This is a genomic window from Photobacterium phosphoreum, from assembly GCF_002954725.1.
GTDB lineage: Bacteria > Pseudomonadota > Gammaproteobacteria > Enterobacterales > Vibrionaceae > Photobacterium > Photobacterium phosphoreum.
On sequence record NZ_MSCQ01000004.1, the window covers coordinates 1 to 57,671 of the forward strand.

Below are 57,671 nucleotides of genomic sequence, written 5' to 3' on the forward strand. Positions count from 1 at the left end.
CGTTGACTCAACACTTCGTGTTGGTCGGGATGCGTATGATACGCAAGTTCAACTTAAAGTCAAGAAGAAATTTTATTTTTCTAAAACATCTTGTTGACTTCCTTTTCGCCGTAATAGCAAAAGAAAAACACTTCTTAAAAACAATCACCTTGATATTCATCAAATTACAAGTTAACTATAAGATTGAAGCTAAATATCAAAAGTTTGAACTTGATCGGCTGTTTAACCGTATTCCCTTTCGATGGAGCCGCATTATAGAGACTTTGATCACTCTGACAAGCCTTTTTGAAAAAAAAGAATGTAATTGATGATTATTTCATCTAATGTGAACAATGTGACTGTAATAAGCACATGCGAGCGAATTTAAGCTCAATTATTATTAATTACAGGTCATTAAAATTGGCATCATTGTAAGCTTGATGTTAAAACACCCATTAATGCATTCTTCTCTTTCCCTTTTGAGATGTACTTTAAATATGAAATCAAATAATCAAACCACAATAACCGTGATTGCTATCGCTATCATTGGCGCCTTAATCTTTAGTATGTTCAGCAGTACTCCACCAGCCATTAGCTTTGCGCTAGGTGCAATGCTAACAGGACTGGCGTTACACTTTATGCAAGAAAGTAAACATACCATCCTCGATGAAATAGATCCTTCTCAGAGTAGTAAAACCCTTTATGTTGGCAACCTTCCTTATCGTGCAAATGAAAGTGACGTAAAAAACCTTTTTGCTGAGCACGGTGATGTTTTTGCCGTCCGCTTAATGAAAGATAAACGCACAGGTAAACGTAGAGGCTTTGGCTTTGTTGTAATGAATAGCCAAGATGCCGAACATGCAATTGATCAGCTCAACAATCAAGAATATGGTCAGCGTACACTAAAGGTACGAGAAGCCAATGAGCCTAAAAATGCGGATAGTTTAGATCTTGAATAATATCTAATTGCATTTCATTTAAGCTTTTATTCAGCGCCGCGGCATCTGATGTTGCGGCGCTGCTATATGTAACGTTCTTTATAGACGGTGTTATCGCAGCCACATCCGTTGATAACGCTAATAGTAATGCTACCCGCTTAGCGATAGCTTTACCTGAATCTATAATATTTACCTGATGTTTTAGCGCCAATAGGATTTCTTGTTTTATTAGCGGAAAATGAGTACAGCCTAAAACAATACTATCTACGCTACCTTGCCATGGTGCTAGGATCTCTGCTAATTCATCGATATCTACCGACTTAGCGCGTAGCTTCTGCTCTGCCATTTCAACCAATCGAGTCGAACCTATCATTTTAACTTCACAACCATTAGCAAACTGCTGTACTAATTGATGTGTATAAGCACGATTAACCGTTGCTGGTGTTGCCAGTAAACCAATCGATTTTGTTTGGCTGATCAATGCGGCAGGTTTTATGGCTGGAACAACCCCAACTACGGGTATTGTTAGCTGCTGACGTAACGAAGGTAAAACGATAGTACTGGCGGTATTACATGCTATAACAACTAAATCGGCCTGATATTGATTGGCTAATAATGTCACAATATGATTGGTGCGCTTGATTAATGTCACATCGTCTAATTCACCGTAGGGAAAAGCTGCATTATCGAAAGCATAGATATACTGTACTTGAGGTAGTAGAGTATGGATCTCTTGATAAACAGATAAACCGCCCACCCCTGAATCAAAAATGACAACTTTTTTCACTACCACTTACCTTATTACGACATCAAACCATCATGATACTGCGATATCAGCATCTGGAAAAGACTCGGTCTCAACGAGTGTATAGCGCTGATAACAAAATCGGGTATTGGTTTCGCGCTCTAGCCAAGCTAAGTTTAAAGGTTGTTGGTAAAAAGGGGCGTCGACAACCAATGAATGATACTCACCATTCTCACCACACGGATCGATTGTGATGGGGAATTCACTTAATAACTGATGATCAAGCCAACGCCCACAAAACTTAATATCTAATTGGGTACTATCGACTGTGACTAATTTTGTTTGAATGCCACACTCAATAATTTCATTAGCTAACTGAAGGCTTGATTGCCCTAATAAGGGAAAAACACACTCCCAACCTGCTGGTTCAATGTATTGACGCCGATAATCTGCAATACCATTACAAAACAAATCTCCGAACGCGATACCATCAAATTGTAATCCGCAATTTTTCAAACCATCAACAATCGTCTGTTGATAGATATCATGGGCAGGAAATACTTCAGGTAATGCAATCAGCACTAACGGTAAACCAATTAACTGCGCTTGTTTTTTAACAACTGCGATAGGTGTTGCTTGAAAAGGGACATCGTTATCAACATGGGTTGTATAAAGCCCAACAACCTCATAATTAGAATCATTCATTAACCGCCATAACGTTAAGGCTGAATCTTTACCTGATGACCAACTAATAATCACTTTCTGTTTCATATTTATCACCATCAAAAAAGCCGCACAATGGCGGCCTTGAACTATAAAAAATCACACATTAGAACTGATAATTAATGCTGGTGTAGTAAGTTCGACCCGGCATAGCATAGCCGCCAGCTGTTTCGTAATCTTCATTTAGAAGGTTCGCTACTCGTCCTTTCAAAGCGAGCTTAGGTTGCAACCAGTATGTTAGTGCTATATCCCATGTATCATAGGCTGGTAGTTCAACCCCAAAATCAGGACGCTTACCGTGATACTGGTATGTCACAGCAGTATCAAGATCACCATAACTCGCCGTACCTACCCATTTAAATGAAAATTTCTCACGACGGATAAGTTGCTGACCTTTACTATCTCGAGGATCTTTAAAATCAAAATTCAACTGATGAGTAATAATACCCGTATCAAAGCCTGCTTCGACTTCAATACCCTTGATTTTACTCTCACCCTTTACAGTTTCATAAGAGGGCATACCACCAGTATAATCAATTAAATCATTAATACGCATTTGATACGCAGTTACAGCTAAACTACCAATGTCGTAGTCAGCATGTAAGGAAATATCGATATTTTTTGAGGTTTCAGGATTTAAATTAGAGTTACCCGTCGACCAAGCACTTTTAACATAAAGTTGGTAAAGATTAGGGGCTTTAAATGCGGTGCCGTACGAACCACGAAGTTGAATATTGTCAGTTAAATACCAACCACCAGCAATATTGTAGGTTGAATGGGTACCATATTGCTGATTATCATCCAGACGAACACTGGTTTCGATACTTACAGGCGAGTAATCCCATAAGCCAATCGCATAATAACCGGTATTATCACGCTCTTTATTACCCGCAAAACCAGTTAAATCATTCCATTGCTCTTGACGCCAATCAATACCACCACTCACAGATAGTGTTGATAATAGTTGATATTGGTTATGCCATTGAACATTACGCTGGTGATATTGATCCTGACGATTGATAATATTAGTTTTATCAACATAATCAAGGTTATCTTGCTTTTGGTAATCAAAAATCAGTGATGACTTATAGCTATTCTGTGCATATTTTAAACCTGCGGAGTAATCATTAAATTCCGTTTCAGCTCTTACATACTCATGAACAGGTACAGCAGGATCTAATGGAACGTTATTTACTTCATCCCAAGAATCATAATATGAACCATCATATTGGTAATGATTTTTATACCAACGGGTTGCGACATAACCTGAAATCTCATCAGTAAATTGATGATGTAGTGCTAACGATGCATTACGGCTATCAAAACCATGTTTATCACCGTCATTCAATCCTGGCTGAGGATGAACATTATAGCCTTTATCATTTTCATAACCGGCTGCTAGTTGTAATACACTCTTATCACCGATCTTATAAGCGCCCGCGACACTCGCTTCCTGATAGTTATGACTGCCAATACCTAAATCTAATTTAGTTTTTGATGGCGTATCTGTACCAGTGAGGGTGATGATATTTATCACACCACCAATCGCTTCTGAGCCATAAATTGCAGCTCGAGCACCACGAGTAAATTCAATACGCTGAACTTGTGTTAATGGAATTTGATTAAAATCAACATTACCCGCCACAGAGCGAGCCATACGAATACCATCAACCAAAACCAAAACTTGATCGGAGTTTGCACCGCGAACAAAAATACTCGAACTTTGTCCACGACCACCATTTTGAGTGATCTGCACCCCAGGTAGTAAGCTCAGCACTTCAGTTAACGTTTTCGCTTGTACTTTATCGATATCTTGACGAGTTACGACATTAAAAGGTGCTAGCACAGATGTAATTGGCTGCTCAAAACGGTTAGCCGTTACTACCATCACATCATCAGATGTGGTGTCTGCTGCAAATGAAGCAAAAGAAGGGAGACACAACGACGCTACTGTCGCTGCTAAAAGGGATTTTTTCATTACAATTTCCTAAGTCGCGTTTATATCAAAGCAATATTGCTTCTCTGCTGGTTGGTATTCGGACTTAAGAGCATGACCATATGGTCGCCTAGGCAACAACTTCCCATTGCCACTATACTAAATCATGCATTGATTATTTGTAGGGAGCATCAACAGTGTTTGGATAACATCCATGTGCGTTCGTTCTCTATTACCGCTGCGCGTCAGTTACGGACTCTCACCGTATTCCCGAGCCATCCAAGGCTTAACCAGCACTGCGAGAATGCTAGTGTTGTATTGCTTTACTGTCTAGTTTTGTTTGGCATTAGTTATAAAATTTTGGATACACAAATATTTTAATTTGGAACAACACTGGACATCAGTGTGCAATACAATAAAATCTGCGGTCTTATTTTGAGCAGTCGAGGCACACACTATGACATCCACCGTCCTTAATACCGCTGACTACCAGCCCCAGTTGGATGAAAAAGCAGCGCGTATTCAAGATCTACTTAGCGATTTTGAAACGCCTGAATTGGAGGTGTTTGCCTCTCCTGCAGAGCATTACCGTATGCGTGCAGAATTCCGTGTTTGGCACGAAGGCGAAGAGCTGTATTACATCATGTTCAATCAACACACCCGTGAGAAATACCGTGTTGATCAATTTCCAGCAGCAAGCCGTTTAATTAACGATGTAATGCCGATGCTACTGGAAGCTATTAAGCCGATAAAAGCACTGCGTCATAAACTATTCCAAGTGGATTTTTTATCGACCCTAAGTGGTGAAATTCTGGTTTCTATGCTTTATCACCGTCAATTAGATGATGAATGGACAGAAGCTGCCAAAAAACTAAAACAACGTTTAAATGACGAAGGGTTTAAGTTAAATTTGATTGGTCGTGCACGTAAGATGAAAATCGTCTTGGATCAAGATTACGTCATTGAACAATTAAAAGTTCATGATAAAGCAATAACTTACAAACAAGTTGAAAATAGCTTCACCCAGCCGAATGGTGAAGTTGCACAGAAGATGTTGGAATGGGCGGTTGATTGTACTCAAGATAGCGCTGGTGATTTACTTGAACTGTATTGTGGTAATGGTAATTTCTCATTAGCACTTGCACCGAACTTTGAGCGAGTACTGGCAACAGAACTGGCGAAACCATCTGTTGATTCAGCACAATACAACATTGCGGTGAATAACATTGAAAACGTGCAAATTATTCGCATGTCTGCAGAAGATTTTACTGATGCAATGGCTGGTAAACGTGAATTCCGCCGTCTAAAAGATCAAAATGTTGATTTGCAAAGTTATAACTGTAATACCATTTTTGTCGATCCACCCCGTTCAGGTATGGATGATGGCACCTGCCGCATGGTACAAGGCTACGATAACATCATGTACATCTCATGTAACCCTGAGACATTACGCGATAACTTAGCGATTCTAACTGAAACTCACCATATCACTCGGTTTGCGCTATTTGACCAATTCCCTTACACCCACCACATGGAAGCGGGTGTATTACTCGAACGTAAATAACCGTTAACGCAGATAATTTGAATATAAAAAAGGCGCTATCAGCGCCTTTTTCTATTCCGATTCATAGTAAATATCATTTACTATGCTGCTTTTTGCTCTTTCTTATCCATGATACCCATTTTGTATGACACCCAAAATAGCAATGCCAGTGTAATCATCAATGGAATGAAATTTGAGCCCATATCAGGGTATTCAGCACGCAGAAAAGCTGCATAACCAAATACACCCACAAAGAAACATGCACTCGCAATAGCAGGAACACCTTCAGCCATTGGTTTACGCATATATTCTTGATATAAACCGTACAATGCCATGGCAAATGCCAAGACAGGGAAAATAGAGAACGCTACATAGCTTGAGAACAATACTGCCAGAGTGCCGTAACCACAAATCCCAGTTATTATAGATAATACTAGTGTTTTACGCTCTGCTTTAAGTTGTTGCTTTTCCATATACTTCACCAAAATCAAAATAAGATTATAGTTTCTGCCTGAGCTCTCGACGCTCACGCTCTTTACGGTACCAATAAGCACCTTTTGCAATCATTCTAAGTTGCATAATTAGCCTTTCGGCATGCTCAGCACGAGCATGACAATCTAGATCAAGCGCTTCAGCACCTGAACTAAAGACTAATGTCACTGACGCTTCAGCTTGCGTATAAGCCTCTTCATGGGTTACCCCAGTTTTAGCTTCAAGATACTCAGCTAATTCAGCCCCGAAATGTTGTATTTCCCGTACAACCGCAGCACGGAAAGCTGTTGATATACCAGAACGCTCACGAAGCAGTAAGCGGAATACGTTAGGACTACTTTCGATAAATTCCATAAAAGTCTCTACTGAGGTACGGATCACGCTGCCTTCAGTAGCGATACGTTGTCGTGCTTGACGCATTAATTGACGAAGAATTAACCCTCCCTCATCAACCATGGTTAACCCTAACTCATCCATGTCTTTAAAATGACGATAAAAGGATGTTGGGGCAATACCGGCTTCACGCGCAACTTCACGTAGACTTAAATTAGAAAAACTTCGCTCGGCACTTAATTGGCTAAAAGCGGCATCAATTAATGAACGCCGAGTTTTTTCTTTTTGCTGAGCCCTAATCCCCATGAATTATCTGCTTCTCTGTGATTTTATTACAATGGTACTCTGTTTACACAGTAACATCCGCGTCATTGCAGCGACGCTATACTCTCACATAGTAAAGGTAGAGCGCGACTGACGCAAAGCCAGATTAATATCATTTTGCATTTTACATCACAAAATGTGGCGTCTGTTTAATAACCTATCGGGATCTATAACGTTTGATTAATAATAAAAACTTCGTGATCAAGTTCGAGGTCTGATTATGTAACCGTTCATCCTTACCCACCAAACCGTTACCATAATGATAATTCACATTAGAGCAACATGATCAAGGAATGAGGCTATGTCTAATAACCAACCCACCCACAAAAATCATTTTGATGTCATTATTATTGGTAGCGGCCCAGGTGGTGAAGGAGCTGCAATGGGACTGACCAAAGCTGGATTTAAGGTCGCGATTATTGAGCGTGAAAATAGCGTTGGTGGTGGCTGTACCCATTGGGGCACGATCCCCTCTAAATCATTACGCCATGCTGTGAGCCGAATTATCGAATTCAATCAAAACCCACTCTATTGCAATGACACTTCAACTTTACACCGTACCTTTAGTCAGATCCTCCACCATGCAGCAGAAGTGGTTAGTAAACAAACTCGTATGCGCCAAGGGTTTTATGATCGTAATCACTGTCAAATTATTCATGGTGAAGCCAAGTTTGTTGATCACCATACCGTTAGTGTTACCAGCAATGATGGCAGTATTGACCATTTCCGCGCCGAGCGTTTTATCATTGCCACAGGTTCACGCCCATACCAACCAGCAGAAGTTGATTTTAATCATTGCCGTGTTTATGACAGTGATTCAATTTTACAATTAGCCCATGATCCTCGTCATATTCTAATTTATGGTGCTGGTGTGATTGGCTGTGAATATGCCTCTATTTTTAGAGGGCTTGGGGTCAAGGTTGATTTGATTAATACTCGCCAGCGGTTATTAGAATTTCTTGATAATGAAATGTCAGACTCACTGTCCTACCACCTCAGTAATACCGGCACCATGATCCGCAATGATGAAGTATTTGAAACCATTGAAGGCACTGATGACGGCGTTATTCTGCACTTAAAATCCGGCAAGAAAATGCGCGCTGATTGTTTGCTGTATGCCAATGGCCGTACCGGTAATACCGAAAAATTGGGATTAGAGCATGTCGGATTAGATGCCGACTCACGAGGACAATTGAGAGTTAATAATAATTATCAAACGACGGTTGAACATATCTATGCGGTTGGGGATGTTATTGGCTACCCTAGTCTTGCGAGTGCTGCTTATGATCAAGGTCGCTTTGTCGCGCAAGCGATCAGTACAGGTAAAGCCCAAGGGCAATTAATCGCCAATATTCCAACCGGCATTTATACCCTGCCAGAAATCAGTTCAGTTGGTCAAACCGAGCAACAATTAACCGCGGCAAAAATTCCTTATGAAGTGGGTCGATCGCAATTTAAACATCTCGCTAGAGCCCAAATTGCAGGTACAGAAGTCGGCAGTCTAAAAATATTATTTCATCGTGAAACTAAAGCCATTTTAGGTATTCACTGCTTTGGTGAACGTGCCGCGGAAATTATTCATATCGGCCAAGCCATTATGGAACAAAAAGGTGAAGGTAATACGATTGAGTATTTTGCTAACACTACCTTTAATTACCCAACGATGGCGGAAGCATTTCGAGTCGCAGCGCTAAACGGCCTTAATCGCTTATTCTAGCCACAAAACATATTCTGGAATCAAAAAACGGAGCCGCTATGGCTCCGTTAGTGGATATCTGACTTATCAATAAATAATCTACTCGGCGGTCATTAAGCGATCGTCAGCGGTTAAAATTGATGCCCACGGTAATTGCTCGTCACCTAACACAATAAAGTTGGGGTTTTCTAATGTCTGGCGCAAGTTATAAGACAACGGCGTAATATGGGTATTGAAAATTCGCCCCCCCGCCTCTTCAACAATACATTGGGTCGCTGCGGTATCCCACTCACCGGTTGGCCCTAAACGTAAATAACAATCAGCGCCACCTTCTGCGACTAAACATGCTTTAAGAGAAGCCGAGCCCAGTTCAATTAAGTCATATTGATACTGACTATCAAATCGCGCCTTAGTAGTATCAATATTCTGACGACGACTAATCGCAATCGTTAAAGCACGTAGGGGTGAATGGTGTTTATTGGTCGAGATCACACACGTTTCACCATCGGCGGTGATTTTATGTGCCCCTTGACCTTGAGCCGCATAATACGTCACACCTGAAACCGGTGCATACACCACTCCCATGACCGGCTTATTATTATCAATCAAAGCAATCATAGTGGCAAAGTCACCACTGCCTGCAATAAATTCTTGAGTACCATCAAGGGGATCAATTAGCCAATAACGAGGCCACTGACTACGCTCCGTAAGCGAAATATTAGCATCTTCTTCAGACAAGACAGGAATATCAGGGGTTAACAATGCTAACCGCTCAATCACTAACTGATTAGCCGCTAAGTCAGCACTGGTGACTGGAGTATTGTCTGATTTAATATGTTGTTCAAATTGCCCTTGTTGATAAATATCTAATATCAACCGACCTGACGCTTGAGCAATATCGATAACATCAAGAATAAGATGGTTAAGTGTCATTGGCTATTCCTCACGGGCTAAATACTTCAAGGCTAAAAATAGCGCACTGATACTGCGCGCTTCAGCAAAATCAAGATGGTTCAATAGTTCTTCTGCTTGCGCTAACGGCCACCGTACGATCTCTAATGGTTCAGGCTCATCACCTTCTAAACGCTCAGGGTATAAGTCTTGACCGATAAACAATGTCATTCGGCTCGAAAAATATGAGGGTGCCAAAATAACTTCTTTTAATGGCTGTAATCGCTGCGCACCAAAACCAATCTCTTCTTTCAATTCACGGTTTGCCGCTTCAAGTGCCGTTTCACCCGCATCAATTAAACCTTTAGGAAAACCTAACTCATAACGCTCGGTGCCTGCAGAATACTCACGAATCAATAATAAATCGCCATTAGCCGTAATGGGAACAATTAATACTGCGTGACGACCACTTGGCTGCATACGCTCATAAGTGCGTTCGACACCATTAGAAAAACGTAATTCCAATGATTCAATTTTAAAAAGTTGTGATTGCGCTACAACTTCGGCAGCTAAGATTTGGGGTTTATCTTTGCTTATCGCCATGATTAGGTCCTGTTTAATGAAATGCGTTATCAGAATAAAAAAAGCTTACGCTAATTAAAAGCGAATAATCATCAGAAATAAAGCGGCAGTCGAAATCGACTGCCGGTTATTAATGATTTTGTGATTAAAGTATTAACTAACGCTACAATCGACCCGAATAATCAAGCTTATATTGGCCTTTGGTATTAGGATCACCTAACCATTTTAATTGTTTCGCTAGCCCATCTGGGAAATCAGCCCCCGGCTTAAACCATCCATTCAATGTATATTGCTGGTTAGTCGCCAAATTTGCTTGCCAATCACTACTTACATTTGCTGATGCTTGATTGATTTTAGCGATAACAGCGCCATTAGCGCAATTTAAGTCAGCAAAAACTGGCCCTGGTTTAATGGTACCCATTGGCGTTTCAGCTGCCCCTTGTACCCATGCTAAAGTCGCATCAAGGGTTTTACAATACGGTGCAGCATAGTGATAATTTCTGACGGTTAATTCTAGATTACCTTTCACCGTTATCGGTACTGGCAATTGAGCCTGCGATACCGCTTGATAGGCAGGCATCGATAACAATAGCTTTTCAGCAAACGGACCACTACTGCTATAACCAACTAAGCCTTGTCCTTGCAATTGCCATTCACTGCCTTTGCCAAAGCGAACATCAAAGGCTAACTCACCATGTAATAAACGCCCTAAACGCATATCCCATTGTAAGCGGCCAAAAGGTTGATTCTGCCAGCGCACATTGGCAGCACCTCCTTGCCACGGGGTTCCCGTGATCCCCTCTAAGGCTAACCCCTTTATTTTAGGTGCATGCTGCCACAACCAACTTGCTGGTATATGAACGACTAAACTTGCAATAAATACCGCACCAAAACTGGCACCAACGGCTAACTTAAATTTCACGGTTATCCTCGTCCTAACTGCAAACGGTTAACTTCCACCATGCCGTTTTTATCGGTTTTTGAGAGATCTATAAACTGGGTATTAATGCCGTAGCTCTGCTGTAAATACACTAACCAATTGACTAAGGTATCAAACGGTAATGGTTGTACCCACACTTGCAGGGCATCATTACGTGGCTGCATACGGATCAAGTCAATTTTAAATCGAGTCGTAGTTTCATTAATGACTTGGTTTAACCCTTCATTACTGACATTTACCGTTCCGCCAGCACGTTTAAGTACCGAAATTTGATTGGCTTTATGTTCAACCCACGTCAATAATTGCCGTTGTTGATTGATCTTATTTTGAGCCTCAGCAGCACGTTGGTTCAACGGTTGCCATACTCCCCAATAAAGAATCGCAATCACTAGCGCACTACCCGCCCCGAGAAGTAAATGTTGCTCTCTCTGACTGAGGGCTTTCCACCATGCCTTAATCTCTGCCATTAAGCTTTTCTCCTCAGTACGACGGCACCACTGACTAAATCATCTTGTTTGGTTAACTGACCTTGTTCTACCACGAACTGAGTACTCAACGCACTGCGTAATTGTTCAAAATCTTGAAATCCAGCCGCCGTTGCTTGCAAGCGCAATTCACCACGCGTTTGATCATATTTAAGGTTAACAATCTTAATCGTTGGCACTTTTGTTAATGCCGGCTTTAATTCACTGAGCCACATTAGCATGCCATTTTGTTCACCGTTCCCGCCTAAGCTTTTCAACGCTGCGTTCATTTGATTTTTCAAATAACTCTGCGAAGGAATACGTTTAAACTGTGGCAGAACTTGATGAAAAATACGTTCACTTTCAACTCGATAAGCATTAGCTTGTTGCTCTAAACGCTGCGTAGTTAGTACTTGCTCACCGACAAGAGCAACCAATACCACGGCAGCAGCAATCGCAACTTTACGCCATGGTTGTAAATGCTTGCGCCAAGCGGCTTGAGGCTTATAAGGCCCCGATAACAAGGTTGCGTTAGACGCTGCCGCCCCTATCGCTAACAATTGCATCACCAGTTCAGGCGTTTGCGGCTGCCAGTGCCCAGGAGTATTCACCGGAGCAGGCGTATAGTGATGAATCGTCACTTGTGCCAAACTTTCCGTTGCCGCAACAATTAACTCGACATCTTCAGCAACACGTTCACCGTCAACCTCTAGCGCGGCATCCTCGTTATCGTCGTCAGTGTTGTCTACTGGCGTTTCAATAACAATTGGCGCTTTTTGGGCGGTAACCCACGCACCTAACCAACTTGTATCAGCACAAACACCCATCACTTCTGATTGACGAATTAACCACTGTCCATCAATTTCAGCGGCACTGTAACCATCACTAAATAAGGGCAGGCATAGACAATCTGGAATCAGCTTTTTAAGCTCAATACCACATTCTGCAAATGCCGCTAACCACATTGCTATTTTGTGGTGCTCAATAATCGCAACCGTTGCAATGTCATTATCACGTTTAAGCAATTGCACATGCAGGCTATCAACATCTTGAGCTAGCTCTTCTTCAAGTAGATACGGTAATACCGCCGCTAACTGACGGCTACTGCCAACAGGAATCGTTACTTGCGTTAATAACATCTCACTGGTTGGCACTAAACCATAAACAGGGCGCGCTACGGCATATTCTGTTAATTCATTTAACTGCTTTATATCCGCCAGTTGACCAGATGCAATAACTTCATTTTGCAGTGGCGACCAGACCAACCATTGCAGCGGCGTCTCCGGCCGGCTACTTAGCCTTATCGTCAGAAATTCGCTCACGGATTCCTCCATATTGGCGACGAACTACCGTCACCTTGTTCTTATCATCACGGTTAAATAATGCCACGGTTCGCACGCGGGCACTGTCTACTTTTATTTCAGCATCTAACGAAAAATAGTGGCTGGTAACGGTTAAATATTTCTCCACCCCCGAGGCGGCTTTATCATCACCTGAAGCAGGGCTTTCTGATGGTGGTAATGGAACAAGCTTCATAAAATCAGCAACGCTGTCCCATACCGTATGATTTTTATCACGTTCACGAATGATTTTTTGCGCGTCATCTAATGACAGCGATGGCGCAAATAATGCCGATAACAACACCGCATCCTTCTCGGTAATAGTGTTGACATTAAGTAGCATATCATCGGTCGGCAAAGCACAAATCAACCCTTTAACCTGCTGGTATATTTTAGCTGAGACCCCATTAATGGCACGAAACTCACTGCCGTCAGCCAACCAATCATTGGCGGTGACATACGGTGGTTGAAAACTTTCATAGCTACTGTCTTCAGCACCATACGCCGATTGAACAGTAGTGTTATCATCCACAAACTCCCAACTTGAATCGGCGATCACTTCCGCTTCATAGTCATCAACGCCAGATTCAGTAAGAATATTCTGCAAATAAGTCACTAAAAAAGGCTTCTGGCTATTGTCGGTTTTCGCTTTGATATTTTTAAAAGCATTAAGATTAAAACAGGTTTGTTTATCGGTTAAATTACCACTAATTACCGCGCCATTATCTAATGGGTAACTTTGCTCACCCACCGCCCAAGGCTGAGTTAAATTAACGGTTTTACTGTCTTTAAGACTTTGCTTCAATGCTTGAGCGGCTAATGCTTCCACGCCAAGGCTGTACCAATAACTTTGTTGATGCTCAACTTGATTTTTGACGCGGTGAAAATTGAGTTGTAACCGTTCTGTCATTTGTACGGCTAATAAACTCATTAAAGCCACTAACAGTAATACGACGATTAACGCCACTCCACGTTGCTTAATCATTCCTCTGACTCCTGATCATTGGCTGTCAGCGCAGAGGCAGGTAATAAATAAATCCGCTCAATCTCACCTAATTTTTTCAAGGTCATAATAACTTTGATTCCCGCAGGCAAGCTATTGGTTTTATCCCATTTATTATGCCACTGCTTATCATAATAAAATTCAAATTTTAAATCGCTAACCCCCGTTAGCAGCACTCGAACTAACGGCTTGGCGCCAACCACGGTGTCAGGATAGCGAAACCAGACTCGCTCTAAGTTATCATCAATAATACGGTAACCCACACGGGTGATATCACCACGAGGAAACATCGCTTGCGGGTTTTGCCATCCACCACGAACGAAGATGATCCCTTCACTGCTGGAATCCAATAAATACTCACTCGCCTGCAATATTTTATCGGTTGGCTTTTCAGCATTCACTCTAAATTTACGCGCCACAATCTGCCGAAAATCATTATCCATCATGATCATGGTGCGTTGAATCGCTTGTAAACGTTGATTATGATCTTTGGATTGCGCATCACTACGCATGACGTTACTCAGCACCTGATTGGCCGATAAACTCAACATCGCAAATACCGCAATCGCCACCAGTACTTCTAATAAGGTAAAACCTTGCTGACGACGATGATTAATTGCTGACATAAGTCTTTACCGTAATAACTGAATGTTTACGTTGTGGATCAGTCGCGACTGACACTTCAATTTGACGCAAGAGTTGTTGTTGGGTTTTGCTACTAGTGACCGTCCAATACCATTCTTGGTCAGCTAAGGTCGATTTTCCGCGCTTAACTGAACTTGGATAGTCGCCACTTAAATGCAGTTGCGCTAATTCATTATCAGCCACCATTGATGCCAATGTTTTTTGCTCTAAGTAACCTAAGTTATTCAGGTTTTGGCTAACGGCTCGCATAACACTTAATGCGGCAACCGCAAAAATAGCTAAAGCAACTAGGACCTCGAGTAATGTAAATCCTTGCGAGCGCTTCATTGTGACTGCTCCTGCGCTGATAAGGCTTGCTCGGAGAGTTGTTGTTCTAAGGTTTGCCCAGGGGCTAATAACACTAAATTACCTACTTCATCAGCGACGACTTGCCAAAATTGATGTTGGTTATCAACTTCAAAATTGACCGTAAACGGGGTGTAATCACCGCTCGCCATCACCACAATTTGCGGCGGTAGTTGTTCCTTTTCCTGATCAGACTTTTTAAATATGTCGTCATTTTTAAACAGTGAATCAGATTTAAAAAGTCGGTCCTTATCTTTCCATGCACCACCCAGTTCCACCGTGGCCGTAATACCCGCCTCAAGTTTTACATTGGTAAAAAACTTAACACCTTCTAGCGGTTGCCAACCATCTTGAGTAAGCATTAAAAAAGAGTAGTGATGAGGCTCGATACGAATACCGTAATCGACCCCATTTAACATTGCATCTTCACCCAAGAGTTGGGCTAAATGATGAAAACGTACGGCCTGTTCTTTAACCTCATCGTGTTTATTATTCGGCAACGTCGATACCACAGCAACAGCACTGGTTGCCAGTAATACTAACACCAACATAATTTCAATTAGGGTAAAACCTGCATTACGCTTCATCATCATTCTTAGCTTTATTTGTTGTAGTTCAACATATTCCAGTTGCCGATATCGGTATTAATACCATCACCGCCTTCTTGACCATCAGCACCAAGGCTGAAGATATCAACCGCACCGTGTTCACCCGGTGACACGTATTGATACTCATAACCCCATGGGTCTTTTGGTAAACGCTTAATGTAGCCACCGTCACGATAATTACGCGGTTCCGGTGACGAAGAAGGTTTGGTTACCAATGCCTCTAACCCTTGGTCAGTGGTTGGGAACACACTATTATCAAGTTTGTACATTTCCAATGATTGCTCAAGCGAACTAATATCGGTTACCGCTTTTTGTTGGTCAGCTTTTTCTTTGTTCCCTAATAGGTTTGGCACCACTAAACTTGCCAACACCCCAAGAATTACAATAACGACCATTACTTCTAACAGCGTAAAGCCACGTTGCTTTTGTTGCATTTTTCACCCTCCAAAAGAAAATCTACATCCCGACCATATTGTTTAATTCAATAATCGGCATTAAGGTTGCGATCACGATAAACATCACCACTCCCGCCATTGCTACAATCAATAACGGTTCAAACACCCCTAACGCCATATTGACTAAAGACTCAAAATCACGATCTTGGTTATCCGCTGCACGCGTGAGCATTTGCTCAAGCTCACCACTGCGCTCACCACTGGCAATCATATGTAACATCATCGGTGGAAATAGCGCGGTTTTTTCCAAAGAGATACGTAAACTTGCGCCCTCACGCACTCTATCTGCCGCTTCTAAAATCTTCTTATTAACGTAGGTATTGGTCATTACGTCAGACGCAACTTTCATACCGTCCAATAAAGGGATCGCACTTGAGGTACAAATCGATAATGTTCGTGCAAAACGGGAGGTATTTAATCCTCGCGCTACCTTGCCAATCACTGGCACCCGTAAAATAGTCCGATCCCATTTCATTCGAAACGCCGGCTTTTTAAGGGCTGTTTTGATTAAGGCGATTAAGGCCACAATCACAATCACCACCAGCAATCCCCAATGTTGCACAAAATTACTGGCAGCCAATAACACTTCTGTAATTGCTGGCAGCCCTTGATTCATTTGCACAAACTGATCAACAATTTTCGGTACCACGGTCGCTAACAAGAACGCCACTACCGATACTGCCACCAACGTCAGCATTAACGGATAAATCATCGCCTGTTGGAGCTTACTGCGCATTTGTTGACGGTTTTCACTGTAATCAGCTAAACGATTTAAAATGGTATCTAAATGACCCGATTTCTCACCCGCCGCCACCATCGCGCGAAATAACTGATCAAACACATGCGGATATTCCGCCATACTGTCAGCCAAGGTATAGCCTTCAACCACCCGTGATCGCACTGCAAGTAAAATATTTTTCAAGCGTGGTTTTTCATTTTGCTCGGCCACCGCTTTTATACACTCTTCCAGTGGCATTGAAGCTTGCACTAAAGTCGCTAACTGGCGCGTGATCAGCGCTAATTCATTGGTGCTGATCCCACGTCGAAAGGTTAACTTACTCGGCGCAGCGGCGGTTTTTTTACCTTGACCTGAGGTTTGGTTAACCTCAATCGGCACCAGCCCTTTTTCGCGCAACTGCTGCCTAACTTGGCGTGAAGTATCACCTTCTAAGACACCCTTTTTCTGGCGTCCTTTGGCATCTAATGCTTTATATTCAAATGCGGCCATTAGCTCTCCTTGGTCACACGCATCACTTCTTCAAGTGTGGTGATCCCTTGGCTTACTTTTGCTAAACCATCATCACGAATACTTGGCGTTGATTGACGGACATACTTTTCAATCGCTTGCTCACCCGCTTCAGCGTGAATCAACTCTTGAACATACTCGTCAACCTGCAACAATTCATGAATACCCGTACGCCCGCGATACCCTTTAAAATTACACTTGTCACACCCGCAAGGACGATACAACGTCAGGCTATCGGTAGCCGTTAACATAAACAGTTTTTTCTGTTCAGTATCTGCCTCATAAGGTTGGCGACACTCAACACATAAGGTACGTACTAAACGTTGGGCTAATACACCCAATAATGATGATGACACCAAGAACGGTTCTATCCCCATATCACGCAAACGGGTGATCGCACCAACAGCGGTATTGGTGTGCAAGGTTGATAGCACCATGTGGCCCGTTAGTGATGCCTGGACTGCAATCGCCGCGGTTTCTAAGTCACGGATCTCACCAATCATCACCACATCAGGATCTTGACGCAAAATGGCCCGTAAACCACGCGCAAAGGTCATATCAACCTTACTATTAACTTGGGTTTGACCAATACCGTCGATATCAAATTCAATCGGATCTTCAACCGTTAGAATATTGCGTTCAGCACTGTTCAGCTCTTGTAAACCAGCATACAACGTCGTTGATTTACCTGAACCCGTAGGGCCCGTCACCAGAATAATCCCATGGGGACGATCAATGATCTTGCGGAAGAACTGATGGTTAGCCGCAGTCATACCTAAACTATGTAAATCAAGACGAGTGGCGTTTTTATCCAACAAACGCAACACAACTCGCTCACCATGGGACGATGGCATAGTAGATACCCGCACATCCACTGCACGTCCGCCAATCCGTAATGAGATACGCCCATCTTGTGGAATACGTTTTTCAGCAATATCCAATTTCGCCATGACTTTAATACGCGACACTAACAACGGTGCTAACTTACGACTTGGCTGTAAGACTTCTCGCAACATGCCATCAACCCGAAAACGAATCGACAGCACTTTTTCAAAGGTTTCGATATGAATATCAGACGCACCTTCTTTGATCGCTTCAGCAAGCATGGCATTGATCAATTTGATGATCGGCGCATCATCTTCTGATTCCAGTAAATCTTCCGTTTCTGGAAGATCTTCTGCTAACGAGAAAAAGTCATCACTGTCTGAACCTAAATCTTCCATTAACTGACGGGCTTCAGAAGAGTCACGCTGATAAGCATCAGTCAACTTTTGTTCAAACTCCGATTCTGATAGTACAACCGGATAAAAACCTTCACCGACCACCCGTCGCACTTCTGCTAGTACGATTGCTGATAATTGACCACAATAATACAGCTGCCATCCTTGTTGATTGGCTTCAATCACAACATGATGGCGCTTGGCAAAAGAAAACGGCAGTCGAAATAGCACTGCTGTTTCTAATGCCAGAGACTCATCTGCCATTAGTGTTTCTCCAACTGCGATACAAACGCACGCACTTCTGCTGGTAGCGCCATATCATCACCATATTTTGGAATCACTGGCATTTCAGCATCCATTAAACGCATGCCTTTATCGGCTTGGTATAATTGCTGCGCGCGAATATAGTTATATTTACGCTGCGTCATACCATCGGCACTCATGCCATCACGTAAAATAGTCGGACGAATGAAAATCATCAGGTTGGTTTTTTCAGTCTGGTTATTGGTCGAACGGAATAACGCGCCCAATACTGGAATATCACCTAAAATTGGCACTTTTTGCTCAGACTCAAGTGTCTTCTCTTGCATCAAGCCACCAAGGGCGATCATATTGCCGTCTTTCACCAATACCGATGTTGATAACTCTCGTTTATCAAACCGAATATCAACCGCACCATTAGCATCGGCAACTTGCGATACCACTTGCTCGATCTTCATCTGTACCGAGTCACCTTCGTTGATTTGCGGGGTGACTTTAAGCTGAATACCGACATCTTTACGTTCAACGGTAGTAAATGGATTATCGTTATTTGAACCGGTTTGTGAGCCAGTAGTTACCGGTACTTCTTGACCCACCGAAAGATTCGCTTCTTGGTTATCAAGCACAGTAATGTTCGGGGTTGATAGCACGTTAACATTACGGTTCGATTGCACTGCGGTAACAAGTGCTGTCCAGTCACCTAATGCAATCGCTGCCGCTGCACCTTTAACGCCACCTAGGAAGGCAGCCATTGGTGCTAAGTCGCCACTTTCAGTAGTTACGATAGGAGGTAACTGCTCACCTGTATTTGGATCAGTTCGATTTTGCGTCGTGACTTTATCTTTGCCTTGCTCTTGCGCTGACAATAAACCACCAATCGGCGCACCACTGTTACCAAACTGAATCACACCGCCATCTTGTGAGCCCCACTGAACCCCTAAGTTAACGCCATCACCTTCTTGAACTTCAACAATCATCGCTTCAATATGCACTTGAGCACGACGAATATCGAGTTGAGAAATAATCGACTCTAACCGTTTCATTACATCGGCAGGGGCTGAGATAATTAATGAGTTAGTCGGCGCATGGGCAGAGATCATAACATCGTCTTTACTTGCGCTTTGACCTTGACCTGCATTGCCTTTGGTCGATGCTTGAACATTTTCAGATACCCCTTTCAGGACATCAACTAAATCTTCAGCTTTAGCGTATTTAAGATAGAACACGCGACTATTACCACTGACTGCCATCTCTTTATCTAAACGATGGATCAGTTTCTTTAAGCGCTCACGCACTTTCGGATCGCCAGAAATCAACACCGAATTAGTGCGCTCATCTGCAACCGCTTTAGGGATTAAAAAGCTTGGGGTCGATTTGGCTTCTGCACTGCTATTGAGCGAGTCAATAATGCGCACCATTTCTGATGCCGAGGCGTTATTGAGCGACACTACGGTCACATCTTTGTTACCCGCACGATCCACTCGCTCAATAATTTCAGCTAAGCGGTTCACCACCGCAGCACGACCAGTGATCATGATGATATTAGCCGGATCGTAATGGACTACGTTACCTGCACCTGCATTATCATTTAGCTGGCGTAATAGCGGTGATAATTCACGTACTGAAACATTCTTAACCGCAATAACACGGGTAACAACAGCATCACCGGGAATATTCTTATCATTGGCACCAACCACCGGAATAGCAGCCGTTTTGGCGTCTTTATCACGAATCACTTTCATGACGCCATCTTCCATGGTGACAACCGCGTAACCATAGACATCAAGCACATTAAGGAAGAAACGGTAATACTGTTCTTCGTTCAATAAATCATAACTGCGCACATTCACTTGCCCACGCACTGCGGGATCAATAATAATAGTTTTATGTAAAGTACGGCCGACAATATTGATGAACTCTTGAATGTCTGTGCCTTTAAAATTAGCACTTAATTCATCTGCCATTGCTTGACTACAAAACAAGCCGCTCGCTAACAATAGGGCACTTTTACCCATCCATTTTTTCACAAAAAAACTCCTGCTTTATCGCATATTCATTTCAAGCTCAGCACTAAAGTGTTATTGCAGCTCAATGTGGATATCATGTAACTGACCGTCACGCTCAACCGTCAGTGTAAAATCAGTGGCTGAAGACAACTCACCCCAAAGTTTGGCCATAATTGCAGGATCGGTAAGGCTATTACCATTTATACTCACTGCAAGATCATTGGCTTTAAGACCCACCTGATCAAATAAAAGTCTATTTTTACCTGGATTGACACGATAGCCTTCAATTTGGCCATCTTTTTTTACCTGAGATAAGCGGATGTAACTAAATAAGGTTTGTGGCTCAGATAAAATTTCTTGTTTGATTTTGGCTAACTCAGCAGCATTATTACTTTGAGTACCTTGCTGTTGAGATGCTACAGCCGTCGCTGATGGTTTAGTGAATTTTAAGCCTTCAAGCATTAACGTTTCATCACGACCATTATTACGAATAATAACCCGATCGTTATACACCGCGATTAACGTGGCGCGAGTATTATCAATCACTTCATTAATGCCATAGGTATTTTGTTTACCGTTATTGGTTACCACGGCTAAAGCTCTTGATGGCGTAGAACTGGCCACCACACCCACTAACGTTAATCGTAATTGAGTTTGTGGTGCATCCTGTTTAACTGGTTTTGTGGTTACTGGAGTGGCATTGGCTTGATAACGGCCAAACAGATTCAAGCTTAATAATTCATTCACAGGTAATTGTTGTTGAGAAGTATTAACACTTACCGTCAATGGCTGCCATCGAGCAACGGCAGGTGATGGTTCAACAAGCGACCACACTAAGCGTCCGGCAATCCAAGCGAATACCACCACTAAAAGACAAGTTAAAAGACGCGTAACTGATTGTAATGATAACGGGCGTTTGATTGCAGCTACAGCAAACCACTTTGAAACAGACATAGCAAAATCCATTGTTAAAATACCAACTATCATTAAACAAATAAGTACAGTGCAATCGCACCTCAAAAATTGAACTGACTATGATCGCCTGTTCATCACCGAAATACTATTTAATAATCCCGACAAAACACCATAGTATCTAAGAATTTCATGATTTTTTGTAATAAATTCTTACTCAATGATTGAAATCCTCGGCTAATATCACCATTTATAATAAATAGTCATATTACTGCTGCTATCAGCAGGATGTGATAATTTATCGTTTCAGCAAATAAAGGCACCGTGATGGGTCAAAACACCTCTGATATTAAACAGGTTCGTCTTGATAAATGGTTATGGGCTGCCCGCTTTTACAAAACACGCTCAATTGCTCGCACCATGATTGACGGCGGTAAAGTGCACTATAATGGCCACCGTTCAAAGCCAAGCAAAATTATTGAGCTTGGGGCAACGGTAAAATTACGTCAGGGTAACGATGAGAAAATCATTACCATTGAACAAATCTCTGACTGTCGCCGCGGCGCACCAGAAGCACAACTGCTCTACCAAGAAACAGTTCAAAGTATTGCAACCCGTGAACAAACCGCAAAAATGCGCAAGCTCAATGCTTATGATAATCCAAGCCCCGAAAAACGGCCGGATAAGAAGCAACGACGTGATATTATGCGGTTCAAAAATATTAACGCATCTGAATAAATAACTCAGTGCCAACCTCTTTAAATTAGAATGTCGAGGGTAAGTGCTTTATCGCAACGGTTTAACCCGCTTTGGTTGCGGCGTTGACTATAAAGTAATTACTGAACGTTTTAGCCTTAATTAGGTTGGCTCTATAGCTGGAGAATACATACTCATGACAAACGATAGTTTAAACCGCTACCTTTTCGACGGCGCAGCAGTTCGCGGTGAATTGGTACAATTAGGCCAAACTTACCAACAAATTATTGCGGATAAAAACTACCCAGCACCAGTAGCAACATTACTGGGTGAATTATTGGTAGCGACCAGCTTATTAACAGCAACCTTAAAATTTGAAGGCTCTATTACCGTTCAAGTTCAAGGTGATGGCCCCGTAAGCCTAGCGGTAATTAATGGCGATCATAATCAACAGCTACGTGGCGTAGCGCGTTGGGACGGTGAGGTTAAAGCGGGCACCATTCATGACTTAATGGGCAAAGGTCACATGGTGATCACCATTACGCCAATCAAAGGTGAACGTTACCAAGGTGTCGTCGGTTTAGATGGCGATACGCTGGCTGAATGCTTAGAAAGTTATTTTAAAAATTCAGAGCAACTAAAAACTCGTATCTGGCTCCGTACAGGTGAAATTGAAGGCCAAGTCAAAGCTGCCGGTATGCTATTACAAATCATGCCAGATGGTACAGGTAGCGAAGGCGACTTTGAACACCTAGCAGCATTAACTGAAACAGTGAAAGATGAAGAGCTATTTACGCTTGAAGCACAAGATGTGCTGTATCGTCTTTACCACCAAGAACAAGTACAGCTGTTTGAACCACAGGCAGTCAGTTTTGAATGTGGCTGCTCGCGCGATCGTAGCTCTGCTGCAATCATGAGTGTTCAACCACAAGAAATTGATAAAATCATTGCTGAAGAAGGCAAAGTGTCACTGCATTGTGATTACTGCGGTACCAGCTATGACTTTGACAGTATTGATGTAGCCGCACTGCGTGACAATAGCGCTAACACTACAGATAGCGATCAAATTCACTAATTCGCGTGGTTTCACACCATCATCGTTAAGGCCGGCTTATTACGCCGGCTTTTTTTTGTTTTTTTTCGGCCGTCATAGCCACACCGTATATCAATTTATATTACAACCTTATTTGTGCTTTTTTTGCAATCATTGAGCACAAATATTGACCACTATCACAACAAATAAATTTTAACATTTCTGCAAAACAAAACACCTCGCAGTTTCGATAATTTTACCTAAAATTAACACTCTGATGGTCGATTTTTTGATGACCGTCCCTGATTTAGCAACTTAGGGTTGTTAGCATGATTGACAGTTAAACAACATCTTACCCTAGGAGCACCAATGATCACTTCTTGTGTCGATAATAAGGTTGCAAACAACATGGATTTATCCCAATACGGTATTACCAATGTTACAGATGTTATTCGTAACCCGTCCTACGAGGTTCTTTTCAATGAAGAAACCAAACCTGGACTAGAAGGCTATGAGCGCGGAGTTGTTACTGAGTTAGGTGCCGTATCTGTGGATACAGGTATTTTTACTGGTCGTTCACCACAAGATAAATTTATTGTGCGTGATAACACCACGAAAGATACTCTATGGTGGTCAGATCAAGGTAAAAATGACAATAAAGCGTTAACGCAAACAGCATGGTTAGATCTTAAAGAATTAGTCACTAATCAACTTTCTAATAAACGTCTTTTTGTCGTTGATGGTTACTGTGGTACTAACCCAGAAACTCGCCTTCGCATTCGCGTCATTACTGAAGTAGCATGGCAAGCACACTTTGTAAAAAACATGTTTATTCGCCCAACAGAGGCTGAGCTTGACAACTTCGAACCTGATTTTGTAATCATGAATGGTTCTAAGTGCACCAACCCTAAGTGGCAAGAGCACGGCATGAATTCTGAAAACTTTACGGTTTTCAACCTCAGTGAAAAGATGCAACTGATTGGTGGTACATGGTACGGCGGTGAAATGAAGAAAGGTATGTTCGCGATGATGAACTACTTTTTACCCCTACAAGGCATTGCATCAATGCACTGTTCTGCCAACATGAACAACGAAGGTGAGGTTGCAGTATTCTTTGGCCTTTCTGGCACCGGTAAAACAACCTTATCAACCGATCCTAAACGCGCGCTAATCGGTGATGATGAGCACGGTTGGGATGACAACGGTGTGTTTAACTTTGAAGGTGGCTGCTACGCAAAAACCATCAACCTATCAAAAGAAGCAGAACCTGATATCTACAATGCGATTCGTCGCGATGCACTACTAGAGAACGTTACTGTCCGTAATGATGGTTCAATTAATTTTGATGATAATTCAAAAACTGAAAACACCCGTGTTTCTTACCCTATTTATCATATTGAAAACATTGTTAAGCCTGTATCAAAAGGCGGTCATGCTAATAAAGTGATCTTCTTATCTGCTGATGCATTCGGAGTATTACCTCCAGTTTCTAAACTAACGCCTGAGCAAACTAAATACCATTTCCTATCTGGCTTTACCGCTAAATTAGCCGGTACTGAGCGCGGAATTACTGAACCAACACCAACCTTCTCAGCCTGTTTTGGTAATGCCTTCTTAACATTACACCCAACTCAGTATGCTGAAGTATTAGTTAAACGTATGGAAGATGCAGGGGCTGAAGCTTACCTTGTAAATACTGGCTGGAATGGCACTGGTAAGCGTATTTCAATTCAAGATACGCGCGCAATTATTGATGCGATCCTTGATGGTTCAATTGATAAAGCAAATACCAAGCAAATCCCGATCTTTAATCTAACGATTCCAACATCATTACCTGGCGTTGATCCAACGATTCTTGACCCACGTGATACTTACACTGATCCACTCCAGTGGCAAAGCAAAGCTGAAGATTTAGCTGATCGCTTTATTACCAATTTTGATAAGTACACTGATACTCAAGAAGGCCAGCAGTTAGTCGCAGCAGGTCCACAACTCGGTTAATCTCACTCCTCATTGGGTTACCCGTTAACAGCCTCTTTTATTAGAGGCTGTTTTTTATCCCCTCTAATCTCCCCCCTCAAAGCCCTTGCTAAAAAATGGTTTTTCCACCACTCTCAACATGCCATTACAGTGATATGACACATCAGATTACGAGGAAATTTTATGCGGCTGCTTAGCAAATTAATGCTTATTTTTGTGTTAATTATCGTGGTGACTTTAACCACTATCATCGGGATATTACACACGCGTTATAATCAGCCACTGGTTAATTTGATCCTTGCTCAAGTCTCGCCTTACCAAGTGTCGGCCAAAAAAATTGATTACGATATTCGTACTCCCTACCAACTACGATTTGAACATGTTGAAATCACTGACAATCAACAAGTACTCATTCATGCTGATAGCATTCAATTATGGCTATCCAAACACAGTATAACGGGTGATAAATTAGTGTTTGATGGCGTGCAAATTAATAATATCACCTCAGCCAATATGCCGTTATTAACCACATTACCGCCATTCACTATCAAACGATTAGTACTTAATAACACCAATCTAAACACGCCAACATTTGCGATTAAGCATGGTTTAATTCAAATGGATAATTGGCAAACACCTACCGCTAACACTCCGTGGTGGCAGAGTTTTAATGGCAGCTTAAAAATGAGTGCCACTAATATAAGATGGCATCAAGTAGCGTTACAGCAGGTACTGATCAATGCCAATAAACATGACCAACAATGGCAATTTAAAGGCATCTCAGGGCTGTGGCAACAAGCAAAAATCACTGCCCAAGCACAGTTCAATAATGCCAATCACAGTTTAACTATCGACCAACTCACCGTTAATCAATTTCGATTACAAGACCAACAATTACTCAATGATTGGCAACAACAATTCACATCGCAGACAATGCCCTTTAAAGCCATCACATTAAAACGCTTAGATGTGGTTAATAGCAGCATTGAATTACCGCAATGGGGAGCGGATGATATTAATTTATCGTTAGACAATTGGCAGTGGCCACAAAACTACTGGCAGCAACAAAATAGTCGTTTGTCGTTCAGTGCTAGTCATGCGCAATGGCAGCAACTTAACTTTGAACAACCTTTAGCTGAATTACAATTTATGCCCCAACAAATCATCAGCCATGGTATATCAGCACAAATACTGAATGGGTTTGTGCGTGTTGATGGCTGGATAGATCCCCAACAATTATTTATCAGCGACTTAAAAGCCAGCGGTATTAAATGGTTTATAGATAAAGATTGGCCACAAACGTGGCAACAATGGCAGCAAAAATACACTGATATTATCGTCAAAAAACTCAATATTAATAATAGTCAGATCACTTCATCAGCATCGACAATGCCGTTTCAACTCGCAGGGATTGATATCAATGCCAAAAATGCAGTGCTCAAACAAAATAATCAGTGGGGATTATGGCAAGGAAATATTGACGCTGACTTAGGTTTTGGCAGTATCAATCAAGTGGTTATCAACCAAGCCATTGCCACCATGCACAGTAACGCCGGTCAATGGCAGTTAGATAAATTAGTGTTGCCGTTTAATCATGGTATGTTAAAAGCACGCGCTAGGATCTCACTTGATGATCCACAGCGTCCATGGCAATTAACCCTCATAGGCGATACCGTACCTGCCCAAACCCTATCGCAATGGCTATCATTACCGCTACCACTGACAGGGGTTATTGATACTCAAATAAAACTTCATGGTCAGGCGGGTACTCAGGCTGATTTTAAGACGCACTTAAATGGCACTGCTCACGTCGATTTTCGCCAGTTAGCATTAACGAACATGACCCCGCAACAATTATTCACCCACTGGCAACAACCGCATTTTGCAGCGATTAACCCACCAGCCAAGACAGCAGCATCATCGTTACCACTAACGGCCACACCACTGACACTAACGGCACAAGATGGCACCATCCAATTACCACCGACAACAATCACCGCGAATAATTTTGCGATAAAGTTTAATAGCCACTGGAGCTTAGCCAATTCTGAACAGCAACAATTCCAACTTGAATTAACTACCGGCTGCCAACAACTGATCCGTTCATGGGATCACGGTGTTTCAACCGCTACCGTTGATTCATCATGTACGGGTAGCACTAAATATGTTCCTGTAAACGTTGAGGATACCGCTTTACCACATTGAACATTCACATCTACTGTTACCCGTCCTTTACGCCCTTGAGTAATACGATCAAAATCACCGTGTAAATGTTCAAGGGTGGTGACGGCAATTGGACGTTCAGTAACCGGGGCAGAATAACGAATGTGGCTATCAACCAAAATAATATTACCTTGCAAGCCACGCTCTTTAAGTAGTAACCAAATAAAGCCCCATCCGGCTAGGGTTGCCATGGTAAAAATACTACCAGCAAACATAAATTCATTCGGATTAAGGTTGGCATTAAACAGTGCGCTGACTTCAAACCGATAGCCGGTATATTGATTGATCTTAATGCCCATTTTATCACTAATGGGTATTTGGCTTTGCCACAATGCTTGTAACTCCTGACACCATTGTGGCTGACGAGCAACATCCGTTAATGGCGGTAACAACTTAACCATCTGTTGGTGCCGCATTGGACCATGCGCATCACTCAATTCACCACGGCTCTCAAAGCCATTTTTAATATAAAATGGAATCGCTGCTTCGCGGGCATTACACACTAAGCGCTTAGCGCCATCATAACGCGCCAATGATTCCAGAGCCATTAACACCATTCCGCCTAACCCTTGATGGCGCACCGCCGCATCAACTGCCATATAACGCACTTGACCCTCATTATCCGGCGTAACATACACACGTCCAATGGCGACCACGTTATCATGACTATCAACTAACATGCGGTGAGCACTGACATCATCATAAGCATCACGCTCAGAGCCCAACGGCATTTGCCACGGCTGACGCAGCATTTGCCAACGAAAATGATAATACCGGGCAAGCTGTGATTCTGTTTGCGGAGTGACTAATCGAAACATCCATTTCCTCTCTTCTTAATCATCGACAGCGATTATGCGTTTAAATACAAATAGAACCGCTAGACCTGTAACCAAAATGTCACTGGGCCATCATTAACCAATGCGACTTTCATATCTGCACCAAAAATACCGGTTTCGGTTGCGATCGGTTGTGCCTTACATTGTTCGACAAAATATTGGTACAAGCGTTCCGCTTCTACAGGTGCGGCACCGGCTGAAAATCCTGGGCGCATGCCTTTTTTAGTATCGGCAGCCAACGTAAACTGTGACACCACTAACACGCTACCATTCGCTTGCTGAACATTAAGGTTCATTTTATCGTCAGCATCACTGAAGATTCGATAACCCAGCACTTTATCACGTAACTTTTGCGCTTTGGCTTCATCATCGCCTTTTTCAACCCCTAATAGCACTAATAAGCCATTACCAATAGCGCCTGTTATTTCCCCTTCGACGGTAACACTGGCTTCACTCACTCGTTGAATTAGCGCAATCATTATTGTTCCTTATTATTGGTTGAATCATGGTCACTGTTTGTCACCATTGTCATTATTTGTGATCGAGATGGGCTAACATCCCAAAAACCACGTTCACCTAAACTGGCCGTGATCTCAGCCCCAAGCAATACAATACACCAACATAAATACACCCACACAAACAAAATAGGGATCACCGACAATGCGCCATAAATCATTTGGTAAGAATGAAAATGCGCTAAATAAATCACAAAGCCTTTTTTACTTAATTCAAATAAAATACTGCTACACAATGCGCCTATCAGTGCATGTTTGAACTGTACTTTACAATTAGGCACTAACGCATAAAGCAATAAAAATGCCAAGCCCGACATCATTGACGGCAACCATTGCAATGACTGCTGTACCACCCCATGCAATGTACGATGATCGAGTAATGCCAATGAGCCTAAGTATGAACTTAGCGCAAGACTAGAACCCAATAGAATAGGACCTAAAGTGAGAATCATCCAATACACCGCCAATGAGATTATCCAACGACGTTTTTTCTTTACTCGCCAAATATAATTGAGGGATTTATCAATTGAAGATATAAGCATCATTGCGACGACAAATAATGCTCCAATGCCAACCACTGTCATTTTGCCCGCATTAACAACAAACTCATTTAAATAAGTGGTTACCACCGCACCAGCTGCTGGCACAAAATTAGTAATCACAAACTGTTGTACCTGAGTACCTGCGCCCGCAAAAGCAGGAATCGCTGACAAAGCCGACACCACTACGGTTAACAACGGCACTAATGACAATAAAGTCACATAAGCCATTGATCCTGCAGTGACAGTTAAACGGTCATGGTTCACACGCTGGATTAAATAACCAAAATATTCCATTATTCGCGGCAGCCGTTGCCACAGCACAAGTTTCACAGGTTGTTTTTTGTCAGCCATAATAGAATGTTGTACCTATACGTTATGGAAAACAGCCATGCGAACATTACATGCTGTACTCGCCTTTTATTCATCAAGATCGTTACCTTAGCACGCCATGGTAATGTCATTAGTTGTTATTTTTCATGTCTCACCAAGGAGAAAAAATGCCTTATTTTATTGCGATATTTTTAAGTGTCAGCCTACTGTCTGGCTGTCAAAGTGCCTATTACTCAGCGATGGAAAAAGTCGGCGTTTATAAACGCGATATCATGGTTGATCGGGTTGAAGATGCTAACCAAGCCCAGCAAAACGCCCAAAAACAATTTACCAGCGCCCTTGAAGGTCTAAAAGCACTGAATCAATTTGATGGCGGAGAGCTTGAATCAGCTTATCAAGATATTGATAGCCAATATCAACGTAGTGAAGCGGCAGTTAATAACGTTAATGATCGCATTGTAGCAATTGAAGATGTGGCCAATGCGATGTTTGATGAGTGGCAACAGGAACTGTCATTGTATAAAAGCGCGACCCTCAAACGCGATAGTCAACGTAAATTACAAACCACAAAAGCCTCTTACAATAAAATGTTAACCGCCATGAAACGCGCTGAGAAGAAGATGGAGCCTGTTTTAGACACTTTACGTGATAACACCCTTTATTTGAAACATAACCTCAATGCAGCAGCTATCGGCTCACTCCAAGGGCAATTTAATTCACTACAAACTGAGATTTCTCACGCTATTCGAGATATGAACAGCGCCATTGCTGAATCAAATCGCTTTATTGGCCATTTGAAAAAGTAATCAGCACTATTGCTATAATGTAGCCATAAAAAAGAGCTAACAAGGTTAGCTCTTTTTTTGGTCTCGAAAATGTAGTCTCAAGAAGGTTCTCATACCCCAGATACAACAATCCCCCGCTTGTTACCAAGCGAGGGATTGTATTAGTAAGCTTCAGCTAGGGGTAATTACTTACCGCCACGACCTGCACGCTTACGATCGTTTTCAGTAAGAAGTTTCTTACGGATACGAATGCTTTCTGGTGTTACTTCTACTAGCTCGTCATCATCGATGAATTCTAGTGCTTGCTCAAGTGTGTACTTGATAGCAGGAGAAAGCGTTTGTGCTTCATCTGTACCAGATGCACGAACGTTTGTTAGCTGCTTACCACGTAGACAGTTGATAGTTAGATCGTTTGCACGGTTATGAATACCGATGATCTGACCTTCATATACTTCGTCACCGTGCTCAGCAAATAGACGACCACGCTCTTGTAGGTTGAATAGCGAGTAAGTTACCGCTTTACCAGTACCGTTAGAGATCAATACGCCGTTAGCACGTTGACCGATAGTACCGCCCTTGTGAGGACCGTAGTGATCAAACGTATGGTAGATAAGACCAGAACCAGAAGTCATTGTTAGGAATTCTGTTTGGAAACCGATAAGACCACGAGAAGGCATCATGAAGTCCATACGAACACGGCCTTTACCATCTGGTGCCATATCTTTTAGCTCACCCTTACGGATACCGATTTTCTCCATTACACTACCTTGATGCTCTTCAACCACATCGATAGTTACAATTTCAAACGGTTCCATTAGCTTACCATCTTCTTCTTTGATGATAACTTCTGGGCGAGATACTGCTAGCTCGTAACCTTCACGACGCATGTTTTCAATCAGGATAGATAGGTGAAGTTCACCACGGCCTGAAACACGGAAACGGTCTGGACTTTCAGTTTCTTCAACGCGCAACGCTACGTTGTGTACTAATTCTTTTTGTAGACGCTCAAGGATGTTACGTGAAGTAACATACTTACCTTCTTTACCAGCAAACGGAGAAGTGTTTACTTGGAAAGTCATGGTTACAGTTGGTTCATCAACAGAAAGTGGTGTTAGCGCTTCAACAGTGTTTACGTCACAAATAGTGTCAGAAATCTTAAGCTCGCCAAGACCTGTGATTGCAACGATGTCACCCGCTTTCGCTTCAGTAACTTCGTGACGCTCAAGACCTAGGTAACCTAGAACTGTACCTACTTTACCATTACGCTTAGTACCGTCAGCACCAACAATAGTAACTTGTTGGTTAGGAGTAACAGTACCGCGAGTGATACGAGCAACACCGATAACACCAACGTAAGAGCTGTAATCTAACTGAGAGATTTGCATCTGTAGTGGGCCATCAACGTCAACAAATGGTGCAGCAACGTTATCAACAACAGCTTGGAACAATGGTTCCATGTTCTCGCCAACTTCGCCTTCTGTCATTGTTGCCCAACCGTTTAGCGCTGATGCGTAAACAGTTGTGAAATCTAGTTGCTCGTCAGTTGCGCCTAGGTTGTCGAATAGGTCAAAAATTTGATCCATTACCCACTCAGGACGTGCACCTGGACGGTCAATTTTGTTGATTACAACGATTGGCTTAAGACCGTATGCGAACGCTTTTTGCGTTACGAAACGTGTTTGAGGCATTGGGCCATCAACCGCGTCAACGATCAGTAATACAGAGTCAACCATAGACATGATACGCTCAACTTCACCACCGAAGTCTGCGTGTCCTGGGGTGTCTACGATATTGATGCGGTAGTCATTCCAATTAATTGCTGTGTTCTTAGCAAGAATGGTAATGCCACGCTCTTTTTCGATATCGTTAGAATCCATAACACGTTCTTCGGCTTCGCCGCGACCCTCTAACGTGCCAGATTGCTGTAGAAGTTTATCAACCAGGGTAGTTTTACCGTGGTCAACGTGAGCAATAATTGCGATATTTCTTAAGTTATCGATCGATTGATTAGACATTAGTTTCAGATTCACTCAGAACATGCAGCGTCTTAATAGAGGCTACTTGATTAAAAAAACGGCTCATAATTTAACAGATTTTACGCCAAAACCCACGGAATATGTGATTTATATCACCAGCTTTTTTACCAACAGGCTCTAGAGCCGCATTTTTACTCACTTTTTTGGCTGTTTTTATTTTTTTAACCTCTCTATTCGTACGATAAATAACACCTAAACCAACCAAAACCGTGACCAATATCACTTTTTGATCACAACTCTGAGACGATCAATTAGCAATAAAAATACCTAATTGTCACCTAGTGGATTGACAATATTTGCCCTCATCACCATAGTAGTGTGACTATTAAATGGATGAATGTATTGAGAGATGTCGTCTTACTTTCAACATCAATCATGACCGCACCAATTTGGTGCAAAGCATCACCAAAATAGTGCAAAAAAGGATAGGAAAAAGTTCCAAAAATACTGCAATCGCGCATGTTTGGGGGCTTTTAAAAGTTGGCATGGTATTCGCATTAATACTTTTAGATTCGCTCATCATGATATGAGCAAAAAGTTTGCGGCCATCGCCCTAAATAACACCGGAGGTTACTCAAGATGTCAGTTGAAAACGTACTAGCACTGATCCAGGAAAATGAAGTTAAGTTTATTGACCTACGTTTTACCGATACCAAAGGTAAAGAACAGCACATCACTATCCCTTCTCATCAAATCGATGCAGATTTCTTTGAAGAAGGTAAAATGTTTGATGGCTCTTCCGTTGCAGGCTGGAAAGGCATTAATGAATCAGACATGGTAATGATGCCTGATGCAGCAAGTGCGGTACTTGACCCATTCACTGAAGATGCAACTCTAAACATTCGTTGTGATATTCTTGAGCCAGCAACAATGCAAGGCTACGATCGCGACCCTCGCTCAATCGCTAAACGCGCAGAAGAATTCATGCGTGCAGCCGGTTTTGCTGACAATGTATTAGTTGGCCCTGAGCCAGAGTTCTTCTTATTTGATGACGTTAGATTCAATACTGATATGTCAGGTTCATTCTTTAAGATTGACGACATTGAAGCAGCATGGAATAGCGGCACTAAAATCGAAGGTGGTAACAAAGGTCACCGTCCAGGCGTTAAAGGCGGTTATTTCCCAGTAGCACCTGTTGATTCATCACAAGATATTCGTTCTGCAATGTGTTTAATCATGGAAGAGATGGGGCTAGTTGTTGAAGCTCACCACCATGAAGTCGCAACGGCAGGCCAAAACGAAATCGCAACCCGTTTCAATACCCTAACCAATAAAGCTGATGAAATTCAGATTTATAAATATGTGGTTCATAACGTTGCTCACGCATTTGGTAAAACTGCGACCTTTATGCCAAAACCACTAGTGGGTGATAACGGCTCAGGTATGCACGTTCACATGTCACTAGCAAAAGATGGTGTAAACCTATTTGCGGGTGATAAGTACGGCGGTCTTTCAGAGATGGCACTGTTCTACATTGGCGGTATTATCAAGCACGCACGTGCAATCAACGCCTTTGCTAACCCAGCAACGAACTCATACAAGCGTCTAGTCCCTGGCTACGAAGCACCAGTTATGCTGGCTTACTCTGCCCGTAACCGTTCTGCATCAATCCGTATTCCAGTCGTTCCAAGTCCAAAAGCACGTCGTATCGAAGTACGCTTTGGTGATCCAGCAGCGAACCCATACCTAGCTTTTGCAGCAATGCTAATGGCAGGCCTTGACGGTATCGCTAACAAGATCCACCCAGGCGAAGCGATGGATAAAGACTTGTACGACTTACCAGCGGAAGAAGCTGCAGAGATTCCAAAAGTAGCCGAGTCACTACAAGGTGCACTACAAGCGCTTGACGAAGATCGTGAATTCCTAACCTCTGGCGGTGTGTTCTCAGACGACTTTATTGATTCTTACATCACGCTAAAATCGCAAGATGTAGAAAAAATCAATATGGCTGTACACCCATTAGAGTTTGAACTTTACTACTCAGTTTAAGTAATGGCTTAACCACTTAACAACTAAGATTTAGGCCTGCTTCACATGCAGGCCTTTTTGATCTTGCTACCACAACAAAAGCAGTAACAATAAAGGACTTATTGACCATGAAGGTCTTAGCGGAGAGTTAACGGATGAAACTCATTGGTCTAGCATCAATATTGTTATTGGTAGTCACAACTAGCACCGCAGTAGCAACAACTACGATCTATTCTTGGACAGATGACAATGGCGTAGTCCATTTTAGTGATAGTCCAGAAGTACCCCAGGCCATCACCGTTGAACTTTCAACAACAGAAGTACAATCACCCAAGTCATCAACCCTCGTCGAAATCATCCAAGCAAATAATGTTGACAACCTTACCATTGACATAGAGCCGCAACTGCCGACAGCCAGTATCAGTTTATTAGCACCATTGCACCAGCAAACCATTCGTAGCAACGAGGGTGATATAAAGATTCGCGCGGTGAGCAACCGCAAACTGGATAAAAACGTCCAAGCCCAATTAGTTCTTGATGGTCAAGTTAACGGCACTTCTCAAACGCGTTTAGAGTGGCAACTGACCAATATTGATCGCGGTACTCATCAAATTCAAATCCAATTACTTAACAATGGCAAGATCCTTGCTACATCTGAAAGCATTACGGTTTATTTACATCGCGTCTCACAGGTTCGTCCTAAAAACAGTCCAATTCAACCCCGTTAACGCCTATTTACAATAAACCCTGCTTGTTCGCTGTTAAACCGAGTACACTCAATGCACCAACTTGGTGCGTCAACTAACGGCGACGACTGGCCGCATGCACCAATCGTCTTTGAGCTAGCTATCAATAAGGATGATCATTGTGAATACCAGCTTTACGCCCATAATTCTTGATAATTTAGTCACTGCCATTGTATTACTCGATGAAGCGTTGGAGATCCGCTACGTAAATCCTGCTGCCGAACAGTTATTATCCTCCAGTAAACGACGTCTACTCGGCACCCAATTACCACAGTTGCTCCAACATAGCTCACTCGATCTTAATCATGTCAAAGCAACCCTCCACAGTGGTCAAGGTTTAGCAGATAGCGATGTCACCTTTGTGATTGATGGCCAACGCCATTTACTTGGCGTCAATGCCAGCCCAATTTCATGGCAAAAAAAACTGTTGATCTTATTAGAATTAAAACCGATTGATCAACAACGCCGTATTAGCCAAGAACTTAACCAACATGCACAACAACAAGCGGCCAAAGAATTAGTCCGTGGTTTAGCCCATGAAATAAAAAATCCACTCGGTGGTTTACGTGGTGCCGCACAATTACTAGAGAAAGCCCTCCCTGATAGTCGCTACCACGAATACACCCAAATGATCATTGAACAAGCAGATCGACTGCGTAATTTAGTTGATCGGTTATTAGGACCACAACGTCCAGGGATCCGTAAAACCGATAATATTCATTTAGTGTTAGAAAAAGTGCGCCAGTTAGTCAACATTGACACTGACAGCAGCATTACCATTGAACGCGATTACGATCCAAGTTTGCCCGACATCAATATGGATGCAGAACAACTTGAACAAGCATTATTGAATATTGTCAGTAACGCCGCATTGGCACTGAAAAGCCAAGGCGGCGGCACCATAAAATTAAAAACCCGTACCGCCCATCAAAGCTTAATTCAAGGCGTCCGTCATCGTGTGACAGCGACCATCGAAATCATTGATGATGGCCCAGGCATTCCAGCAGACATTCAAGACACCCTGTTTTACCCAATGGTCACTGGTCGAGAAGGGGGGACAGGGTTAGGGCTGTCAATTGCACGAAATTTAATAGATCAACACCAAGGTAAAATTGAGGTATTCAGCTGGCCTGGACACACTAATTTCACTATTCATTTACCGATTAAGTCATAACACTGAACGCCATAGGAGCTTACTATGAGTAAAGGATTAATCTGGGTTGTTGATGATGACAGCTCTATTCGCTGGGTATTGGAACGCACGTTAACCAATGCAGGAATGAAATGCGAAACCTTTGCTGACGCCGATAGCGTGTTAGCAGCCTTAGAGCGCAATGTGCCCGATGTGTTAGTGTCTGACATAAAAATGCCGGGCACCGACGGGTTTACGCTACTCAAAGCGCTCCAGCAGGATTACGCCACTTTACCCGTTATCATTATGACCGCTCACTCCGATCTCGATGCCGCGGTCAATGCTTATCAACGTGGGGCATTTGAATACCTTCCCAAGCCGTTTGATATTGATGAAGCGGTCACCTTAGTTGAACGCGCCCTTAGCCATAGCCAAGAACAAAAGCGCCAGCAACAGCCCATCGTTGAAACAAAGCATGCACCTGAAATTATTGGTGAAGCACCCGCAATGCAAGAAGTTTTCCGTGCTATTGGCCGCCTATCGCGTTCGTCAATTTCAGTGTTAATCAATGGTGAATCAGGTACAGGTAAAGAATTAGTCGCCCATGCATTGCATCGCCATAGCCCTCGTAGCAGTAATGCATTTATTGCACTCAATATGGCCGCCATTCCTAAGGATTTAATCGAATCAGAATTATTCGGCCATGAGAAAGGCGCTTTTACTGGCGCCAATAGCGTTCGCCAAGGTCGATTTGAGCAAGCCAATGGCGGCACCTTATTTCTCGATGAAATTGGTGATATGCCATTAGACATTCAAACTCGATTATTGCGCGTATTAGCCGAAGGGCAATTTTATCGTGTCGGGGGACATGCGCCAGTTAATGTCGATGTTCGAATTATAGCCGCCACGCACCAACACCTTGAACGTCTAGTGGCGGCAGGGGATTTTCGTGAAGACTTATTCCATCGCCTCAATGTTATTCGAGTACACCTACCATCACTCAAAGATCGCCGCCAAGATATTCCCCAGCTCGCACACCACTTTTTACAGCGCGCCGCTGATGAATTGAGCGTAGAAGTGAAATCATTACATCCACACACCGCAGAGAAACTAACTCAATTACCGTGGCCCGGTAATGTGCGTCAATTAGAAAACATCTGTCGCTGGTTAACGGTAATGGCAAGCGGTAATGAAATATTACCCGCCGATTTACCCCCAGAAATCACAGATACGCCCACAGTAACCCACACCACCTCTGAGCCTCAACATTGGCATCAAGGGTTACAACAATGGGCACAGCAAGCTTTGCAGCAAGGTGAGACTGAATTATTAGCTGAAGCGTTACCACAGTTTGAAAAAATCTTACTTGAAACCGCCTTGCTACATACTCATGGTCATAAACAAGAAGCAGCAAAATTACTCGGCTGGGGGCGTAACACCCTCACCCGTAAACTTAAAGAATTGCACATTCATGATTGAGACTAAGATTAGGTAGTATCATGACCACAACTTGCACCAACGCACATTTATTTGCAACAGTGATGAATGTCATTTGGTGATTGCGTATACTCAATTTATATTTATCTTCGGGAAGTATAATAATCATGATAAACAAAGATCTTCCACTAACGGATATTCACCGCCACCTTGACGGTAATATTCGTCCTCAAACGATCTTAGAATTGGGTCAGCAATTTAATATCGCTTTACCCGCAACAGAAATCGAAGCATTACGCCCACACGTACAAATTGTTGAAGCAGAGCCAAGCCTCATCGCTTTCCTGAGTAAATTAGATTGGGGTGTGGCTGTATTAGGTGATTTAGACGCTTGTCGTCGCGTTGCTTATGAAAACGTTGAAGATGCCCTTAATGCGCAAATTGATTACGCTGAACTGCGCTTTTCACCGTATTACATGGCGATGAAGCACAATTTACCCATAGCAGGTGTTGTCGCAGCAGTTGCTGATGGTGTGGCTGCTGGTTGTCGTGATTTTGGTATTAAAGCTAACCTGATTGGAATTATGAGCCGTACGTTTGGCACCCAAGCTTGTCAGCAAGAATTAGATGCCCTCCTGAGCCATAAAGACCAATTGGTCGCCATTGACCTTGCCGGTGATGAACTTGGTCAACCTGGCTCCCAGTTTATCTCGCACTTTAAACAAGTACGTGATGCTGGATTACAAATCACTGTACACGCAGGTGAAGCAGCAGGCCCTGAGAGCATGTGGCAAGCCATTAACGAGCTTGGCGCAGTCCGTATTGGTCACGGTGTCAAAGCGGTAAACGATCCTAAACTTATGGATTACTTAGCTAAGCACCGTATTGGTATTGAATCTTGCATTACATCAAACATTCAAACCAGCACCGTTGCTAACATTGCCCAACATCCTGTTAAAGCTTTCCTTGAGCACGGTATTTTAGCCTGTTTAAATACTGATGATCCAGCAGTTGAAGGCATTGAACTACCTTACGAATATGAAGTTGCCGCACCGAAAGCCGGTTTAAGTGTTGCTCAAATTCGCCAAGCACAAATCAACGGGCTTGAGCTAGCGTTCTTATCTGCCGCAGAAAAGCAGGCGCTACGTGATATTGCGAGCAAGCGTAGCTAATCACAATAAGTGCTAGCACCACCGCAATAACAGCTAATGAAATACATAATAAAACGCCTCGGTTTCACGTGAAACCGAGGCGTTTTTTATAACGGTATTTTTATAATAATGTTTTTATAATCATATTACAGAGAATCAATAACGGCAGATCACCTGCAGATTAGATAACCCGCGAGAACTGCTGCTGACGAGCGCGATCACGTAGATACTTATCAAAACACATACAAATATTACGAATCAATAATCGCCCTTTCAGTTCAACATGAATCGTATTTTGATCCACAGTCACCAATTCGTCATTGATAAAGGTCTTTAGTAACTGTAGGTCTTCGCTAAAGTAACTATCAAAATCAATACTAAACTCAGCTTCAATCGCACGTTTATCTAATTGGAAATTACAAATTAGCGCCTTGATCACTTCACGGCGCAATAAATCATCAGCGTCTAAGGTGACCCCTTTCCACAATGCCGTTTGTTGCTCAGCCATTTGACCATAATACAACTTCAATTCTTTTTGGTTTTGCGCATAGCAATCACCAATCATTGAAATCGCTGATACACCCATCCCTAATAAGTCACACTCACCTTGGGTGGTGTAACCTTGGAAATTACGGTGCAAAATCCCATCACGTTGTGCTACCGCTAATTCATCATCAGGTAACGCAAAGTGATCCATACCAATAAACTGATACCCTGCCCCCGTTAGCGTCGCTATCGTATCTTGCAATATAGCTAACTTTTCGGTCGCTGACGGTAATTGGTCTTCATGAATTTTACGTTGAGCGGCAAACAAGGTTGGCATGTGAGCATAGTTAAATACTGACAGTCTGCCCGGCTTCATGGTCAACACTTGTTGCAGTGTTTCAGCAAACAGTGCTTTGGTTTGTAATGGCAACCCGTAAATTAAATCAAGGTTGGTTGAACGGAAGCCTAACTCACGGGCGCGGTTAACCATCGCAAAAATGAAATCTTCATCTTGCTCACGGTTAACTAATTTTTGTACATCTTTATTAAAATCTTGTACCCCGATGCTCAAACGGTTAAAGCCTTCACTGCGAAGGTGATCAAGGATACTCAATTCAATTTCACGCGGGTCAACTTCAATACTGATTTCAGCATCGTCATCAAAATTAAACGCACTCCGTAACGCAGTCATTAAACGACTAATTTGCGCCGCCGTTAAGAATGTTGGTGTACCACCGCCCCAATGCAATTGACTGACTTGACGATCACCAAGCAAGGTCGCGCGTTGCTTAATCTCTTGCTCAAGTACCTCTAAATATTGATCGGCTTTGTGCTGATGACGGGTAATGATTTTATTACAGCCACAGTAATAACAAAGCTTATGGCAAAATGGGATATGAATATAAAGCGATAACTTACGATCGGGGTATTGCTGACATGCCATCTCAAATTCAGCAGAAGTAAATGCTTGATTAAACTCTAGTGCGGTCGGGTAAGAAGTATAACGCGGGCCTGAATAATTATATTTTTCAATCAGGGCCTGATCCCAAATAATCTGCTCATTTGACATGACATTGTTCCAATTTGGTGAAGATAGAATAAATAGAGTGTGTCACCATTTTACTCAAAGTAAAACCTATCCCTGTTGTTCAATTTACACTCTGTACAAAAACAAACACCGCCAATAAATGGCGGTGCTAATAATAACGATGGTAGGTTAAACCTTAGTTGACAGGATAGCATCCAATTCAAGTTTAATATCAGCCTGTAGACGAGACTCCGCTTTCATACGTTCAAGATCAAATCGCATTCGGCTTTGTTTTTCTATTTGCTGGCGAGCATCACCACGAGGCATATCTTTAACGACTTGATACAAGTCAGTTAATGCCGGATACGTTGCTGCAAAATCAACTTGTTTATCTGCTTGCAACACTTCCATTAATTTATATAACCGAATCGCGGCCTCAGAGATATCACATTGATCTTGCTTACATGCCATTGCGATAATAAAGACGCTTTCTAATATATTGTCATTTCTAGCTTTAATTGCTTCAACCTGTTGCTCTGCAGCACGGGCTAAAAACAACTTATGCCGTTGTTGCTGCTGATAAAGCTTAGCTAATAACAATCCAGCGTATAATGCTAATCCAGCCACTACCACGCTACCAATAACAAATAGAAGTGTTATTCCCTGCAACGGTTACTCCTTATCGAAATTATCAAAATCCATGTTTTCAAATTGCGCTAATAAATCATCATCTGAACGAGGCTTTGACTTAGCTTTAGCGCTTTCTTTAACGGGCGCTGATGTTTCTTCAACATCATCTAATAAACCAAGTTGCTTCATTAAGCGTTCAATGCGATCTAACTTCAGGTCAACTTGCTTTTGCAAGCCAGCACCTAGTTTTTCACCAGCATCAATACGATCTAATAACACCATCAATTGTGCATCATTTTCAAGCATCGCAAGTTCTTGCTCTGCAGACAAACGACGCTGTTGCTTGTTTTGTGGCTTTTTAGGTTCCACGATTAGTGGTACTAATTTCTTACTACCTAAACGTGGATCTTTTTTCTGACCGCCATTGCGTTGCTTGTTTTCTTCAACAGCAGAATGACGACTACCTGATTTTAAGCCTTTACGTTTCTTCGCTTTTTGGCGTTCACGAGTCTCAACATCAACTTTAGTATTTGTTTTTTCGCGGTATACAGCAGGACCTTCTGATCCTACAGCACGAGCTCTTTTCTTACGGGTCATTACTGGGGTTTCCTCAGCAAAATCACATCATTTCCAACAAACTCAACTTCAAGGCCATCGCGTTGTGCTAGAAAGCAAAACGTATCATGGCAAAAAAAGCTGACATGGGTTGGGTCGTTCTTATAGTACCAATGCCCAAAGGCATCAGTGTCGGTTACCAGTTTAGTCATGATCCCAAGCCAACCGCCGGGTTTGACTAAACGTAGCAACAGCCCCCATTCCTTCGCAGGCTGATAAAAATGCTCGATTGCTTCTGTGCAAGTAACAAAATCATACTGCCCTTCTAATACTGCGGATTGTGCCGCAAAATAAGGGTCGTAGATTGTCATAGTATACCCCATTTCTGCCAACATCACTGACAAGGTCGGCCCCGGACCACTACCAAAATCTAACCCGCATAACGGCGGAGATGGCAGCCGTGTCACGAGTGGGGTTGCTAATCGTCCTAAAAATTGTCGATAGCCATCATCATCAGGATTATTCCGATGTTGATCATAAACAGATTTTTCTTGAGACGACGATAAATGAGTTGTCGGATCAGCATAAATTAATGCACAGTGTAAACAGCGAAAATAACCTCGATTAATGTCAGCCACCAACCACATGTTATCTTTACTACCACAAAGTGGACATCTATCCATTGTCTTCTCCACAACGACTGAATGTTTACGAACAGCAGCAGCGGTGTAAAATCGAGCGGGCTATTCTATACCCAATTAAGGTTAAGATGTAGTTCTGCTGACAAATTGTTCAATTTATTCGACTATATCATCGTATCAGTAAGCATAATATCACTGCCAAATCATAACAATAACTACTGCTAAGGTCGAAATTTAAACGAAAAAAAAGCGATAGGTCTGCACCTATCGCTATATGGGGTAAGCTATGAGCTTATAATTCTGTCCAGTCTTTCCATAACCAGCAAGCAACGTCCCGGTTTAACAAACATCCTTTTTTATGGTTGCTATCCTTGCCTATTATTGTTCGTCACTGTCCGAGTGAATTTTCGCATTCCTTTTACTCATCCATGGTTTGGCAACTTATCCTAAGTTGGCGATCCTTATCGCAATGTTACACTCCAATAACTTTACCACCATCCTTATGTAATACATCATCCTGACGTATCTGAGCTATATCACTATAGCTACTCTCTTTCCTGAGTGTCGACCCTGACAATCCTTACGCTTCCTGCGTCTACCCTAGTCTCCTGACCAGACGTCCTGTGCATCCTTTTGGCTTCACTGCCTAAGCTATCCTAGCGCTTCTTATCCTGTGTCACACTCCATGTCGACAAGGTATAATTTACCTGAAGCCATTATTAAAACAATGTACCAAGATCACACATTTGAAAATCAAATATCGGCTAATAAACAAGTGCATGTTCTATAAAACAAAAAAATAATCGGCTACAAATAAAATCATCAATACAACGCCAATCAATGGTCAATCTCTTACAACATCACGGGCAAATTCCCCGTTACTAAACGCTTTTAAAATAGTAATGCTTAGCAACTCACGTAATTATGCTAATGATCTCGCGGTTAATGTAAACCAGCGACATAGGCAGAAAGCGCATTAATTTCATCATCATTGAGTTTTTCAGCCACCGATCGCATCATCGCATTAAGGTCATTATTACGAGTACCCGCACGAAAATGTTGGAGCTGTAATTGGGTATATTGTGCATTCTGCCCTGAAATTTTAGGAAAACCGGATAGGCTGGTGCCATTACCACGCGGTCCATGACAACTGATACATGCTGCAATGTCCCGTTCTGGATCGCCAAAACGGTATAATGGCTCAGCAATCGCAATCGCAGCTTCAGGGGTGGTATTAGGTGAAATAGGCAGCGAAGAAAAATAAGCACCAAGATCGGCCATATCAGTGGCTGATAATGCACTGGCCATGCCAGCCATAATGGCATTGCTTCGGCCTTGAGCTCCGTCACTGGTCAATGCAAGCTTATAATCGGCAAGTTGTTTCGTTAGATAATCAGCATGTTGACCCGCCAATTTAGGGTACTGTGCCATAATTGCATTACCATCATTACCGTGGCATGCGACACACGTAGTGGCCTTTAATTTACCGGCATCGATATCACCTTGTGCCCAAGCCGAATAACTCGTAACAAGAGTGAATATTAAGACTAATTTTTTCATGACATTCCATTTATAATTATAGAGCTTCCGTACTACAAGTAATGCTCAGTGACATGGTATACAATACGACCATAAACCAAACACGGTTTAATATATCTTAGACAATTTCACAAAAAAGCGCTCATTTTACGATGTGAGGGCTTGACGGAGTTAACAGTGAATCAACCTCTCAACTATAGAAATACCAGTTTTATTACAAGTGCACCGGATATTCGTCACTTGCCACAAGATATCGGCGTTGAGATCGCATTTGCTGGTCGCTCCAATGCCGGTAAATCAAGCGCACTAAATCGCCTTACTGATCAAAAAGGTTTAGCTCGTACGTCTAAAACCCCTGGCCGTACCCAATTAATCAACATGTTTGAAGTGATTAACGGTTGTAACTTAATTGACTTACCTGGCTATGGTTTTGCTCAAGTACCGCTGGAGCTCAAACTAAAATGGCAAAAAGCATTAGGTGAATACCTACAACGCCGTGAATGTTTGCAAGGTTTAGTAGTACTAATGGATATTCGCCATCCAATGAAAGATCTTGATCAGCAAATGATTAATTGGGCAATTGAAAGTAGCTTGCCAGTATTAGTCCTACTGACTAAAGCAGACAAATTAAAAAGCGGTGCACGTAAAGCACAAGTATTAAAAATCCGTGAAATGTCGAAAGAATTTGGCGGTAACGTTCAGGTTGAAGCTTTCTCTGCATTGAAAGGGATTGGCGTAGATCAAGTGCGTAGCAAACTTGATGAATGGTATGCACCAGAACTAGAACGTCAACGTGTACTAGCCGCTGACGATAGTGAAGTTTTTAATCTGCCACCAATAAAATAAAATCCTTACACAGCTAATCAAGACTAAAAATTCTCCCACTGTTATTGGTGGGGGAATACCCAGAAAATAAAGCTATACCTCGCTCTACTCCCCGATTTAAATCCGTTAATGCTATAGATTCCACTACATTATTTTAATTAAAAAATAAGCCTATTAATTGTTAACAGTTTAACAATATTTCTGGAATTAAATTACATCATTATTTATTTAAAAAAAACCAAAAAAAAAGCCATTCTCAATACCGAGAATGGCTATTTCATGTTTTTGCTCGTCCGCTAGTCATGTCGACTAACCAACAAAATCAAATATGAACAAGAAGCTATTACTATTATAGCCTGCCAATTTTAAATTTAAAGTATTTACTCTAAAAAATACACAGGCAAATATATTTTAGCGAATGACGATAATCAACCAACATAAAAATAAGCACATTTAATCACAAAAAAGCACCAATATTATTATATTTGAATAATAAAACAGCACTAATGCGTAATAACAATAATTAACAACGACTCAACGGCAACAAGAAAGGAATGTGATAATAGCAATGTCGCGAGGAAAAATATTTGCTTTGGTACAATAAAAAACGCCCCAGTCCAATAAATAGACTGGGGCAGCTGAATCAGCCAAATCCAATAACGTGAAACAAAAGGTCTGAAAGATAGAACATCTTACCTCTGTACCCTACATCAGCAACTGTATATCAATCATTCAGTTTTTGGAAGTCTTTGTCGTAATTTTTTTTCATAATTGTGTAAGTAATTTTTACATAACTGTTCTTATTTTTAACAAAAAAAATAGCTGATCGCGTGATCAGCTATTTTTATTTTATGGATAAGCCTGTATCAATTAGTGGGCTTGATCCCAGTTATCACCGTAGCCTGTCTCGGCAATTAATGGCACCGCTAACGTTGCCGCTTGCTCCATTAGTTGACGCACTTTTGCGGTCACGCTATCTAAGACTGATGCTTCTACTTCAAACACCAATTCATCGTGTACTTGCATTAATAAACTCACCTGACCTTGTGGTTGCTGTTGCACCCATTCATCAACGGCAATCATAGCGAATTTAATAATATCAGCGGCAGTACCTTGCATTGGGGCGTTAATCGCCGCCCGTTCAGCCGCTTTACGACGTAACCCATTACGCGCTTTAATATCAGGAAGATACAAACGACGACCAAATAGAGTTTCAACATAACCTTGTTCAGCAGCACTATTACGGGTACTTTCCATGTATTCTAAAACGCCAGGATAGCGTTCAAAATACACATTCATATAGTCTTGTGCTTCATTACGACCCATATCAAGTTGCTTGGCTAAACCAAATGCACTCATGCCGTAAATAAGACCAAAGTTAATCGCTTTCGCACGTCGACGTTGCTCAGTAGTCACATCATCTATCGCTAACCCTAGAATTTCAGCAGCGGTTGCTGCGTGAATATCTTTCCCTTCACGGAATGCATCTAACAGCGCTTGGTCACCAGAAAGGTGCGCCATAATACGTAATTCAATTTGAGAGTAATCGACAGCCAGAATTTTATAACCTGGTTTAGCCACAAATGCTTGGCGAATACGACGCCCTTCTGAGTTACGTACTGGAATATTTTGCAGGTTAGGCTCGCTTGAAGATAAACGCCCAGTCACGGTGCCCGATTGATGGTAAGAAGTATGGACTCGGCCTGTCGCAGCATTAACCATTTTCGGTAACTTATCAGTATAAGTAGATTTCAGTTTTGCTAAGCCACGGTATTCTAATAACAATTTTGGCAATGGGTAATCTAATGCCAGCTCTTGCAGCACTTCTTCATTGGTCGATGGTGTGCCTGAAGGGGTTTTTTTAATCACTGGCAAGCCCATTTTTTCAAACAGAATCGCTTGTAATTGTTTCGGTGAACTTAAATTAAACTCTTGATCTGCTAGCTCATAAGCCAGTTTTTCAATTTCATCTAATCGTTGTGCTAATTCAATTGATTGCGCGCCAAGCAACATACTATCAATGTAAACACCAGTACGCTCCATACGCGATAATACCGGCACTAACGGCATTTCGATGGTTTCAAACACTTTTTTGAGCTTGTCATCGGCTTCAAGTTTTGGATATAACGCATTATGTAAACGTAGCGTAATATCAGCATCTTCAGCAGCATACGGCCCGGCTTGTTCAAGATCGATTTGATTAAAAGTTAATTGCTTCTTACCTTTACCCGCAATATCTTCAAAACTGATATTTTTATGCTCAAGGTAACGCAACGCAAGACTGTCCATATCATGGCGACCTACCACACTATTATAAACATAAGATTCAAGCATAGTATCAAACTTAATACCCTGCATATCAATGTTATAACGCGCAACAATACTGGCATCAAATTTTAAATTTTGACCTACTTTGGCTAAATTTTTATCTTCTAATAATGGTTTTAATTGCGCTAATACCCAATCACGATCAAGTTGCTCAGGCGCATCAAGATAATCATGAGCAACAGGCACATACGCCGCTTTGCCTTCTTCAACGGCAAATGACACCCCAATTAAATTAGCGGTCATGTAATCAAGACCGTCAGTTTCGGTATCAAACGCAAACACATCGGCATTTTTTAACTGTGTTAACCAACCATTAAAATTCGCTTCATCCAGTACCGTTTCGTAACCACTGCGATCAATCGTCGGCGCAATAATTTTAGGTTCAGATGGTGCGGTTGACGCACTTTCATCAGCAACGATACGACCATCACTGCCATCCAACATTTCGGTTAGCCAGCGACGGAACTGTAATTTACCAAACAATTCAGTCAGCGCGTCAGTATCAGGTACACCTTTACATAATTGTTCTGGTGCCAGCTCTAATTCAACATCAAGTTTAATTGTCGCCAGTTTATAAGACATATAAGCCGATTCTTTATTATCAAGCAGCTTTTTCGCCATTGTTTTTGAACCACGAAAACCCAGTGGCGCAATATTATCAAGATTGGCATATAAGGTATCTAAACCACCCACGCCAGTTAATAGCGCTTTCGCCGTTTTTTCACCAACACCGGGTACGCCTGGAATATTATCAACCTTATCTCCCATAAGGGCTAAGTAATCGATGATCAACTCGGGACCAATACCAAACTTATCCACAACCCCCGCCGGATCCATCACCACATCCGTCATGGTATTGATCAAGGTAACATTTTGATCCACCAGCTGAGCCATATCTTTATCGCCAGTACTGATTAACACTGGCATTCCTTGCTTTGAAGCCTGTGTCGCTAACGTGCCGATCACATCATCCGCTTCAACTCCAGAGATCGCGATCAATGGCAAACCCATTGCCTTGATCACCGCATGCAACGGCGCTATCTGTCCACGAAGATCCTCCGGCATCGGCGGACGATTAGCTTTATATTCAGGATATATATCATCACGGAATGTTTTACCTTTAGCATCAAAGATAACCGCAATACGATCGGTCGAAAACTGACGTAGCATACTGCGTAACATATTAACCACACCATAAATAGCGCCTGTCGGCTCACCATCAGAATTAGTGAAGTTAGGCGCAGCATGGTAAGCGCGATAAAGATAAGAGGATCCATCGATAAGGATCAATGGATTTTCAGGAATCGTAGCCATAGGGTTATTCTTATATCCAAGCGAAAGTAGTTCAGGTTTGATCTATTATCGACCAAATTTATCCCTATACCACAGAAAAAATACAATGTTTACTAGAATGCCACGCCAAACCGCAACTGTTAACTGCTGTTTTGTGTTATTCATCCATTTTCTGTGGATAACTTTGTTAGTATTTAATTTTAACCCATTGATCGTTTTTTATGTGAAAATAAAAATTACTTATGATTGTATTCATTTTCAAATACTTAATAAGAAGTCTGGATTTAGATCCTCGATCCCATATTGATCATTGATTGTGGACAACCTTAGCTAGATAATCTTAACCTAGCCCATAATAACAACAATATAAGCATATTTGATTAGTTAGGATGCCATTATGAAGAAAATTGCAGTAATTTTAAGCGGTTCAGGTGTGTTTGATGGCAGCGAAATCCATGAGGCCGTATTAGCCCTATTTGCGATCGAACAACAAGGGGCATGTTGGCATTGCTTTGCACCGAACATTGATCAACACCAGGTGATTAATCACTTAAATGGTGAAGTGAGTCATGAGATCCGTAATGTTTTAGTGGAATCAGCACGAATTGCACGTGGCAATATTTCTGATGTCGCTACCTTAAATATTAATGACTATGATGCACTACTGGTTCCGGGAGGGTTTGGAGTTGCAAACAATTTATCTGATTTTGCCCGTCATGGCAGCGCATGTCAGCTCAACGAAGATGTTAAACAAGCTTGCCAAGCCTTTGCTCATGCCAATAAACCCGCCGCCTATTTATGTATTGCACCAACATTGATCCCACAGATCTATGGCCCTGGAGCAAAAGCAACGATCGGTAATGATCCTGACACAGCCTCGGCATTTAATGCTATGGGAGGAGAGCACATCCAATGCCCTGTCGATGATTTTGTTCTCGATCAGAAACGACGCTTGTTAACGACCCCTGCTTACATGTTAGCGACTAACATCAGTGAAGCCGCGACAGGAATCAATAAATTAGTACAGGAATTAATAAAATTGGCATAAGTGTCAGCAGTAACATTAGACACTTAAAAAAGAAAAAGCGACGCACTGTGTGATGCGTCGCTTAGCAGAAAGAGTAATTGGTTTTTAGCCCTACACTAAGCACCATTACCAAGCTGAAGTACACTGAAAGCAATGTGAGCAATGTCGTGCCATCAATCACTAGAAAAAGCGTTTTCTCTAGCGCCTGAAAGCATGTTAATAATAACTATTCTCAACTAAGTTGCAACACCTAATTGAGAATAGTTTTCATTTAATTAAGTTTTACGCTAAATATGCTCGACAAAAAAATCGGCCGCAGCCGATTTTTTCTCAACATTAACCCCAATAATGGTTTATTTACTCACACCAGCAGTACCACTAAATGGCTGCGGTTTTAATGTGGTTAACTTATTGATTAAGTAATTAAGCAGCACCCCATATAAAGGCACAAATAACCCTAAACTAATAATCAATTTAAAACTGTAATCTACCAGTGCTATTTCAGTCCAATTTTGAGCCATAAAGGCATCTGGACTGTGATAAAACGCAATACTAAAAAATGCAGCAGTATCAAGTGCATTACCAATAATGGTCGAGGCCGTTGGCGCAATCCACCACTGTTTCATTTGGCGCAGGCGATTAAATACCGACACATCCAATATTTGTCCCAATAGATACGCCATAAAACTGGCAATAGCAATTCGAGCGACAAAAAGGTTAAATTCAGCCAAATGAGCAAAACCTTGGTATTGGCCTTTAAAGAATAAGACGGACAATGCATAAGACACAATCAGTGCCGGAGCCATTACTCGCCAAATAATTTTACGCGCCATTCCTGCACCAAAAATACGTACCGTTAAATCCGTCGCAAGGAAAATAAACGGAAAAGTAAATGCACCCCAAGTGGTGTGATAACCAAAAATAGTAAACGGTAATTGAACTAAATAATTACTTGATGCGATCACTAATAAATGAAACGCGACCAAGTACGATAAAGCCTTGTGTTGTTGAGCTGCCGTGAAAGTAGTCGTTGTTACATTGAATGTAGCTGTATTAGATGTTGTTGCGTTGGATTTTGATAAAGCAGTCATGGAAGACCTTTTTGTCATTGGGGGGAGGGAACCCAAACATTTTCATTGCTAGTGGTAATCACCACCAGCAACACCAGGGCGGCGATTATACAGCACAGCATTTATTTGCCTAGTAGCATGACAATAACTGCTGAATAAAAATTAATGATTCAATCTCACTCAATACCAACAATTCAAGCCACACAGATGCAGTGTAATGTTCCGCTTTGAGTAATAACTGACAACCTTCAAAATCGATTAACCATTGGTGAAGATCGGCACTTGGCTGTTGATCAATCAATGTCGCATCTAACCGTAGTAACAATGCCTTAGCGACCACTGTAAAATCATCAAATTCAAACAAAGAAGGCGTTACCACTAACGTGCCTTGCTCAATATTTATTTCCGTTTGACTAAAATCATAATCCATTATTAGCATCCATTAGTTATGTTCATCGACCGCCATTAAATGATCGCCAATCAATTGCAAAAATACCACCCCAAATTTTTCTAACTTACGCTGGCCGATCCCATTAATCGCTAAAAAATCACCTTTTGAGGTCGGTAATCGTTCTGCCATTTCCATCAAACTGGCATCATTGAATACCACATATGGCGGCAGATCTTCTTCATCTGCAATCGTTTTGCGTAATTTACGCAGCTTGGCAAATAATTTTTTATCGTATTGACGATTAGCCATGCGATCCACTTTACTGCTACGAGCGGCAGTATCAAGCCGAGGTACCGCCAATGATAACGGCATTTCAGCCCTTAATAGTGGTCGTGCCTGCTCAGTCAGTTGCAACACTGAATTACGGCTAATATTTTGAGTTAAGAATCCGCGATGGATCAATTGGCGTAAAATACTGACCCAATATTCATGGCTATATTCACGCCCAATACCATAAGTGGTTAATTTATCATGGCCGTATTCACGAATACGTTGGTTTTGCATTCCGCGCAGTACATCAACCACATAGGTAATACCAAAATTCTGATTAACACGGTATACACATGATAACGCTTTTTGAGCCGCTTCAACGGCATCAAATTGTTGCGGTGGATCAAGGCAGACATCGCAATTACCACAGGCTTGGCGTTGATCTTCACCAAAATAATGCAATAACACTTGGCGACGACAGCTTTGTGCTTGGGCAAACGCGCCCATGGCATGTAATTTATGTAACTCAACATCTCGCTGCGCATCATGGTGTTTTTCATCAACACAACGGCGTAGCCACGCTAAATCCGCTGGATCATAAAGCAATAATGCTTCTGCTGGTAAGCCATCACGCCCCGCTCGTCCGGTTTCTTGGTAATACGATTCAATGTTACGCGGAATATCAAAATGGACCACAAACCGTACATTGGGCTTATTGATCCCCATTCCAAATGCGACCGTCGCAACAACCACGTGAATATCATCCCGTTGAAAAGCATCTTGAACCGCCACTCGCTGTTGATATTCCATTCCAGCATGATACGCCGCAGCACGAATACCGCTTTCACACAGTTTCTCGCTGATCTGCTCAACTTTCTTACGACTATTACAATAAATAATCCCACACTGACCACGCACCGTCGCCAAATAACGACTTAATTGCATTAACGGTTTATGTTTTTCCCAGAGGGTGTAACGAATATTGGGTCGATCAAAACTGCCTAAATAACAATGGGGATCGTTCAATTGCAAGCGACTAATAATATCTTGCCGCGTTGCATCGTCAGCCGTGGCCGTTAACGCCATCACTGGCAACGGTGAAAATTGTTGTTTAAGCTGGCCTAATGCCGCATATTCTGGTCGAAAATCATGCCCCCATTGTGAAACACAGTGAGCCTCATCGACGGCTACCATTGATAAATCAATTTGCTGTAACCGTTCAATAAAATCACGCATTAGCACCCGTTCAGGTGAGGCATAGACGAGCTGTAACTTTCCGGTTTGCATCGCATCAAACGTGGCTTGGATTTCCTCACGTGACATTGCTGAGTGAATACATCCAGCACTGACACCATTGGCATTCAACTGGTCGACTTGATCTTTCATTAGCGAAATAAGGGGGGAGATCACCAATGTTAATCCTGACAGCATTAACGCCGGAATTTGATAACACAACGATTTACCGCCACCGGTTGGCATAATCACCAAACAGTCATTCCCCGCAGTGATCGCTTCAATCACCGCTTGCTGACCTTGCCTAAAATCTTGATAGCCAAACACATCCTGCAAAATTTCTTGGCTGGATAATAATAATGGCGACACGGGCTGAGGAACAACAACAGACATAGTAAGACTCTTCGCTAAACCGGGCGGTCATTCTATACCGAAATCAAGGTCAGATGCGAGTAAGCCCCTCTACTTAACACGCCGTTCATGGTCTAAAACAATCGCTATAACACTGGCACTACTCATTAGGGTTACACCACATTCACTATTAAGCCAACTGTTAGCAATGGTAATTTCAGTATTAATACATCAGTAAAATTTCATTTATTCAACTTAACCTAATAGAACTGATAAAAAACATTCCATTTCGCCATTAAAATAAATATAACCAACTAATTAATAAGATAATAAACACAATAAAAACAACTTAACGAAAAAATAGACAATGGTTGATTATCCAACGATTGCGAAATTAACTATCAAATTTACCGTTAAAAAAGTGATGTTATTATTATCATTTACCTAATAACAGCCATCACAGAGCTCAAATCCATTAAACTGACATATTTAGTGAATAATTTTCGGAATATTACTTAAAAATAATAAGATATACGGCAATTTTTCTGCCATCATTAATCACATTAAAATACCTTATGCGTCCCCCCATTTTTGCGTTGCTGATTACAAGGATCTGTTATGCTCAAAATCACATCATCACTATTACGTCTTATCACAATATGTAGTTGTGCAGCGCCTATTTTCAACGCTACAGCGCAACAGATCAGTGATGCGATCATTCCTGAAACTAGCGTCGCTCAACAGCAATCACAATTAGTCCACGGTAAACAATGGATGATCGCCACGGCCAATCATTATGCCAGTGAAGCTGGGGCGGCAATGTTGCGTCAGGGCGGCAATGCCATCGATGCTATGGTGGCAACCCAATTAGTATTAGGACTGGTTGAACCGCAATCCTCAGGCATTGGCGGCGGAGGGTTTTTAGTCTATTGGGATAATGACAACCATCAGATGACAACGTTTGATGGCCGTGAAACTGCGCCTTTTGCAGTAACACCCCGCTTATTTCAAGACAAAAAAGGTCAGCCATTAGCCTTTTATGATGCGGTTGTTGGCGGACGCTCTGTCGGTACCCCTGGCACGATTAAATTATTGTGGAATAGCCACCAGCAATACGGTCAATTACAGTGGAAAAAATTGTTTCAGCCCGCAATAAAACTGGCGAAAAAAGGCTTTATTGTCAGTCCTCGATTAGCCGCATTAGTCGCTAAAGATGCCACTCATCTCCAACGGTGGCCACAGACTAGACACTATTTTTTTGATGGCCAAGGTCAGCCGATCCAAGCGGGGCAAATATTAATTAATCAACCTTATGCCAATACCCTACGAAAAATTGCTGATTATGGTCAAAAAGCCTTTTATCAAGGTGATATTGCACGTGAGATTGTCAATACCGTTCAAAATGCCGTTGGTAATCCAGGCGTGCTCAGTAGTATTGATTTAGCCAGTTATCGCGTTAAGCAACGTTCCCCGGTGTGCGCTCCTTATCGTCAATATCAAATTTGTGGCATGGGACCACCTAGTTCTGGAGCATTAACTTTAGGGCAGATAATGGCGATGCTGAGTCATTACCCCTTAGCAAAAATGGGCGCGGATAATATCAATAGCTGGCGTTTGATTGGCGATGCCTCTCGATTAGCGTTTGCTGATCGTGGCCGTTATATGGCAGACAGTGATTATGTGCCAATGCCAACCACAGGCTTACTCGATCCAGCTTATATTCAACAACGAGCACAATTATTAGCCACCAATAAAAAATTAGCCGCAGTCAAACCCGGCGCTCCACCTTGGGATCACGCAACGTTACAAACTACAGATGAGGCTATCGAACTGCCATCAACCACCCATTTTGCGATTGTCGATCGCCAAGGTAACGTGGTCTCGATGACCTCCACCATTGAAAACAGTTTTGGTTCACGGTTAATGGTGGGTGGCTTCTTACTCAATAATGAATTAACCGATTTTTCATTCCGAAGTCACATTGATGGCGTGCCAATTGCTAATCGTATTGAGCCCGGTAAACGCCCCCGCTCATCAATGGCACCCACGATTGTGATGCATAATAATCAGCCGGTGTTAGCCATTGGCTCTCCCGGTGGTAGTCAAATTATCGGTTATATTGCCAAGACCTTAGTGGCTTACCTTGATTGGAATATGGATTTACAGCAAGCCATTAACTTACCTAACATCAATAATCGCTTTGGTACATTTGAACTTGAACAAAATACCTCAGCCACAGTGTGGGCACCTAAGTTTGAGCAATTAGGCTATAAAACCATGGTGAAAGATCTTAACTCCGGTATTCAAGCTATCAGCATTGCACCTAAGCAGTTAATCGGGGCCGCTGATTCGAGGCGTGAAGGCAAAGTCATCGCTAAGTAGCTCAGTAAACACAAAAAAACCCGCGAATAATTAACCATAAAATTAATCACTCACGGGCTTTTTGTTTTAACAATACTTATAGCGCAGTTAGCTTAGCGTATTGGGTCACTAACCACTTAATCCCTTCACCATTAAAAGCAACTTGCACTCGACTTTGAGCGCCACTGCCTTCAAAGTTAATGATCGTGCCTTCACCAAATTTAGGATGCTGCACTCGCTGACCTAAACTAAAACCAGTCTCGTTAAAGTTATTATTCACTTGGGTTTGGCTAAAACGACCACTACTCACTGGACGCGAAACTTGCGCCTTCATTCGCACTTCCTCAACATATTGCTCAGGAATTTCACGAATAAAGCGTGAGGGCTTATGGAAGTTATCTTTACCGTATAAGCGACGCATTTCTGCATAAGTGATATACAGTTTTTTCATTGCCCGTGTCATGCCGACATAACACAAGCGACGTTCTTCTTCTAACCGATCTGCTTCTTCAATGGTGCGTGAGCTTGGGAACATCCCTTCTTCAACGCCGACCATAAACACCACTGGAAATTCTAATCCTTTGGCGCTGTGCATGGTCATCAGCTGCACCGCATCTTCAAAGGCATCCGCTTGACCATCGCCCGCTTCTAATGCCGCATGGGCTAAGAACGCTGACAATGGACTCATATCAGCCGCTTCTTCAGGAATTTCAAACTGACGGGTTGCGGTGACTAATTCTTCTAAGTTCTCAATCCGCGCTTGCGCTTTTTCGCCTTTTTCTTGCTCATACATTGCCCGTAAACCAGAGTGGCGAATAACGTCATCGGTTTGTTGGTACATTGGCAATTCAGCGGTGTCATCTTCTAACGCATTAATCAATTCAATAAAGCGCTGTAATGCATTGGCAGCACGCCCCGCAAGTACTTGCTCATCTAATAACGCCAGACTCGATTGCCACATGGTTAAACCACGATCACGGGCGGTTAAACGAATGGTTTCTAGGGTACGATCACCTAAGCCACGGGTTGGAGTATTAACAACACGTTCAAATGAAGCATCATCATTACGATTACCAACAAGGCGCAAATAAGCCAACGCATCTTTAATTTCTTGACGCTCAAAGAAACGCATGCCGCCATAAATACGATACGGCATTCCCGCCTGAATTAACGCTTCTTCTAATACTCGCGATTGAGCATTACTGCGGTACAGAAAAGCGGTATCACTAAGACTGCCACCTTGTTCACGCCACTCTCTGATTTTACCCACAGCGAACCGTGCTTCATCGAGTTCATTAAAGGCAGAATACAAAGAAATTGGCTCGCCATCGCCATCTTCAGTCCATAAATTCTTACCCATACGAGCGGTGTTATTAGCAATTAATTCATTGGCAGCATTAAGAATATTGGCGGTAGAACGGTAATTCTGCTCCAAAAATATCGATGAAGCATTATTAAAATCATTTAAAAAGCGTTGAATATTCTCAACTTGTGCGCCACGCCAACCATAAATAGATTGGTCATCATCACCGACAATCATCACATGACAATCAGGCCCAGCCATTAATCGCAGCCATGCAAATTGAATATTGTTGGTATCTTGAAACTCGTCGACCAAAATATGTTTAAAGCGTGCTTGGTAATGCTCACGGATATGTTTGTTATCACGTAATAACTCAAACGAGCGCAGCAATAACTCGGCAAAATCGACCAAACCCGCACGATCACAGGCTTCTTGATAAGCGGTATAAATGCGCAACCACGTTTGCTCAACCGGGTCGTTATAGGTTTCAACATGCTGCGGGCGTAAACCTTCGTCTTTCTTGGCATTGATATACCAAGCACCTTGACGAGCAGGCCAATGTTTTTCATCTAAATTCTGCGCTTTAATCAAACGGCGTAATAACCGCATCTGATCATCAGAATCTAAAATATTAAAATCGTCAGGCAGGCGTGCATCCAAATAATGGGCGCGAAGCATACGGTGACATAAGCCATGGAAGGTGCCATTCCACATCCCAGCGCTCGAACCATGCATTAATTCATTAATACGACCGCGCATTTCAGCCGCTGCTTTATTGGTAAACGTTACCGACATAATCGAGTACGGTGACGCTTGTTCAACCGCCAACAACCAAGCAATACGATGCACTAGCACACGGGTTTTACCACTGCCCGCGCCCGCCAATACTAGGTGATTACCCAACGGCGCAGCCACCGCCTCGCGTTGTTTGTCATTGAGGCCATCTAATAGAAGTGAAACGTCCATCGCTATCTACTGGTTATTTATACAATGGTGATGATTATACCAGCCCCAATAAAGATTGCTGCGATATCTTTATGGCGATTTTCGCAGACTTCAGAAACATAAAAACAACATCATTGCTAAAATAATTAACACTTCAGTGTAATAAATACCGCCGTTACTGTGTCTATTATTCTGAGAGCGTATTAACGCCACTAAAAAAACACTGAATAACAGCAAACCAACCCTCAATTATAAGCAAGGAATTATCATGAAAAAGACCAATATAGCCTTAGCATCAGCGATGACTGGATTAATTGCACTCGCAGGATCGCTTGCCTCAACGACTGCTGTAGCCGACG

The 57,671-nt window shown here is 42.2% G+C and carries 51 protein-coding genes and 1 riboswitch (1 of these 52 running past the window's edge); of the genes, 17 read left to right on the plus strand and 34 right to left on the minus strand.

Annotated elements, in window-relative coordinates:
• Window positions 1-476: 476 nt before the first annotated feature.
• Window positions 477-938 (plus strand): RNA recognition motif domain-containing protein, encoded by a 462-nt coding sequence (locus BTO21_RS19115; RefSeq protein ID WP_045029919.1) that lies wholly within the window; start codon window positions 477-479, stop codon window positions 936-938.
• Here BTO21_RS19115 and murI read toward each other — a convergent pair.
• Genes murI through BTO21_RS19130 form a run of 3 tightly spaced genes read right to left on the minus strand, consistent with a single transcriptional unit; the run spans window position 907 to window position 4,363 of the window.
• Window positions 907-1,704, minus strand: coding sequence for a glutamate racemase (murI, locus tag BTO21_RS19120; protein WP_082056867.1), 798 nt, complete (start codon window positions 1,702-1,704; stop codon window positions 907-909). The genes BTO21_RS19115 and murI overlap by 32 nt on opposite strands.
• Before the next feature lie 30 nt (window positions 1,705-1,734).
• Window positions 1,735-2,433: a Dph6-related ATP pyrophosphatase gene (locus BTO21_RS19125; protein ID WP_045029916.1), complete on the minus strand. Its 699-nt coding sequence runs from the start codon at window positions 2,431-2,433 to the stop codon at window positions 1,735-1,737.
• Between the two features lie 58 nt (window positions 2,434-2,491).
• The gene (locus tag BTO21_RS19130; protein ID WP_045029915.1) at window positions 2,492-4,363 is read right to left on the minus strand and encodes a TonB-dependent receptor domain-containing protein; all 1,872 of its coding nucleotides are present in this window, start codon (window positions 4,361-4,363) and stop codon (window positions 2,492-2,494) included.
• A 32-nt stretch (window positions 4,364-4,395) separates the two neighbouring features.
• Window positions 4,396-4,631: riboswitch (cobalamin riboswitch) on the minus strand.
• Between the two features lie 147 nt (window positions 4,632-4,778).
• Here BTO21_RS19130 and trmA point away from each other — a divergent pair.
• On the plus strand, window positions 4,779-5,885 hold the full coding sequence (trmA, locus tag BTO21_RS19135) for a tRNA (uridine(54)-C5)-methyltransferase TrmA (protein ID WP_045029913.1): 1,107 nt from the start codon (window positions 4,779-4,781) through the stop codon (window positions 5,883-5,885).
• A gap of 80 nt (window positions 5,886-5,965) precedes the next feature.
• Here the strand turns inward: trmA and BTO21_RS19140 are convergent, their stop codons facing one another.
• Window positions 5,966-6,337 (minus strand): YijD family membrane protein, encoded by a 372-nt coding sequence (locus BTO21_RS19140; protein WP_045029912.1) that lies wholly within the window; start codon window positions 6,335-6,337, stop codon window positions 5,966-5,968.
• Window positions 6,338-6,362: 25 nt separating this feature from the next.
• Complete coding sequence (gene fabR / locus BTO21_RS19145; RefSeq protein ID WP_045029910.1) at window positions 6,363-6,995, minus strand: HTH-type transcriptional repressor FabR; 633 nt, start codon at window positions 6,993-6,995, stop codon at window positions 6,363-6,365.
• 319 nt (window positions 6,996-7,314) lie between these two features.
• On the opposite strand from fabR, the gene sthA reads away from it, so the two are divergent.
• Window positions 7,315-8,730, plus strand: coding sequence for a Si-specific NAD(P)(+) transhydrogenase (gene sthA, locus BTO21_RS19150; RefSeq protein ID WP_045029908.1), 1,416 nt, complete (start codon window positions 7,315-7,317; stop codon window positions 8,728-8,730).
• 78 nt (window positions 8,731-8,808) lie between these two features.
• Here the strand turns inward: sthA and cysQ are convergent, their stop codons facing one another.
• The 14 genes from cysQ to gspC all read right to left on the minus strand — a co-directional run bounded on the left by cysQ (window position 8,809) and on the right by gspC (window position 21,669).
• The gene (cysQ, locus tag BTO21_RS19155; RefSeq protein ID WP_045029907.1) at window positions 8,809-9,642 is read right to left on the minus strand and encodes a 3'(2'),5'-bisphosphate nucleotidase CysQ; all 834 of its coding nucleotides are present in this window, start codon (window positions 9,640-9,642) and stop codon (window positions 8,809-8,811) included.
• Window positions 9,643-9,645: 3 nt separating this feature from the next.
• Window positions 9,646-10,203, minus strand: a complete 558-nt coding sequence (gene nudE, locus BTO21_RS19160; RefSeq protein ID WP_045029905.1) for an ADP compounds hydrolase NudE — start codon at window positions 10,201-10,203, stop codon at window positions 9,646-9,648.
• 142 nt (window positions 10,204-10,345) lie between these two features.
• Window positions 10,346-11,104: a type II secretion system protein N gene (locus BTO21_RS19165; protein ID WP_045029904.1), complete on the minus strand. Its 759-nt coding sequence runs from the start codon at window positions 11,102-11,104 to the stop codon at window positions 10,346-10,348.
• Window positions 11,105-11,106: 2 nt separating this feature from the next.
• Entirely contained in the window at window positions 11,107-11,589 is a 483-nt protein-coding gene (locus BTO21_RS19170) for a type II secretion system protein M (protein ID WP_045029902.1), read from the minus strand.
• Complete coding sequence (gene gspL / locus BTO21_RS19175; RefSeq protein ID WP_239998012.1) at window positions 11,589-12,908, minus strand: type II secretion system protein GspL; 1,320 nt, start codon at window positions 12,906-12,908, stop codon at window positions 11,589-11,591. The genes BTO21_RS19170 and gspL overlap by 1 nt, the downstream gene beginning before the upstream one ends.
• A complete protein-coding gene (gene gspK / locus BTO21_RS19180; RefSeq protein WP_045029899.1) occupies window positions 12,877-13,911 on the minus strand; it encodes a type II secretion system minor pseudopilin GspK in 1,035 nt (344 codons plus the stop codon). The genes gspL and gspK overlap by 32 nt, the downstream gene beginning before the upstream one ends.
• Window positions 13,908-14,555: a type II secretion system minor pseudopilin GspJ gene (gene gspJ, locus BTO21_RS19185; protein ID WP_045029897.1), complete on the minus strand. Its 648-nt coding sequence runs from the start codon at window positions 14,553-14,555 to the stop codon at window positions 13,908-13,910. Before gspJ ends, gspK begins: the two co-directional genes overlap by 4 nt.
• Entirely contained in the window at window positions 14,542-14,901 is a 360-nt protein-coding gene (gene gspI, locus BTO21_RS19190) for a type II secretion system minor pseudopilin GspI (RefSeq protein WP_045029896.1), read from the minus strand. The genes gspJ and gspI overlap by 14 nt, the downstream gene beginning before the upstream one ends.
• Window positions 14,898-15,509 (minus strand): type II secretion system minor pseudopilin GspH, encoded by a 612-nt coding sequence (gene gspH / locus BTO21_RS19195; RefSeq protein ID WP_045029932.1) that lies wholly within the window; start codon window positions 15,507-15,509, stop codon window positions 14,898-14,900. Before gspH ends, gspI begins: the two co-directional genes overlap by 4 nt.
• Window positions 15,510-15,520: 11 nt before the next feature.
• Window positions 15,521-15,961 (minus strand): type II secretion system major pseudopilin GspG, encoded by a 441-nt coding sequence (gspG, locus tag BTO21_RS19200; protein ID WP_045029894.1) that lies wholly within the window; start codon window positions 15,959-15,961, stop codon window positions 15,521-15,523.
• A 22-nt stretch (window positions 15,962-15,983) separates the two neighbouring features.
• A complete protein-coding gene (gene gspF, locus BTO21_RS19205; protein ID WP_045029892.1) occupies window positions 15,984-17,210 on the minus strand; it encodes a type II secretion system inner membrane protein GspF in 1,227 nt (408 codons plus the stop codon).
• Complete coding sequence (gspE, locus tag BTO21_RS19210; protein WP_045029890.1) at window positions 17,210-18,712, minus strand: type II secretion system ATPase GspE; 1,503 nt, start codon at window positions 18,710-18,712, stop codon at window positions 17,210-17,212. The genes gspF and gspE overlap by 1 nt, the downstream gene beginning before the upstream one ends.
• The gene (gene gspD / locus BTO21_RS19215) at window positions 18,712-20,736 is read right to left on the minus strand and encodes a type II secretion system secretin GspD (RefSeq protein WP_045029889.1); all 2,025 of its coding nucleotides are present in this window, start codon (window positions 20,734-20,736) and stop codon (window positions 18,712-18,714) included. Before gspD ends, gspE begins: the two co-directional genes overlap by 1 nt.
• 51 nt (window positions 20,737-20,787) lie before the next feature.
• Window positions 20,788-21,669, minus strand: a complete 882-nt coding sequence (gspC, locus tag BTO21_RS19220) for a type II secretion system protein GspC (protein ID WP_045029887.1) — start codon at window positions 21,667-21,669, stop codon at window positions 20,788-20,790.
• A 285-nt stretch (window positions 21,670-21,954) separates the two neighbouring features.
• On the opposite strand from gspC, the gene hslR reads away from it, so the two are divergent.
• The 4 genes from hslR to BTO21_RS19240 all read left to right on the plus strand — a co-directional run bounded on the left by hslR (window position 21,955) and on the right by BTO21_RS19240 (window position 27,541).
• Entirely contained in the window at window positions 21,955-22,365 is a 411-nt protein-coding gene (hslR, locus tag BTO21_RS19225; RefSeq protein ID WP_045029885.1) for a ribosome-associated heat shock protein Hsp15, read from the plus strand.
• A 154-nt stretch (window positions 22,366-22,519) separates the two neighbouring features.
• Window positions 22,520-23,398, plus strand: a complete 879-nt coding sequence (hslO, locus tag BTO21_RS19230; protein WP_045029884.1) for an Hsp33 family molecular chaperone HslO — start codon at window positions 22,520-22,522, stop codon at window positions 23,396-23,398.
• A gap of 327 nt (window positions 23,399-23,725) precedes the next feature.
• Entirely contained in the window at window positions 23,726-25,357 is a 1,632-nt protein-coding gene (pckA, locus tag BTO21_RS19235; RefSeq protein WP_045029882.1) for a phosphoenolpyruvate carboxykinase (ATP), read from the plus strand.
• Between the two features lie 162 nt (window positions 25,358-25,519).
• Window positions 25,520-27,541 carry an AsmA family protein gene (locus tag BTO21_RS19240; RefSeq protein WP_052672664.1) on the plus strand — a complete coding sequence of 674 codons (2,022 nt, stop codon included), beginning with the start codon at window positions 25,520-25,522 and terminating at the stop codon, window positions 27,539-27,541.
• Here the strand turns inward: BTO21_RS19240 and BTO21_RS19245 are convergent.
• Genes BTO21_RS19245 through BTO21_RS19255 form a run of 3 tightly spaced genes read right to left on the minus strand, consistent with a single transcriptional unit; the run spans window position 27,448 to window position 29,803 of the window.
• A complete protein-coding gene (locus BTO21_RS19245) occupies window positions 27,448-28,377 on the minus strand; it encodes a bifunctional GNAT family N-acetyltransferase/hotdog fold thioesterase (RefSeq protein ID WP_045029880.1) in 930 nt (309 codons plus the stop codon). The two genes, BTO21_RS19240 and BTO21_RS19245, sit on opposite strands and share 94 nt — an antisense overlap.
• 59 nt (window positions 28,378-28,436) lie before the next feature.
• Complete coding sequence (dtd, locus tag BTO21_RS19250) at window positions 28,437-28,874, minus strand: D-aminoacyl-tRNA deacylase (RefSeq protein ID WP_045029878.1); 438 nt, start codon at window positions 28,872-28,874, stop codon at window positions 28,437-28,439.
• Window positions 28,874-29,803 carry a virulence factor BrkB family protein gene (locus BTO21_RS19255; protein ID WP_181314565.1) on the minus strand — a complete coding sequence of 310 codons (930 nt, stop codon included), beginning with the start codon at window positions 29,801-29,803 and terminating at the stop codon, window positions 28,874-28,876. The genes dtd and BTO21_RS19255 overlap by 1 nt, the downstream gene beginning before the upstream one ends.
• Before the next feature lie 146 nt (window positions 29,804-29,949).
• On the opposite strand from BTO21_RS19255, the gene BTO21_RS19260 reads away from it, so the two are divergent.
• On the plus strand, window positions 29,950-30,588 hold the full coding sequence (locus BTO21_RS19260; protein ID WP_045029877.1) for a DUF2959 domain-containing protein: 639 nt from the start codon (window positions 29,950-29,952) through the stop codon (window positions 30,586-30,588).
• A gap of 164 nt (window positions 30,589-30,752) precedes the next feature.
• Here the strand turns inward: BTO21_RS19260 and typA are convergent, their stop codons facing one another.
• The gene (typA, locus tag BTO21_RS19265) at window positions 30,753-32,582 is read right to left on the minus strand and encodes a translational GTPase TypA (protein WP_045029876.1); all 1,830 of its coding nucleotides are present in this window, start codon (window positions 32,580-32,582) and stop codon (window positions 30,753-30,755) included.
• Between the two features lie 600 nt (window positions 32,583-33,182).
• Here typA and glnA point away from each other — a divergent pair.
• The 5 genes from glnA (at window position 33,183) to add (ending at window position 39,058) form a co-directional block, all read left to right on the plus strand.
• Window positions 33,183-34,592, plus strand: a complete 1,410-nt coding sequence (gene glnA, locus BTO21_RS19270; protein ID WP_045029875.1) for a glutamate--ammonia ligase — start codon at window positions 33,183-33,185, stop codon at window positions 34,590-34,592.
• A 134-nt stretch (window positions 34,593-34,726) separates the two neighbouring features.
• Window positions 34,727-35,299, plus strand: a complete 573-nt coding sequence (locus tag BTO21_RS19275; protein WP_045029873.1) for a DUF4124 domain-containing protein — start codon at window positions 34,727-34,729, stop codon at window positions 35,297-35,299.
• 139 nt (window positions 35,300-35,438) lie between these two features.
• Window positions 35,439-36,491, plus strand: a complete 1,053-nt coding sequence (glnL, locus tag BTO21_RS19280; RefSeq protein WP_373455492.1) for a nitrogen regulation protein NR(II) — start codon at window positions 35,439-35,441, stop codon at window positions 36,489-36,491.
• A gap of 24 nt (window positions 36,492-36,515) precedes the next feature.
• Entirely contained in the window at window positions 36,516-37,928 is a 1,413-nt protein-coding gene (gene glnG / locus BTO21_RS19285) for a nitrogen regulation protein NR(I) (RefSeq protein ID WP_045029870.1), read from the plus strand.
• Between the two features lie 125 nt (window positions 37,929-38,053).
• Window positions 38,054-39,058 (plus strand): adenosine deaminase, encoded by a 1,005-nt coding sequence (add, locus tag BTO21_RS19290; RefSeq protein ID WP_045029868.1) that lies wholly within the window; start codon window positions 38,054-38,056, stop codon window positions 39,056-39,058.
• A 160-nt stretch (window positions 39,059-39,218) separates the two neighbouring features.
• Here the strand turns inward: add and hemN are convergent, their stop codons facing one another.
• From hemN to BTO21_RS19315, 5 genes are all read right to left on the minus strand, one after another.
• The gene (hemN, locus tag BTO21_RS19295; protein ID WP_045029867.1) at window positions 39,219-40,592 is read right to left on the minus strand and encodes an oxygen-independent coproporphyrinogen III oxidase; all 1,374 of its coding nucleotides are present in this window, start codon (window positions 40,590-40,592) and stop codon (window positions 39,219-39,221) included.
• 147 nt (window positions 40,593-40,739) lie between these two features.
• A complete protein-coding gene (locus tag BTO21_RS19300; RefSeq protein WP_045029865.1) occupies window positions 40,740-41,219 on the minus strand; it encodes a DUF2489 domain-containing protein in 480 nt (159 codons plus the stop codon).
• 3 nt (window positions 41,220-41,222) lie between these two features.
• Window positions 41,223-41,777, minus strand: a complete 555-nt coding sequence (yihI, locus tag BTO21_RS19305) for a Der GTPase-activating protein YihI (RefSeq protein WP_045029863.1) — start codon at window positions 41,775-41,777, stop codon at window positions 41,223-41,225.
• Window positions 41,777-42,418, minus strand: coding sequence for a class I SAM-dependent methyltransferase (locus tag BTO21_RS19310; protein WP_045029862.1), 642 nt, complete (start codon window positions 42,416-42,418; stop codon window positions 41,777-41,779). Before BTO21_RS19310 ends, yihI begins: the two co-directional genes overlap by 1 nt.
• A 900-nt stretch (window positions 42,419-43,318) precedes the next feature.
• Window positions 43,319-43,936, minus strand: a complete 618-nt coding sequence (locus BTO21_RS19315) for a c-type cytochrome (RefSeq protein WP_045029859.1) — start codon at window positions 43,934-43,936, stop codon at window positions 43,319-43,321.
• Between the two features lie 156 nt (window positions 43,937-44,092).
• Between BTO21_RS19315 and yihA the strand changes: the two genes are divergently transcribed.
• The gene (gene yihA, locus BTO21_RS19320; RefSeq protein WP_045029857.1) at window positions 44,093-44,761 is read left to right on the plus strand and encodes a ribosome biogenesis GTP-binding protein YihA/YsxC; all 669 of its coding nucleotides are present in this window, start codon (window positions 44,093-44,095) and stop codon (window positions 44,759-44,761) included.
• Window positions 44,762-45,383: 622 nt separating this feature from the next.
• On the opposite strand, the gene spfP is transcribed toward yihA, so the two are convergent.
• Window positions 45,384-45,431, minus strand: a complete 48-nt coding sequence (spfP, locus tag BTO21_RS20450; protein ID WP_438616993.1) for a small protein SpfP — start codon at window positions 45,429-45,431, stop codon at window positions 45,384-45,386.
• A 179-nt stretch (window positions 45,432-45,610) separates the two neighbouring features.
• Window positions 45,611-48,382 (minus strand): DNA polymerase I, encoded by a 2,772-nt coding sequence (gene polA, locus BTO21_RS19325; protein WP_045029856.1) that lies wholly within the window; start codon window positions 48,380-48,382, stop codon window positions 45,611-45,613.
• Window positions 48,383-48,758: 376 nt separating this feature from the next.
• On the opposite strand from polA, the gene elbB reads away from it, so the two are divergent.
• Window positions 48,759-49,409 carry an isoprenoid biosynthesis glyoxalase ElbB gene (gene elbB / locus BTO21_RS19330; protein WP_045029854.1) on the plus strand — a complete coding sequence of 217 codons (651 nt, stop codon included), beginning with the start codon at window positions 48,759-48,761 and terminating at the stop codon, window positions 49,407-49,409.
• A gap of 332 nt (window positions 49,410-49,741) precedes the next feature.
• On the opposite strand, the gene BTO21_RS19335 is transcribed toward elbB, so the two are convergent.
• The 3 genes from BTO21_RS19335 to recQ all read right to left on the minus strand — a co-directional run bounded on the left by BTO21_RS19335 (window position 49,742) and on the right by recQ (window position 52,745).
• Window positions 49,742-50,479, minus strand: a complete 738-nt coding sequence (locus BTO21_RS19335) for a 7-cyano-7-deazaguanine/7-aminomethyl-7-deazaguanine transporter (RefSeq protein WP_082056866.1) — start codon at window positions 50,477-50,479, stop codon at window positions 49,742-49,744.
• Between the two features lie 109 nt (window positions 50,480-50,588).
• A complete protein-coding gene (locus BTO21_RS19340; protein ID WP_045029852.1) occupies window positions 50,589-50,888 on the minus strand; it encodes a DUF3630 family protein in 300 nt (99 codons plus the stop codon).
• Between the two features lie 12 nt (window positions 50,889-50,900).
• Window positions 50,901-52,745 (minus strand): ATP-dependent DNA helicase RecQ, encoded by a 1,845-nt coding sequence (gene recQ, locus BTO21_RS19345; RefSeq protein WP_105026979.1) that lies wholly within the window; start codon window positions 52,743-52,745, stop codon window positions 50,901-50,903.
• Window positions 52,746-53,321: 576 nt separating this feature from the next.
• Here recQ and ggt point away from each other — a divergent pair.
• The gene (ggt, locus tag BTO21_RS19350; protein ID WP_045029850.1) at window positions 53,322-55,085 is read left to right on the plus strand and encodes a gamma-glutamyltransferase; all 1,764 of its coding nucleotides are present in this window, start codon (window positions 53,322-53,324) and stop codon (window positions 55,083-55,085) included.
• A 76-nt stretch (window positions 55,086-55,161) separates the two neighbouring features.
• On the opposite strand, the gene uvrD is transcribed toward ggt, so the two are convergent.
• The gene (gene uvrD / locus BTO21_RS19355) at window positions 55,162-57,333 is read right to left on the minus strand and encodes a DNA helicase II (RefSeq protein ID WP_045029849.1); all 2,172 of its coding nucleotides are present in this window, start codon (window positions 57,331-57,333) and stop codon (window positions 55,162-55,164) included.
• A gap of 247 nt (window positions 57,334-57,580) precedes the next feature.
• On the opposite strand from uvrD, the gene BTO21_RS19360 reads away from it, so the two are divergent.
• A protein-coding gene (locus tag BTO21_RS19360) for a BufA1 family periplasmic bufferin-type metallophore (RefSeq protein ID WP_045029847.1) crosses the window boundary here: on the plus strand, window positions 57,581-57,671 show its start. 185 nt of this gene lie beyond the right edge of the window; only the first 91 of its 276 coding nucleotides appear in the window; the start codon lies at window positions 57,581-57,583; its stop codon lies beyond the right edge, outside the window.

Bases quoted from the DNA above. Each gene is read 5' to 3' on its own strand.
- nudE (WP_045029905.1), bottom strand. From the start codon at position 10,203: ATGGCGATAAGCAAAGATAAACCCCAAATCTTAGCTGCCGAAGTTGTA.
- fabR (WP_045029910.1), bottom strand. From the start codon at position 6,995: ATGGGGATTAGGGCTCAGCAAAAAGAAAAAACTCGGCGTTCATTAATT.
- add (WP_045029868.1), top strand. From the start codon at position 38,054: ATGATAAACAAAGATCTTCCACTAACGGATATTCACCGCCACCTTGAC.
- gspC (WP_045029887.1), bottom strand. From the start codon at position 21,669: ATGTCTGTTTCAAAGTGGTTTGCTGTAGCTGCAATCAAACGCCCGTTA.
- glnA (WP_045029875.1), top strand. From the start codon at position 33,183: ATGTCAGTTGAAAACGTACTAGCACTGATCCAGGAAAATGAAGTTAAG.
- BTO21_RS19260 (WP_045029877.1), top strand. From the start codon at position 29,950: ATGCCTTATTTTATTGCGATATTTTTAAGTGTCAGCCTACTGTCTGGC.
- BTO21_RS19240 (WP_052672664.1), top strand. From the start codon at position 25,520: ATGCGGCTGCTTAGCAAATTAATGCTTATTTTTGTGTTAATTATCGTG.
- BTO21_RS19125 (WP_045029916.1), bottom strand. From the start codon at position 2,433: ATGAAACAGAAAGTGATTATTAGTTGGTCATCAGGTAAAGATTCAGCC.
- uvrD (WP_045029849.1), bottom strand. From the start codon at position 57,333: ATGGACGTTTCACTTCTATTAGATGGCCTCAATGACAAACAACGCGAG.
- BTO21_RS19140 (WP_045029912.1), bottom strand. From the start codon at position 6,337: ATGGAAAAGCAACAACTTAAAGCAGAGCGTAAAACACTAGTATTATCT.
- ggt (WP_045029850.1), top strand. From the start codon at position 53,322: ATGCTCAAAATCACATCATCACTATTACGTCTTATCACAATATGTAGT.
- BTO21_RS19170 (WP_045029902.1), bottom strand. From the start codon at position 11,589: ATGGCAGAGATTAAGGCATGGTGGAAAGCCCTCAGTCAGAGAGAGCAA.
- gspJ (WP_045029897.1), bottom strand. From the start codon at position 14,555: ATGTCAGCAATTAATCATCGTCGTCAGCAAGGTTTTACCTTATTAGAA.
- gspF (WP_045029892.1), bottom strand. From the start codon at position 17,210: ATGGCCGCATTTGAATATAAAGCATTAGATGCCAAAGGACGCCAGAAA.
- gspE (WP_045029890.1), bottom strand. From the start codon at position 18,712: ATGGCAGATGAGTCTCTGGCATTAGAAACAGCAGTGCTATTTCGACTG.
- BTO21_RS19315 (WP_045029859.1), bottom strand. From the start codon at position 43,936: ATGAAAAAATTAGTCTTAATATTCACTCTTGTTACGAGTTATTCGGCT.
- gspK (WP_045029899.1), bottom strand. From the start codon at position 13,911: ATGATTAAGCAACGTGGAGTGGCGTTAATCGTCGTATTACTGTTAGTG.
- BTO21_RS19340 (WP_045029852.1), bottom strand. From the start codon at position 50,888: ATGGATTATGATTTTAGTCAAACGGAAATAAATATTGAGCAAGGCACG.
- BTO21_RS19245 (WP_045029880.1), bottom strand. From the start codon at position 28,377: ATGTTTCGATTAGTCACTCCGCAAACAGAATCACAGCTTGCCCGGTAT.
- yihI (WP_045029863.1), bottom strand. From the start codon at position 41,777: ATGACCCGTAAGAAAAGAGCTCGTGCTGTAGGATCAGAAGGTCCTGCT.
- BTO21_RS19310 (WP_045029862.1), bottom strand. From the start codon at position 42,418: ATGGATAGATGTCCACTTTGTGGTAGTAAAGATAACATGTGGTTGGTG.
- recQ (WP_105026979.1), bottom strand. From the start codon at position 52,745: ATGTCTGTTGTTGTTCCTCAGCCCGTGTCGCCATTATTATTATCCAGC.
- glnG (WP_045029870.1), top strand. From the start codon at position 36,516: ATGAGTAAAGGATTAATCTGGGTTGTTGATGATGACAGCTCTATTCGC.
- BTO21_RS19115 (WP_045029919.1), top strand. From the start codon at position 477: ATGAAATCAAATAATCAAACCACAATAACCGTGATTGCTATCGCTATC.
- hslO (WP_045029884.1), top strand. From the start codon at position 22,520: ATGACAAACGATAGTTTAAACCGCTACCTTTTCGACGGCGCAGCAGTT.
- gspH (WP_045029932.1), bottom strand. From the start codon at position 15,509: ATGATGAAGCGTAATGCAGGTTTTACCCTAATTGAAATTATGTTGGTG.
- dtd (WP_045029878.1), bottom strand. From the start codon at position 28,874: ATGATTGCGCTAATTCAACGAGTGAGTGAAGCCAGTGTTACCGTCGAA.
- BTO21_RS19275 (WP_045029873.1), top strand. From the start codon at position 34,727: ATGAAACTCATTGGTCTAGCATCAATATTGTTATTGGTAGTCACAACT.
- cysQ (WP_045029907.1), bottom strand. From the start codon at position 9,642: ATGACACTTAACCATCTTATTCTTGATGTTATCGATATTGCTCAAGCG.
- typA (WP_045029876.1), bottom strand. From the start codon at position 32,582: ATGTCTAATCAATCGATCGATAACTTAAGAAATATCGCAATTATTGCT.
- elbB (WP_045029854.1), top strand. From the start codon at position 48,759: ATGAAGAAAATTGCAGTAATTTTAAGCGGTTCAGGTGTGTTTGATGGC.
- BTO21_RS19335 (WP_082056866.1), bottom strand. From the start codon at position 50,479: ATGACTGCTTTATCAAAATCCAACGCAACAACATCTAATACAGCTACA.
- gspG (WP_045029894.1), bottom strand. From the start codon at position 15,961: ATGCAACAAAAGCAACGTGGCTTTACGCTGTTAGAAGTAATGGTCGTT.
- hemN (WP_045029867.1), bottom strand. From the start codon at position 40,592: ATGTCAAATGAGCAGATTATTTGGGATCAGGCCCTGATTGAAAAATAT.
- gspI (WP_045029896.1), bottom strand. From the start codon at position 14,901: ATGAAGCGCTCGCAAGGATTTACATTACTCGAGGTCCTAGTTGCTTTA.
- BTO21_RS19255 (WP_181314565.1), bottom strand. From the start codon at position 29,803: ATGGCTGACAAAAAACAACCTGTGAAACTTGTGCTGTGGCAACGGCTG.
- hslR (WP_045029885.1), top strand. From the start codon at position 21,955: ATGGGTCAAAACACCTCTGATATTAAACAGGTTCGTCTTGATAAATGG.
- pckA (WP_045029882.1), top strand. From the start codon at position 23,726: ATGATCACTTCTTGTGTCGATAATAAGGTTGCAAACAACATGGATTTA.
- BTO21_RS19130 (WP_045029915.1), bottom strand. From the start codon at position 4,363: ATGAAAAAATCCCTTTTAGCAGCGACAGTAGCGTCGTTGTGTCTCCCT.
- sthA (WP_045029908.1), top strand. From the start codon at position 7,315: ATGTCTAATAACCAACCCACCCACAAAAATCATTTTGATGTCATTATT.
- polA (WP_045029856.1), bottom strand. From the start codon at position 48,382: ATGGCTACGATTCCTGAAAATCCATTGATCCTTATCGATGGATCCTCT.
- trmA (WP_045029913.1), top strand. From the start codon at position 4,779: ATGACATCCACCGTCCTTAATACCGCTGACTACCAGCCCCAGTTGGAT.